Here is a 56,488-nt window from a genome sequence, read left to right on the forward strand (position 1 = left end):
GTCGCTGGCTGCGGCAAGCGCCACAAGCTGCGAGCAGACCTTCTGGGCGATTTCCTGGTTGATCGGCCCGTAGATGAAGATCGAACGCGACTTGAAAAGATTCGCCTCCGTTTCCTTGCCGAGCGGCAGCTCCTTCGTCTTGTCGTCGTCTTGTTCTTCGTCGTTCATTCGAACCTCTCTTACTTCCAAATCGGGTTCCTCGCACATAGTGCGACTCAATGGGTAAAACAATGCGGGAAAAAGACAAGGCACGGAACGGGTGAAGATATTCTTATGACAAACCGGCGATATGCTCGCATTCTGCCGGAGAGTTCGAAAGCGGAGGCGAAAATCACATCGGAAATGCTGCGCGCGGCTGTCCGCAACAATGCGCTGTGGTGCAATGCCGTCTGTCAGGCACAAGGCGTGTCCGGCGAATTTTCCGCAACCGTCTGGCTTCACCGCCAGGGCACGCCGCGCTTTTATCCGGACGTCATAACGCTGACGGGCGCTGATAGCGCACGCGAGCAGGAGGAAGCGATCGCTGTGCTGATCCGCTCGCGAAAAGGCGGCTGGGGCGTCAAGGACAGCTACGCCGCGCTCACCCTTACTCCTCTCGGTTTCGAAATCTTGTTCGAGGCCGAATGGATCGGCATCGAGGCGGCGGTTGAGATTCATGCGCCGAAAGAGCAGTCCCTGACATGGAAGCGGATCACAACGGCGGTTGAACTCGAGCTTTGGGAAAGAGCCTGGGGCGCCGGCGAACCGCCGCAGACAACGCCGATCTTCGCTGAACCGCTGCTGCGCAATGCGGATATCGCCTTTCTTGCCGCCTTCGAGAGCGAAGCGCTCTGCGGCGGCGGCATTCTCAATCGCCAGTCGGATGTGGTCGGCCATTCGAATGTCTTTGCCATCAAAAAGAGCGACCGCGCCGTCCGCGCCGGGCTGGTGCAGAAGGCGGCCGAGATCTTTCCCGGCATGCCGATCGTCGGCTACGAGCACGGCGAGGATTTGAGCGATGCGCTGGAGCTTGGCTTTACGTCGCTCGGCCCGCTGCGCGTCTGGGTCCGGTCCTGAGCGCCTTACCGAAATGTAATGCGCCGCGGCTTTGAAAAGCCAAAATCCGTTCCTACCTCATCCTCAGGCGGCCATGTCCGCACGAAAGACACAAGGAGGAGCTATGTCACCGGAAGAACGCCAATTGCTGGCCGGCCTCTTCGACAGGATCCGCACCGCCGCTGCGACACCGCGCGACCGCGAAGCGGAGGCCTTCATCGATCAGGGCGTGCGCGAGCAGCCCTATACGACCTATTATCTGGCGCAGGCCGTCATCGTTCAGGAAAAGGGTCTTGAAGCGGCCGCCAACCACATCAAGGAACTGGAAGAGCGCATCCGCCAGCTCGAGGCCGGCGAAAGCCAACATCACCAGGCCGAACAGGGCGGCGGTTTTTTGAGCTCGATCTTCGGCACCGGCCAGGCGCAGCAGCCGGCACCGACCTCGGATCCCTGGGGCAATGCGCCGCGCCAGACCATCCATCAAGATCGCGGTTACGACGAACCCGTCCGCCCGATGCGACAGCAGCCGAGCGGCCCGTGGGACCCGCAACCCGGCGCACCGTCTGCTGGCGGCAGCTTCCTTCGCGGAGCGCTCGGCACCGCCGCCGGCGTGGCGGGCGGCATGCTGCTTGCCAATTCGTTGAGCGGCATCTTCGGCAATCATATGTCGTCGCTCGGCTGGGGCTCGCCTTTTTCCGGCAGCAACCCTTCTGGCAATGCCGGCGCCCCCGCCGAGGAGACCGTCATCAACAACTACGATGGCGATCAGAACCCCCAGGTTGCCGATGACAACAATAATAATGACATCCGGCAGGCCGACTACAGCAGCGACGACAACAATGATGACGACGTCGCTAGCGATCAGTCCGGCGACGACAGTTTCGATGTCTGATCGATCGGCCTAAGCCTCAGCCGCGGCCGCGATAGGTCGCGACACCTTGGTCGGGCAGCCACACGCCTTCCGGCGGCTTGCCTGTCTGCCAGAAGACGTCGATCGGAATACCGCCGCGCGGATACCAATAGGCGCCGATCCGTAGCCACTTCGGATCGAGCAGTTCGACGATCCGCTTGGCGATATAGATCGAGCAATCCTCATGGAAGGCGCCGTGGTTGCGGAAGGAATGCAGGAAGAGCTTCAGCGACTTCGACTCCACCAGCCATTCGTTCGGAATGTAATCGATAACGATATGGGCGAAATCCGGCTGGCCGGTCATCGGGCAGAGCGAGGTGAATTCCGGCGCGGTGAAGCGCACCACGTAGTCGGTGCCCGCATGGTTCGACGGCACCCTCTCCAGCACCGCCTCTTCCGGCGACTTGGCTGTTTCGGTCTCTTTCCCCAGCATCGACAGGCTGGAAACATCGGTTTTCGGCATTAGACGTCCTTTACGACTTTGACGCGGATCCCATGGGCCCTTTCGCCCTCGGGCTCGACGTGAATGGCAATGCTGGCGCCCGGATGCACCACGCGGATGGCATCTTCAAGGCAGTCGCAGATATCGTGCGCCTGCCTTACCGGCATTGCGGCCGGAACCACGAGATGAAAATCGACGAAGGTGACGGACCCCGCCCGGCGGGTCTTCAGGTCGTGAACGCCGATCGAGCCCGCCGCATGCGTGGCGATCGCCTGCTTGATCGCCTCCTCTTCCTCCGGTTCCACCGCCTGGTCCATCAGCCCACCGATCGAATGCGAGATCACCTTCCAGCCCTGATAGAGGATGTTGACGGCAACCAGGATCGCAAGCACCGGGTCGAAGATCGGATAGCCGGTTGCGATCGCGAGAAACAGGCCGATCAGCACGCCGACGGACGTCACGACGTCCGACATGATATGCTGGCCGTCGGCGGCGAGCGCCGCCGAGCGGTGTTTCCGGCCAGTCCGGATCAGCAGCTGCGCCCAGACGGCGTTGATCACGCCCGCCGCGAAATTGATCGCGAGGCCGAGCGCAGGCGCGTCAAGCATGCGCGGCGCCGCCAGATGGCCGATCGCCTCCTTGACGATCAAAAGCGCGGCGACCACGATGAGCGCGCCTTCGGTCACCGCCGAGAGATACTCGGCCTTTTGGTGCCCGAACGGATGGTCGTGATCGGCCGGCTTCTGGGCGTAGCGAATGACGAAATAGGCAATGAAGGCGGCAACGACATTGACGGTCGACTCAAGACCGTCCGAAAGCAGCGCGACCGAGCCGGTGACCCACCACGCTGCCATCTTCAGTCCCATGACACCGAGCGACAGCGGAATGCCCCAAAGCGCCAGCCGCTGAACCGCGAGATTGCCTTGTCCGTCCATATCGATCACCCTGCCAGCCTCAGTGCGGATGCGAATGAATTGCAGCATTTGGCCCATTCAAACGCAAAACCGCCCGCGCGAAAATCGCGCAGGCGGCCAATGCGGGTGATATGGGGGATTATCGGTATTTTGTCAAATTGGGACGCCTGCGGTATCGATTGACGAAAATTGCATAACACGTTATATAACTGCAATTGCATAACACGTTATATAACTGCTGATTGATTACGGAGGTTTCCTGTGGTTGACGACGTCGTGCGAACCCTCGGTTTTCTGTGCATGGGCAGCCGTTTCCGCCGCATCGGGGAGCGTCTGCAGGCCGATACCCAGCAGATCATCGAAGAATACGGCATCGCCATACAGGCTGCCCAGTATCCCTTTCTCGCAGCACTCGATCGCGCCGGCCCTTTGACGATCGGCGAGCTTGCGCAGGCGGTCGGCATCACGCAGCCGGGTGCCACCCGGACAGTAAGCCAGTTGCTGGAATTGGGCTTGGTCGACATGCAGGCAGCACCCGACGACCAGCGGCGGCGATTGATCTCGCTTTCCCGGAAGGGACAGGAACTCGTCGACTACTCGAAACAATCGGTGTGGCCGCGGATTTCGGCGGCAGTCGCCGATCTTTGCGGCGATCTGAACGGACCGATCCTCGCGCAGCTCGCCGCCATCGAGGACGGTCTTACCGAAGCTGCCCTCGCCCGCCGCGCCGCGAAGGAGGAAACGACATGAGACATATTCTCGACCGTCCGATCTGGAGCGCGCTCGACACCGCGCATGCGAGCCTCGCCGAAGGCAACGAGAGAGCCCGGCCATACCCGCCGTCCATCGTTCCTTTCGCAGCCTCGGCGGATGAGACGCCGGAAAGTCTTGAGGCATTGGAAAACCTCCCGGAAGCCGACGAAACGATGCTGCTTGTCGAAGCCGGCCCGATCGCCATTCCACGAGGGTTGGCTGCTGTTTCCGAGGCTTTAGCCGTCCAGATGATCGCCGAACGGCGGCATGAGAGGATCACGGATTCACGTATACAGCCGCTGAGCGAGGCCGACGCCGAGGAGATGCTGGCGCTTGCGACCTTGACCAAGCCCGGTCCATTCACGCGGCGGGCGCAGAGCCTCGGCACCTTCTGGGGGATCAAGGCTGAAGGCAGGCTCATCGCCATGGCCGGCCAGCGGCTGCGGCAGACCGGCTTTGCGGAACTCAGCGGGCTTTGCACGCATCCGCAATTCCAGCGGCGCGGACTTGGAACGTTGCTCTTTCGTTTTGTCGCCGGCGAGATCGCCGCGCGGGGCGAAACGGCGTATCTGCATTCCTATGCAAACAATACGCCGGCAATCGGCCTCTATAGGTCGCTCGGCTTCAGGCTGCGGTCCGACATGAACCTGCGCGTCGTCAAACGCCGAGCATAAACGGCCGATCCACGGCAGCGAACCGGCCGAAGTGCGGGCGTTCGCTCAAGCCGCCTTCGTCTTCGCCCTGCGCGCCAGATGCGCCACCACGTTCTCGATCATCCGCATGCCGGCGTCGCCGCCGAGCGTCATGATTGATTCCGGGTGGAACTGGACGGCGGCGATCGGCTCCTTCGCATGCTCGATGCCCATGATCGTGCCGTCCTCGCTTTCCGCCGTGATGATGAAATCGCGCGGCAGGGTCGAGGGATCGGCGAAGATCGAGTGATAGCGGCCGACCGTCACCTCTCTGGCGAGGCCCGAGAAGACGATGCCCGGCTCCAGCACCCGGATGCGCGACGGCTTGCCGTGCATCGGCAACGCCAGATGGCGCAACTCGCCGCCATCGGCTTCGGCGAGCGCCTGTAGGCCGAGGCAGACGCCGAAGATCGGCAGGTTACGGGCGCGCGCCCTCTTGATCGTCGCCTTGCAATCGAAATCCTTCGGATTGCCAGGTCCCGGCGACAAGACGACGAGGTCCGGGTTCAGCCGGTCGAAAATCTCCTCCGGCACCGGCGTGCGCACGGTCGAAACCGTCGCTCCGGTCTGGCGGAAGTAATTGGCCAAGGTGTGGACGAAGCTGTCTTCATGGTCGATCAAGAGGATGTTGACGCCCTTGCCGACGGCGGCAACGTCGCGCTGGATCTTGCCGGCGTTGCCGGTCTTGGCATCGCGGATGGCAGAAAGCATAGCGGAGGCCTTCAGTTCGGTTTCGGCCTCTTCTTCGTGCGGGTCGGAATCGTTGAGAAGGGTCGCCCCTGCCCTGACTTCGGCGATGCCGTCCTTGATGCGCACGGTGCGCAGCGTCAGCCCGGTGTTCATGTCACCGTTGAAGCCGACCATGCCGATCGCCCCACCATACCACGCGCGCGGGCTCTTCTCATGGCTTTCGATGAAGCGCATCGCCCAGAGCTTCGGCGCACCGGTGACGGTGACGGCCCAGGCATGCGACAGGAAGCCGTCGAAGGCATCCATGTCATCACGCAAACGCCCCTCGATATGGTCGACGGTGTGGATGAGGCGCGAATACATCTCGATCTGCCGGCGGCCGATGACCTTGACCGAACCCGGCTCGCAGACGCGGCTCTTGTCGTTGCGGTCGACGTCCGAGCACATCGTCAGCTCGGATTCGTCCTTCTTGGAGTTGAGCAGCTTCAGTATCTGTTCGCTGTCGGCGATCGGGTCGTCGCCCCGCTTGATCGTGCCGGAGATCGGGCAGGTCTCGATGCGGCGGCCCGAAACGCGCACGAACATTTCCGGCGAGGCGCCGACCAGATATTCCTGGTTTCCGAGGTTGATGAAGAAGGAATAGGGCGACGGATTGATCGCCTTCAACCGCTTGGAAATATCCGAAGGCTTGCTGTCGCAGCGCTCCATGAATTTCTGCCCCGGCACGACCTCGAAGAGATCGCCCTTGCGGAAGCTTTCCTTCGCCTTGACGACGAGTTCGGCATATTCGCCCGGCCGATGATCGCTCTTCGGCGGAATGGCGTCCGTCTGCTTGAAGGGCTCGGGCGCGATCTCGCCCTTCTTGCCCTCCGTCGTGAGGCCGTCTTTGGCGAAATCATAGCGGTCGATCCAGGCCTTGGCGGAATAATTGTCGACGACAAGGATTTCGTCCGGCAGGTAGAGCACCATGTCGCGCTGATCGGAAGGGCGCGTGAGCTTCAGGTTGATCGCATCGAACTGGAAGGCGAGATCGTAGCCGAAGGCGCCATAAAGGCCGAGGCTGGCGTCAGCCTGCGAATAAAAGAGGTCGGTGACCGAGCGCAGAACGGTGAAGACCGTCGGCATCTTCGAGCGTTCTTCTTCGGTGAAAACGCGATCGGGCATCTTCACCTTGAGATCGAGGCGGCGCGCGGTGGCAGCACCAAGCTCCAGCTCGGCAACGGTCTTGAGCCGCTCCGTCACGAAGCCGAGCAGCACTTCGCCGCGCTCGTTATAGGCTTCGATCCAGAGGTCGCGCCCGAAAGAGGAGATGCCGAGCGGCGGATCGACGACGGCCGTGTCCCAGCGTGTGTAACGACCCGGATATTCGTAGTTGGAGGAAAAGACCGCGCCGCGACGCTCATCGAGCTTGTCGACATAGGAGACCACCGCATCGGCATAGGGGATCGCCCTGCGCTGCCGGGTAACGGTAACGCCGCCCCTCGTCTCGTAGATTTCCGCACCATCGTCCCGAAGGATCGTTACCATTGTTCCACTCCGTTATCGGGGCCCGGACGACAGGCGGCCTTAAAAAACAAAAAAAGCCGCCTCGAAGTCTCGGGCGGCTCACTCGTCGTCTTTGAACACGATCGGTCGAGGCCGCCTCAGCGAGCCCACCACCAAACAGCAATGTTCAACGACGTCTTCATGGGAGGATTGTTAGCGTGAGATTGGGGCAGGCGCAAGAGCGGTTTTAAGCGGGTTCGCTTTCGCCGGCTGGCACCAGTTGAAGCGAACCCGCAAAGTCGAACTACCAGTCGAGCTGCTTGCTCAAAGTGATCTTGAACGTGCGCCCCTTGGCGTAATCGTTAGACGTATTTTCCCGATAGTATTGATCGAAGAGATTGTTGACGCTGGCCTGGACCTGCCATCCCTGCATCTCACCGCTCTGCGGCCTCCAGGAGGCGAAGATATCGACGGTCGTCCAATCAGGCGCCGGCACGACGAGATGGTTGGGCGTGGAACCGGAGGATGCAGCCGTTCCGCGGACGCTGTTCTGCGCCTCGAAGGCATGCGTTACGCGGGTGCCATATTCGATGTCGCGCTCGGGAAGCCGGCCGCCCAGGGTGAAGGCGATCTTGTGGGCCGGCACGGTCGGCAGCGGCTTGTTGTAGTTCACCCCATCGCTGCGGTCCTGGCCCTGCGTGCCGGTATAGGCAAGCTTGGCGAAGGCGTAGTCCGATTCGTAGGCCCCTTCGACTTCGACGCCATAGATGCGGGCCTTGCCGACATTGTAGAAATAGGAGGACGCGCCCGTGCCCGTGGTAGCGATGAGATTCTCCAGGTCATTGTAAAAGGCGGTCGTCTTGAAACTGATGTTGTCGCCCGCCTGGAATATGTCATCCCGTGTTGCTGTAAAGCCGACTTCGTAGTTGTTGGACTTTTCCTTCTTGAGGTCCAGGCTTGTTCCTTTGCTCCAGGTGTAGAGCTCATCCAACGTCGGCAGACGTTCGGTGTGGGCAATCGATCCAAAAACGCCGAATTCGTCGGTGAGCTTGTAATGCGCGGCAAGCTTGGGCGAGAAAGCCTGATCGTTGACGTCGACGGCATTGCTGAAAGCCGCCGTGGAATCGCCGGGCTCTCTCCAGACGAAGTCGCCGCGAACGCCGCCGATGATGGTCAGCCGCTCGTCATAGATGAATTCGTTCTGCACGAAGAGTCCGACCTTGTTGTCGGTGCCCTCGGGATGTGTGGCGATCGCACCGGGCGTCGGGCCGGTCGCAAGCGGCGAATCCGCGGTGCGGTCCTGATGGCTCAGTTGGGTGCCGTAAGTCAGGTAGCTTACCCAGCTATCGCCGGAGAACTCGGACGTATTCTGGAGATTGGCCTGCCATGTCCGGTAGCCGTAATCGGCATCGATGATGTTCGAAAAACCGCCGAGCGTCCCATCGCTCTGGTCAACCGAAGTATCAGAGTATGAGAGACTGGCCTTGAGGTCGAGCCACGGATTGTCGCTGACGGGATTTTCGTAGCTCAGTACCGCGGTATCATCGATTACATGGCGGTCGACAGTACCGAATGCGGCCTGTGTGCCGGTCTGTGCATAGTCCTGGTCGTTAGCATCGCTGTCCCAATGCTGATAGGACAAGCGCACCGTTTGCTCGTCGCCATCGCCGAAATGGAAAGTCCCTTTGGCAAGACCTGACCACGACTGGAAGTCGGAGCCCGACAGGTCGGTGCCGTCTCCCAACTCGAATTGGCTGGACCCACGCTTGTTCAGCATGCCGAGGAATTCGGCGCCTTCGTTGAAGCGATGCGCGAAAATAGACGAGCCGAGGTAGCCGTTGCCATTTGTTTCATAGCTGCTCTTGAGCCTGAGAGCATTGTCATAACCCTCCTGCAGAAAGTCGGAGGCATCCTTGGTTGTGAAGTTGATGACGCCGCCGAGGGCACCGGCGCCGTAAAGCGTTGAAGAGGCCGGTCCGCGCAGCACCTCCACGGACTTGTAGAGTTCAGGGTCCGAGAAGAACGATCCCATCCGGTACTGTTCGTAGAATTTCTGGGCTCCGTCCACATTCACCACGATGCGCGAGCCGTCGGCGGAATCCTCGGTGGAGCCGATGCCGCGGATATTGAACGCCTCGCCGAAGACACGGTCGCTGCCGGCAATGGAGACGCCAGGCACATCCTTGAAGATATCCCCGATCGTTTCAGGCTGGAGGTCATCGATATCCTTTTGGTCGAGAACGGTAACGGCCTGCGGCGTATCGATGGCGATCTTTCGCTGCCCTGCACCGACGACGATCTTTTCAAGCGGCGTTACGCGATCCGTCTTTTGGGAAGCCGCCTCCTCTTCCTGGCTTTGCGAATACGCCGGGAACCCAGCGCCAAAGACGAACAGAGCAGTGCAAGCCAAAAGAACGGCGCGCGAATTGCGGACAATCATTAAACCAACCCTCTAGGATGAATGACTACCGGGCTGGCTGGTCGGTGCGCGTCAGGCGCTCGAGGGGCTGGCTAGGCTTTTCCGATTTGCGGCGGACCCAACATTCCGCCTTCTTCCTGTCGCATAAAAAACATGAGTATCATTGTCAATATAAACGCTCGGTTTATCTTGAATTCAATTATCAAGTTTTAAGGATGTCCGGGAACGTTGCGAAATTGCAACGAAATCCGCGCTCATGCGTTGCCCCTTTTCCATCGGCAGCCATGGACGGTTGAAGCTTGAAGAACATCGCAATTGCAGCGGCCACCGCAACCCTGATTATCCTCACTGGCGCAAGCCTCCCAGACAAAGGTCCCATCCCGCACAAAAAGCCGCAGATTGCCGGCGAAGCCAAAACACCGGCAGAAACGACGCCAACCCCCGAACGGAGGCCATCAACCGTTAACGATGCACAGAGCACGCCCGCCCCTCAAAACGAGACGCCTTCGGAGGCGGCAAAGCCGCAGGACAAGAAGCCGGAGAAGTTCGGCCCGCCGGCGCCCGGCACGTTGGAAGCTCAGAACCTGACCATCGAAGCGGAAAGCGATGCCGATCACGCGGAATGCGTGAGGCAATTGCAGGCGCTTGGCGCCGTCTTCAAGGATATCCCGCGCATCGATGACGGCCACGGCTGCGGCATCGACAAGCCGATCAGTCTTGTGGAGGTGCTTCCCGGCATCAAGGTGAAGCCGGAAGCGACATTGCGCTGTCCGGCGGCTCTGGCGCTTGCCCGCTGGATGAAGGAGAGCGTCGTTCCAGCCGCCACCGCCGCCGCGAAGGAACAGGGCCGGATCACGGCGGTCAATCAGGCGTCGTCTTACCTCTGTCGCCTGCGCAACGGCGCGGCGAGAGGGAAGATTTCCGAACATGCCCGCGGCAACGCCATCGATATTGCAAGCTTCGGTTTCGAAAAGGGCGATGACATTGCGGTCAAGCCGCGCCGGGAAGATCCCACCCTCACCGGCGCCTTCCAGCGCACAGTCAGCGCCTCCGGCTGCCTCTATTTTTCCACCGTGCTCGACCCCGAAAGCGATAGCGCGCATGAGACGCATTTCCACATGGACGTGCTGCAGCGCAAGGGAGAATTTCGTTATTGCCACTAACGAGCGTCGCGAGTGCTCCAATATCTAGAGCTGGTTGCCGAGCCGATCGCCGCTTCAGTTGTCCGCACGTCGCGTGCACACATACGGCTTCTTGACGCAGGCAATCTTTGGCGTGGAGCATTCGGCCTTGCCGTCGACCATGGCGCAGATCGAGCACTGGTCGCTGAACTCCAAGCAGCCAGGGGTGTTCTTGATGAAATCCGCCATGCTCTTCTCCTCGGCAGACGGCGGATCGGCGGCCATTGGACCATTCGCTGCAGACAGCGAAAGGACCGCCACTGCGGTGAAAATAAAGCTTCGCAGCAAATTCAAAACAACCCCTCGATATAACCCTGCTCATTCAGGAATATCCGCTCGGCGGATGGCGATTTCGGTAACCCCGGCATTGTCATGATTTCGCCTGTGATGACGACGACGAACCCGGCGCCTGCCGAAAGCCGAACTTCGCGCACCGGCACGATATGGCCCTCGGGCGCGCCGCGAAGGTTCGGATCTGTCGAAAAGGAATACTGCGTCTTCGCCATGCAGACAGGCAGGTTGCCGTAGCCTTGCTCCTCCCAGACGATGAGCTGATCGCGAACCGCCTTGTCCGCCGTCACCTCGCCGGCGTGATAGATCTTCGAAGCAACGATTTCGATCTTTTCGAACAGCGGCACGCTGTCGGCATAAAGCGGCTCGAATCTCGCCTGGCCGGATTCCGCCAGTTCCACCACCTTGTAGGCGAGATCCTCGATACCAGCCGAGCCTTCCGCCCAGTGGCGGCAGAGGATCGCTTCGGCGCCGTGGCGAGCAACGTATTCTTGGACGGCCGCGATTTCCTTATCCGTGTCCGAAACGAAATGGTTGATCGCGACCACCACCGGAACGCCGAATTTCCGCACATTCGCGAGATGCCGCCCGAGGTTCGAACAACCCTTGACGAGTGCTATGACGTTTTCTGCCGCCAGATCCTCCTTCTTCACGCCACCGTTCATCTTCAGCGCGCGCACCGTGGCAACGATCACCGCCGCATCGGGCTTCAGCCCCGCCTTGCGGCACTTGATGTCGAAGAATTTCTCTGCGCCAAGATCGGCCCCGAACCCCGCCTCGGTCACGACATAATCGCCGAGCTTCAGCGCCGTCTTCGTCGCAATCACCGAGTTGCAGCCATGGGCGATATTCGCGAACGGTCCGCCATGGACGAAAGCCGGATTGTTCTCCAGCGTCTGGACAAGGTTCGGCTGCATCGCGTCTTTCAGGAGCACCGCCATTGCACCGTCCGCCTTCAGATCGCGGGCATAGATTGGCGTCTTGTCGCGGCGATAGCCGATGATGATGTTGCCGAGGCGGGCTTCCAGATCCTTGAGGTCTGTCGCCAGGCAGAGGATCGCCATGACTTCTGAAGCGACGGTGATGTCGAAGCCGTTCTGGCGCGGAAAGCCATTGGCAACGCCGCCAAGCGAAGACACCATTTCGCGCAGCGCCCGATCGTTCATGTCCATCACGCGGCGCCAGGTCACGCGGCGCAGGTCGATGTCCAGCTCGTTGCCCCAGTAGATATGGTTGTCGATCATCGCGGCGAGCAGGTTGTGCGCGGCGGTGACCGCATGGAAATCGCCGGTGAAATGCAGGTTGATGTCTTCCATTGGGATGACCTGCGCATAACCGCCGCCGGCAGCACCACCCTTGACGCCGAAGCATGGCCCGAGTGACGCTTCGCGGATGCATACGACGGCTTTCTTGCCGATCCGGTTGAGGCCGTCGCCGAGACCGACGGTGGTCGTCGTCTTGCCTTCGCCCGCCGGTGTCGGGTTGATGGCGGTGACCAGAATCAGCCTGCCATCCTTCTTCCCTGCCTGCGCGGCGATGAACTCCGCGCGGACCTTCGCTTTGTCGTGACCATAAGGCGCGAGATGTTCTGCCGGGATGCCGAGCGTCGCGCCGATCTCGAAAATGGACTTCTTCGTTGCCGCACGCGCAATTTCGATGTCGGATTTGATGGCCACGCTGGTCTCCCCGGAAGCTTATGCTTCTGCCCCCGGAAACATGCCGCGATCCCAGCGCCGGAAACAAGACCCCGGACGCCGCTTTTTCATTGCCTCCACCACAATCGGACGTCACTCATGGACGCAACTTTCGAGAGCGTCATTCTTTGAAATTTACGTTAAAAGTGCAGACGCTTTCTCCCAAGGAAAACGGGAAAGGATCGTGAATCTCGTCATCTTGCTGCGACGGCGCCTGGAACACACCGGACGCCACGCAAAACGGCGTGCCGAGCCCGACCAATGTCGTTAAGCTCCATAAAGCGCTGGCGCCATCAGATGCCGAGGGGATGGAACAGAAGGCTTGTTATTACCAAGGCGCCAGGACGACACGTGACGGGACAAGGCGCTCGGCGGCGGCACCGGCAAGGGGACACGGTCGGCTCGCTTGGCATTCCCGATGACATGGTGTTTTTCAACCTTGCGTTGCTTCCTGCTGCCGCCGCGTTGACAGATAGCACCTGTTCGAGCGCGAAGTTGCAGATAGTCGGGGCCGCTCCTTGACGCGCGACGTCTTCGATGCCTTCGCGGACGCCGTGAAACATTCAGACGACGTCATGGAGTGCCACATGGTCAAAGGCGGCTTCGTTTACGTCAAGGCACGCGCCGCTGGCATGGAGACCCACCGGCAATTTCTTTCCGAAGTGATTCTGCCGCTGCCGGCGTGCGGAAACCCGCACTGATGCAGTAATAGAAGAAGTAAAGTCGGCCGGACTGCTACCTGTATAATATTAAACACAACCAAAGAGCGTGGCAGTGTGATTAATTTTTAACAGTATGATTTAATCAGCGTACCCAAGTCAATTAGGGCTAGCGTGACCGGCAATTAGCGTATTTGATAGCTTAAACATGAAGGCAAGGCGGGGCGCATTATGTCTTACATGACTACCTCCGAAAGGCAGTCACTTTTATCGGCAGAATTGGCATCGGCGCGAACGCGCGCTCTTTTTGTCCAGGCCTTGCACAGGATTGCAGATGCTTTTGGATTTGCCCATTGTACGCTGATGAATAAGCCGTCCGCGGAAGACCTTTTTCTCAAACCGCTAGTAATCGAAACCTCGCTGACGGGCACGTATCTCAGAGAATTCGACCGCGCTCATACATTGCGCGCTTTTCCTTTTTCGACAGTGCTCGGAGAGTCCGTCGCCCCGCAAAAATGGAATCTCTCTGACCCCCCAACCTCTGAGATGTTTCGTTGCGAACTTCGCAGCCTGATGCTCCAGCACAAAATGCCGGTCAGCGTCGTTTTGCCGGTCAATGGGGCAGACGGCAAACGGCTGGTTTTCTGGTTCGCAGGCGACCGCGCACCGCTCAGCCAGAGCGAGATGAACGAACTCACGGCGATCGTGCTTCACGCCTTCGACGCCTACAGTGCCGTCAAGCGCAACGAAGACAGCACCTATCACGCGCTTTCCGCCCGCGAGCTCGAAGTCGTTCGCTGGACCGCCCAGGGCAAGACCTCCGTGGAAATCGGCCAGATCCTCGCCCTCTCCGATCATACCGTGAACGCCTACATGACGAACGCCATCAAAAAACTTGATTGCGTGAACCGCACACAATTGGTTGCAAAGGCTATCCGATTAAAGCTCATCACCTGAGAAACGATAAGAGAACCAGCGCGTAAACCTCACATAGGAGGGAACGCGCCTCTTCGATTCGATCAGCCGGGACTCCACAAGAAAGAGCGGTCGGGCGACCATATCAGCATCAGCGATGCTGAAAGCGTTCGACTTGTTTGCGCCCCCCGCCCTTCGGTTACTGGCGCATGGACATCGAGACAGGGCATTTCTTTGGCACTGAAGACGTCCATGCCATCTTCGACCTGCCATACACGCCCGGTGCCGAAAATCTTGTCGACTTGCTTTCACGGCTCCATGAAGAGGACCGAATCCTGATCGCGCAGACCTTCAAGCACGAGAGTCTGCACAAGGTTGGATTTCACCATGCTACAGGGTCGATAACCGGCCCGGCGGCTACAAGATGGCGAGATTGATCAGGCGTTTGTGCGGCCACGAGATCGTCGGCCTCACCTACGAATTCGTCGAACCGCTTCGCATTGCGGAGATCGAAGACAATTCGCCTCGGTCCTGACGATCAGCGGTCGAGGACGGAACGCATCTCCACGAGGTTAGACCGGACCCGTAGGATGTAGAAGCCCATTGTCGCCAGATGGCTCGGCATGATCCAGCCGTCCTCGCGGCCATTAGAAATGATCGCCGGCTGGATGCGTAGGGCCGCTTGAAACTGCTTTGTCGTGCCGCTCCAGATGGCGCCAAGATTGCGCTCGGCCACCACCTGCGAAAAGTCCGACTGTGCAGCCGAAAGGATGGCGTAATAGGCATAGAGCTGCCCGTAGGCGAACCAGAAACGGTCATCAGCACGCGTGTCGAACCAGCCGCGATTGTGATTTTCCGAGCGCTCCGCCAGCATGTCGGACGTGCCGCCGAGATCGTTGGCAATGCGGTCGATGAACTGGATGAGGTTGTCCGCACGGCCGTCAAAAACAGCGTTGCAGCTGGCAAGGTCGGTATTGAACTTGCGCAGGCTGCCGATGGCCGAACGATAGTAGCTCGGCGTCGGCGTCTTCGGCCCGAACGGATTGAGCCCGAAATACCAGCTGTATTCGTCGAATTGCAGATTGCCGCGGGCGTTCTGAAGATCGTTGTTGATGCCGGAGGTGCCGCGCACGCGCCCGAGCGTATCGACAAGCTCGGCCGATGTCCGCCTCGCCGCCTGATTGACTCCGCGCTGGAAGGACGCCTTGTTGTCGAGGAACGGCGTATGATCCCAGTCGATGCCGAAAAGCCCGAGCCGGTAGAGCAGCATGGACGATATCCATGCGCTCTGGTTGACGTTGAAGTCGGTCAGATCGGCAGCGACATCGACGATCGCAGAACGCTGGCAGGTCTTGGCCGCAGGTGCTGCACCGCCGGCAACCGGCAGTTCCTGGCCGGCCGGAACCTTGCGCTCCGAAAGACGGTACTGGTCGACGAAGGACGGATTGAAATTCGACCAGACCTGCGTCTGCCAGAAGAAATACGCGTAAAGGACGGCAAGCAGCGCCGCGAGCGCAATGATGGGAATTCGGATCATCCACGTCCGGCGCTGGTACCAGCCATGAGCGGCAAGGAAGGGCCAGAACGCCCAGGCGGCAAGGAGGCTGAACCAGCGGGCGATCGTGCGGCCGATCAGCCTGAAGAAACCGGCGATCCGGTCGAGCATGCCCTTCTCCTAGCAGAACGTCAGAAATTTCTGCTTTCACATATGTGTTTGCTCGATCGAGCACAACATGAAGGAGAGATTTTTAACGGATCGCGCGGGCCAGAAAGGACAGGGATCGCGATTATTGCCTTTAAGACGTCATCAAGAGCGCAGGAAGCGCAGTCTGAACCTCGAAGGCTTTTGCGTCAGGTCGATGATCGGGGCATCGGCCGCGTCGTGGCTTTCGGCAAAAGCCGCGAACTTCCGGGCGAAGGCCGCATCTGCTGCCGCCTTGCGCAGTCCGATTTCCTGCGGAACCAGCATGCCTTTTTCGAAGAGCGAGATCGGCCCGGCGATATGCGGAAACAGCTCCTGCGTTATCTTCCGTTTCGAACCCGGAGCGTCGGCATCCACCTGCGCCTGATAGATGATCAGTCGCTCTTCCGTATCGATCGAAAGCTTGCGGGCCAAGGCGTTGCAAAGACCGATCTGGCTGTTCAACCCGTCGACAAACGCCTGGAACATTGTAATGAAGCGTTCGCGGCGCTGGCTTTCGTGGCGCATCGTCTGCTCTTCTTCGGCGATCTTGTCGGCCTGCGCCTTGAGCGCGCGCCGCTCCTCCTCCATTCGCTCCCATTCGGTCTTGCCGCCGTAAAGGCCGATACGCCCCTGCGTCGTCAGTGCTTTTGCGTTCAGCTCCTTCATGCGCAGCCGCGCAATATCGATGGCATCGACAAGGAGCCGGCGCTGCCCGACAATCGTGACAACGCCGCGCTCAGCCGCCTTGTGGCAGGCAAGCGCGAATTCGCGGTGGCTGCCGACCAATCCCGCAATAGTGTTCGATTTCGACAGCAGGTCGAGCAGCCGCTCGATCACGGGGGCCGCGCGCACGCGCTGACTGTGGAGGTGCCACATGCGCTGCCTCGAAAACCAGCCGGTCAGCTTCTCGCGCGCGGTCAGGCCGCGGAAACTGTCCAGATCCGCCGAAACCTCCGCCGTCATGCGGTCGAGGCCGGCCACCATTTCGCCAAGCAGCCCATCGAACTCCAGGCGCGCTGTGGCAAAAGCCTGGAACCGGTCGCGCTGCGCCAGAAACGCCTCGTCGTCAGATTGCGCTCCGTTGCGCGCAAAGTCCTCGATGAAGGCAGCGCACGCGGCTGCGTCGGCGCGTAGGGTTGAGACAAGCGCATCGGCTGCTTCAAATAGACTGTCGAACGAGGGAGCTTTGCGCACCGGCTTCTCCAGAGAATCTCCGAGCCTAGCCTAGCCGCTCGGAGGCCGAAGCTCAAACCGCCTCGGCGCGCCATTCGCCGTTCATTGCATCGTCCCAATGCCTGCGGCAGAGCGATACATATTTCTCGTTGCCGCCGACTTCGATCTGCGCGCCCTCGCGCGCAACCTCGCCGTCAGCACCGAGCCGCACGACCATTGTCGCCTTGCGGCCGCAATGGCAGATGGTGCGCACCTCGCGCATCTCGTCTGCAATCGCCAGCAGTTCCTCGGAAGCCGGAAACAGCTTGCCCTGGAAGTCGGTGCGAAGCCCGTAGACCATGACCGGTATGTTCAGCCGATCTACCACGCGGGCGAGTTGCCAGACATGCTCGCGCGTCATGAAATTCGCTTCGTCGACGAAGATGCACGCGATCGGGCCGCCCTCGCCGCTCAATTCCTTGATGAGCCCGAAAAGATCGGTATGCCCCTCGAAAGCGATCGCGCTCGCTTCCAGCCCGATGCGCGAACCGATGATACCCTTGCCGGTGCGCTCGTCGAAGGCCGCGATCAAAAGCACGGTGCGCATGCCGCGTTCCTGGTAATTATAGGACGCCTGCAGCAGCATGGTCGATTTGCCGGCGTTCATGGTAGAGTAGTTGAAATAGAGTTTTGCCATCGTTTTCTCCGCATTTTGCTTCTTGAAAGCTCGAATCGGCAAAGAAAAGACCGCAGAATCGATAATCACAGGAAATCCGGAGGCAAAAATCGTAAAATGCCCGGGAAACCGGCCGTGTCACGACAAATGCGACACGTCGCATTCGGGGTAGCCAATGCGGCGCAAACACACTGAGGTCGCTTGTAAATGTCCGCTATTGATGCTTGGCTTGGGAACCAAAGACTGGGAGTCTAAAATGAAAACAACAAGCGCATTCAAACTGACCACCGCCACTGCAGTTGCCGCACTTTCCATCGCAACCGCATCATTTGCCGCAGAACCCGAAAGTTGCTCGACCGTCCGTTTCTCGGACGTAGGCTGGACGGACATTACCGCAACCACCGCCGCCGCCGCGGTCGTTCTGGAGAGCCTCGGCTACGAGCCGGACGTCAAGGTTCTCTCCGTACCGGTCACCTATCAGTCGCTGAAGAACAAGGACATCGATGTGTTCCTCGGCAACTGGATGCCGGCACAACAGAAGGACGTCCAACCTTATCTCGACGACAAGTCGGTTGAATCCATCGGAGCCAATCTCGAAGGTGCCAAGTACACGCTTGCCACCAACGCCAAGGGCGCCGAACTGGGCATCAAGGACTTCAGAGACATCGGCAAGCACAAGGACGCCCTTGACGGCAAGATCTACGGGATCGAACCGGGCAACGACGGCAACCGCCTTGTCATGACCCTGATCGAGAAGAACGAGATGGGAATGGGCGGACTTGAAGTCGTCGAGTCCTCCGAACAGGGTATGCTGGCGCAGGTTGCCCGCGCCGAAAAGGACGGTAAGCCGGTCGTATTCCTCGGTTGGGCACCTCATCCGATGAACGAGAACTTCAAGATGACCTACCTGACAGGTGGCGACACCACCTTCGGCCCCAACTTCGGCGGCGCGACGGTCTACACCAACACCCGCGCAGGCTTCGTCACCGAATGCCCGAACGTCGGCAAGTTCGTGTCCAACTTGAAGTTTAGCTTGGAGATGGAAAACCAGATCATGGGCAAGATCCTCAATGATGGTGAGGATCCGCAGGTCGCGGCAACCGAATGGCTGAAGGCGAATCCGACGGCAGTCGAGCCATGGCTCGCCGGCGTCACGACCAAGGACGGCAAGGACGCCGCCGCGGCCGTCAAGTCCGGCCTCGGCCTCTGAATCTGATGAACGGGGCGGCCACGCGCCGCCCCTTTTTGTTTCATCCTGATCTCTGCTCTTTCGGATAGGCGCGCTCCTTGAACTGGATCACCGATTACAAAATCCCTATTGGCCCCGTCGCCAAATCCACCGTCGACTGGCTGACGTCGAGCGGCGAATGGTTTTTCGACAGGCTAGCCTTCGCTCTCTCGCACGTGATCGGCGCATTGCTCTTCATCCTGCAAGCGCCACATCCGCTGATCGTGCTCCTCGCCATCACGGCGATTGCCTATTGGCTCCGTCGCTCGATCGGCGTTGCGGTCTTCACCTTGCTCGGTTTGCTGCTGATCATGAACCAGGGCTACTGGAAGGAGACGACGGAAACGCTGGCGCTCGTTCTCGCCTCCACATTCGTCAGCATGGCGATTGGCATTCCGCTCGGCATTGCCGGGGCAAGACGCGCCTGGGTCTTCTCCATCATGCGTCCCGTGCTCGACCTGATGCAGACGATCCCGACATTCGTCTACCTGATCCCCGCACTCATACTCTTCGGCCTCGGCATGGTGCCAGGCCTGATCGCAACCGTGATCTTTGCCATCCCTGCACCAATCCGTCTGACCCGCCTCGGCATCATCTCGACACCGCCCTCCCTCGTCGAGGCAGCCGAATCGTTTGGCGCAACCCCGACGCAGGTGCTGCGCAAGGTCGAGCTGCCCTTCGCGATGCCGCAGATCATGGCCGGCCTCACGCAGACGATCATGCTGTCGCTATCGATGGTGGTCATCGCTGCGCTCGTCGGCGCCGATGGCCTTGGAAAGCCCGTCGTTCGCGCACTGAACACGGTGAATGTCTCCATGGGCTTCCAGGCCGGTCTCTGTATCGTCATCTTGGCGATCATTCTCGACCGCATGTTCCGCACGGCAGGCGAAGGAGACGGCGCATGACCTCGGTCCGCTTCGACAATGTCAGCATCATCTTCGGCGACAAGCCGCAAACGGCCCTCTCTCTCGTCGATCAGGGAAAGACCCGCGACGAGATCGGCGCCGCAACCGGTCTCGTTCTCGGCGTCGCCGATGCCTCGCTCACGATCGAGGAAGGCGAAATCCTCGTGCTTATGGGCCTTTCCGGCTCAGGCAAATCGACGCTGCTGCGCGCCGTCAACGGCCTCGCTCCCGTCGTGCGCGGCAAGGTTTCAGTTTCCTCGGCAACCGGCCCGGTAGATCCCTATGCATGCAGCCCGAAGGCGCTGCGCGATCTGCGGATGCACACCGTCTCCATGGTGTTTCAGCAGTTCGCATTGCTGCCCTGGCGGACGGTTGCGGAGAATGTCGGCTTCGGCCTCGAACTTGCCGGCATGCCGGACGCCGAGCGCAAGAAACGGGTCGAGGAGCAGCTTGAACTCGTCAACCTGACGAAGTGGGCGGACCGCAAGGTCAACGAGCTCTCCGGCGGCATGCAGCAGCGTGTCGGCCTCGCCCGCGCCTTTGCGACCGGCGCACCGATCCTGCTCATGGACGAGCCGTTCTCCGCGCTCGACCCGCTGATCCGCACCCGCCTGCAGGACGAGCTTCTCGAATTCCAGCGGCGCTTGAAGAAGACGATCCTCTTCGTCAGCCACGATCTCGACGAGGCCTTCCGCATCGGCAACCGCATCGCCATCATGGAGGGCGGGCGCATCATCCAGTGCGGCACGCCGCAGGATATCGTCAAAAACCCTGCCGATCAGTATGTCGCCGATTTCGTCCAGCACATGAATCCGATCAGCATGCTGACGGCACAGGATGTGATGCAACCGGGCCTTGGCCATGCGGCGGGGGCGAGCGTCAGCGCCACGGCGCGCGCCCAAACGCCGCTCGTCGATATTCTCGACGCGCTCGCCCGCCAGCCAGGCAGCATCGGGGTCGTCGAGAACGGCGCCATCATCGGCACGATTTCGGCTCAGGATGTCGTTACCGGCCTGACCCAGCACCGGCGCAAAGAACAGGCTTGATCCGGCCGTCTGCTTCCGTCAAGAAAGTGGACATGAAAGATCAGGCTTCCGTACTCAGGGAAACGGACGAAGAAGCGCGCAAGCTCGCGCGCGTTCTTTTGCGTTCCGCCCGCTATGGTGCTCTTGCCGTGCTCGACCCCGCGACCGGCTTTCCGTTTGCGAGCCGCGTTCTGCTCGGCACGGATATCGACGGCGTGCCTGTCATCCTCGTTTCGGCGCTGTCGACGCATACTAAGGCGCTGGAGGCCGACCCGCGCGCGTCCCTCTTGACTGGCGAACCCGGCAGGGGCGATCCCCTTGCGCATCCGCGGCTCACCACCCAATGCATTGCCGAACCGGTCGAGCACGGAAACGCCGTTCACCAGCGCATCCGCACCCGTTTCCTCGACCGGCATGCGAAGGCGAAGCTCTATATCGACTTCCCGGACTTCCGCTTCTTCCGTCTCGTTCCGCAGTCGGCAAGCCTCAATGGCGGCTTCGGCCGCGCCTATCTTCTGGAAGGTGCCGACCTCATGATTCTCTCGCCCGCGAACGAGGCCGTTGCCGCGCAGGCAGCGCAGACAGTGCGAGATTTAGTAGAGGAGCATGTCGACCTGTCCGAAGCGCTTGCGAAGCTTTTTAAGACGCCGGGGGATGCGGGATGGCGCATATGTGGAGTGGATTGCGCAGGGTTCGACGCTATTTCCGGTGATTTGCTCAACCGTTGCGAATTTGAGTCACCCATCGAGAATGCGACGGACATTAAGTCACACATATCTAAAATAGCATACTCGCTACGTGAAATTTAGGTATATACAATCTTCCGGACCAGTTGCTACGTTTTGAACGTCCGCCAACCCCGTCTAACGCCCTGTGCCTATACGGATACATAATTCGCTTAGGAAGATTGGAAATATGGAAACCACTAACCTTTCAGACCACTCTAACGTGGCGGCCGCCCTTTTATCAGCGATGGCGAACCCCAAGCGCCTCCTGATCCTCTGCAGTCTCGTCAAAGGCGAGGTTCCTGTCGGCGTCCTTGCGACCCAGGTTGGCCTCAGCCAGTCCGCGCTTTCGCAGCATCTGTCAAAGCTGCGGGCCCAGAAGCTGGTAAAGACCCGCCGTGACGCGCAGACCATTTATTACTCGAGCAATTCGGAACCGGTGATGAAGATCCTGGCAACGCTCGAGGACATTTATGCAGTCCAGGGCCGCAGCAGATCTGCAGCATAAACGCAGACATAATGTTTGCTAAAAAGCCGTGCCGCCAAAGGGATGTTTCCGGAATGGCATGGTGAGCAGTATTTCAGCACGATAATATAACTTTGGCCGGCAAATCTCTCGATTTGCCGGTTTTGTTATTTGCGGGAAAGCTGTGACATTCCATACGCCAATGGCCGGAACGCGCCATCGATGGTGGCGTCCATGGCTTGACGCCCCAAGAAGCGCTGATAATTTGACCGGACAGTAAAAATATGGGCGCAAAGCCCCGGGGACGGCCCCGCGACGGCCAGGAGAACAGCATGTCCAATCGCCTCAACGCACCGAACGATCTTCGCGCCTTCTGGATGCCCTTTACGGCAAACCGGCAATTCAAGAAGGAGCCGCGCATGTTCGTCGGCGCCAAGGACATGTATTACACGACCCATGACGGCCGTCAGGTGCTTGACGGCACCGCCGGTCTCTGGTGCGTGAATGCCGGCCACTGCCGGCCGAAGATCACCGAAGCGATCCGCAAGCAGGCCGGCGAGCTCGATTATGCCCCAGCCTTCCAGCTCGGCCATCCGAAGGCCTTCGAGCTTGCGAACCGCCTCGTCGATATCGCGCCGGAAGGCATGGACCACGTCCTCTACACCAATTCCGGATCGGAGTCGGTGGAGACGGCGCTCAAGGTGGCGCTGGCCTACCATCGGGTGAAGGGCAACGGCTCCCGCTTCCGCCTGATCGGCCGCGAACGCGGCTATCACGGCGTCAATTTCGGCGGCATCTCGGTCGGTGGCATCGTCTCCAACCGCAAGATGTTCGGCACGCTTCTGACCGGCGTCGACCACATGCCGCATACGCATCAGCCGGGCAAGAACACCTTCACCCGCGGCGAGCCGGAACATGGCGGCGACATCGCAACCGAGCTGGAGCGCATCGTCACGCTGCATGACGCCTCCACGATCGCCGCCGTCATCGTCGAGCCGGTCGCAGGTTCCACCGGCGTTCTCATTCCTCCGAAGGGCTACCTGCAGAAGCTCCGCGAAATCTGCACCAAGCACGGCATCCTTTTGATCTTCGACGAAGTCATCACCGGCTTCGGCCGCCTCGGCGCCCCCTTTGCCGCGCAGTACTATGATGTGAAGCCCGATATCATCACCACCGCCAAGGGCCTCACCAACGGCGTCATCCCGATGGGCGCCGTCTTCGTCACCTCCGAGATTCATGACGCCTTCATGAACGGCCCGGAGCACATGATCGAGTTCTTCCACGGCTACACCTATTCAGGCAACCCGATCGCGGCCGCCGCCGCGCTTGCCACCCTCGACACCTACAAGGAAGAAGGCCTGCTCACCCGCGCTGGCGAACTCTCGGATTACTGGGCCGACGCCCTTCACTCGCTGAAGGACTGCCCGAACGTCATCGACATTCGCAACACCGGTCTGATCGGCGCGATCGAACTCGACCCGATTGCCGGCGAACCGACCAAACGCGCCTTCACCGCCTTCCTGAGGGCCTATGAGAACGGCTTGCTGATCCGCACCACAGGCGACATCATCGCCCTTTCCCCGCCGCTCATCATCGAAAAGAAGCACATCGACGAGCTCTTCGGCAAACTGCGCGGGATTTTGCAAAACAACATTTGAGACCGGCGCAAGCGTCTGCCCTCACCTTAACCTCTCCCCCGCAAGTGGGGAGAGGGTTTGCTTGACCTCGGCCCAGGACGCGGCCTTACGCCGCAAAGCCTCGCGTCCGTCCGCGTGCCAGCTCTCGTGTTCGGAGCGGCCGAGGATGTCGACAAGGAGACCGCCGCCAAAGCGGATATCGCCGCCACCAACAAGGACTCTGCCTATTTGGCCCAGTATCTGCCTTCTGCCACGACCTCCTATGCTCTCGTCCCCGGCTCCCTGCATTTCAGTTTCATGCAGCCTTGCAAACCGGGTGCGGCAGCGCTGATTGAGGAGGAAGCTCCGGGCGAAAGCATCGTCTGCAAGGATGGTCAGGGCGCCGATCGAAACGCCATTCATCGACAAGTTGCCGATATGATCGTCGCCTTCCTGCAAAGAGCCCTTCCAACGAGATAGGTCGTGAAAACTTAAAAAAATCGCGATCGACGCCTGTTCCATTCCGGATTTGCGAAGACGGGCCTCGCTTTGTTATCTCCTTGCGTAATCGCAGCAAAATTCATAGAAAATTGATCTGTGCCTTCCGAAGCCAAAAGTGGCCGGAAGGCGCGTTGACCGCACCGTAGCCGTCGTCTTTTGGCGCATCCCTTTGGGGTGTTGAACGAACGGGTTTCGTTGTCGCGGCAGTCATCGCGGGCCAGAAGCCCCGCCCAAGGAGAACGAAAATGAGTCTGAAGACTTTGACTGGCGCGACCCTTGTCGCATCGCTGGCCTTTGCGCCATTTGCCTATGCCGACATCACCATCGGCCTGATCGCACCGCTGACCGGACCCGTTGCCGCCTATGGCGACCAGGTAAAGAACGGCGCGCAGACCGCCGTTGACGAGATCAACAAGAAAGGCGGCATCCTCGGCCAAAAGGTAGTCCTGAAGACTGCCGACGACGCGGGCGAGCCGAAGCAGGGCGTTTCCGCCGCAAACCAGCTCGTCGGCGAAGGCATCCGCTTCGTCGTCGGTCCGGTCACCTCCGGCGTCGCCATCCCCGCTTCCGACGTGCTTGCCGAAAATGGCATCCTGATGGTGACCCCGACGGCGACAGCACCGGACCTCACCAAGCGCGGCCTCACCAACGTGCTGCGCACCTGCGGCCGCGACGACCAGCAGGCCGAAGTCGCCGGCAAATACGTGCTCAAGAACTTCAAGGACAAGCGCGTCGCCATCGTCAACGACAAGGGCGCCTATGGCAAGGGCCTTGCCGACGCCTTTAAGGCAACGCTCAATGCCGGCGGTGTCACCGAGGTCATCAATGATGCGATCACTCCCGGCGACAAGGATTTCAGCGCGCTCACCACCCGTCTCAAAGCCGAAAATGTCGACGTGATCTACTTCGGCGGCTACCACCCGGAAGGCGGCCTGCTTGCCCGTCAGCTCGCCGACCTTTCCGTCAAGGCAACGATCATCGGCGGTGACGGCCTCTCGAATAGCGAATTCTGGAATATCGGCACGGAAGCTGCTGCAGGCACCGTCTTCACCAACGCATCCGATGCGACGAAGAGCGCTGACTCCAAGGCAGCCTCCGACGCGCTTGCCGCCAAGAACATCCCGGCCGAAGCCTTCACGCTGAATGCTTACGCGGCCGTCGAAGTCCTCAAGGCCGGCATTGAGAAGGCTGGCAGCGCCGAAGACTCCGAAGCTGTTGCCGCCGCCCTCAAGAGCGGCGAACCGATCGCAACCGCGATCGGCAAGCTCACCTATGGCGAAACCGGCGATCTCACCTCGCAGAGTTTTGCGCTCTACAAGTGGGAAGGCGGCAAGATCGTCGCCGCCGAATAAGGCCTGACAGTCGTATCCCATTGACCGGGCGTCTTATCGGCGCCCGGTTTTCATTTGTGGAGCAGCCTCCCTTATAGCGCTTTGTCCGGCACTTCAGTTATAACGGACGGATAGCCAGAAACGAGGATGCCCATGACCACCAAGCTCGAACGCCTCATCGACCAGGGCACAGGCCGCCTGCCGGCCGATATCGTTTTGAAAGGCGGACGTTTCTTCGATCTCGTGACCGGCGAGCTGGTCGAATCCGACATCGCCATCGGCAGCGATCGCATCGTCGGGACCTGCGGCACATATGAGGGAGAAACCGAGATCGTCATCTCCGGCAAGATCGTCGTTCCAGGTTTCATCGACACGCATCTCCACATCGAATCCTCGCTCGTCACGCCGCATGAGTTCGACCGCTGCGTTCTGCCCTATGGCGTCACCACCGCCATCTGCGATCCGCACGAGATCGCCAATGTGCTCGGCACCGACGGTATCCAGTTCTTCCTCGATTCGGCGCTCGAAACGATCATGGATATCCGCGTCCAGCTCTCCTCCTGCGTGCCCGCCACACATCTTGAGACATCCGGGGCGGATCTGCCGATCGAGAGGCTCCTGCCCTTCCGCGATCATCCCAAGGTCATCGGCCTTGCGGAATTCATGAATTTCCCAGGCGTGATCCACAAGGACCCGGTCTGCATGGAAAAGCTCGAAGCGTTCCAGGGCAGCCATATCGACGGCCACGCGCCATTGTTGCGCGGGATAAACCTCAACGGCTACCTCGCGGCCGGGATCCGCACCGAGCATGAATGCACGACCGCAGCAGAGGCCCTCGAAAAGATCAGCAAGGGCATGCAGATCCTCGTCCGCGAAGGTTCGGTCTCGAAGGACCTTAAGGCCTTGATGCCGATCATCACCGAGCGTCTATCGCCCTATCTCGCGCTTTGCACCGACGACCGCAATCCGCTCGACATCGCCGAGCAGGGCCATCTCGACTACATGATCCGCACCGCGATCGCGAGCGGTGTCGAGCCGCTTGCGATCTACCGCGCCGCCTCGATCTCCGCCGCCCGCGCCTTCGGATTGATGGATCGCGGCCTGATCGCGCCTGGCTGGCGCGCCGATCTTGCGGTCATCGATAGCCTGGAGCGCTGCAAAGCCGAGATCGTCTTTTCTGCCGGCCGCCGCGTCAGCGATGAACTCTTCGCCACCCGCAAACCGGTCGCGCCAGTGGGTCTCGACAGCGTGAAGGCGCGACCCGTCAACGCCGCTCATTTCGGCGTCCCGGCCACCGAAGGCGAGACGCCGGTCATCGGCGTCACCCCCGGCAAGATCATCACCGAATTTCGCCGGCACCGCCTTCCGGCAAAGGGAAACCAGACGGGCATCGACCTCGAAAACGACATCATCAAGGTCGCCGTCATCGAGCGTCACGGCAAGAACGGCAACCACGCCAACGGCTTCGTCCAGGGCTTTGGCCTAAAGAAAGGAGCGATCGCCTCCACCGTCGGCCATGACAGCCACAACATCTGTGTCGTCGGCGTCAGCGAGGAGGACATGGCGTGCGCGGCCAACCGCCTCGGCGAAATCAAAGGCGGCTTCGTGGTCGTCGAGGACGGCAAGGTGACCGGCGAAATCGCCCTCCCCGTCGCCGGCCTGATGAGCCTCGAGCCTTACGAAAAGGTCCGCGACACTCTCCACCATCTCCGAAAGGCAGCCTACGCGCTCGGCGCAACGCTGGAAGAGCCGTTCCTTCAGCTCGCCTTCCTGCCCCTGCCCGTGATCCCGCACCTGAAGATTTCGGACCGGGGCATGGTGGACGTGGATCGATTTGTGCTGATCGGGTGAAAGGCATTTTGGCAAATGAAAAGCAAACCGCTAACTTTTCATGCGGGAATGACGCGCGGAAACACGCGACCGCAGAGTTCTTGAAAGTATAGGAGGCTTGCCGGAGGAGCGGGTTCGAAGTGGCCGACGGGAGCTTTTCTTTGCTGAAATCGGATCCGAAGCACCCATCTTTGCATTTCAAAAGCCTTGGCTGTTTCTGGTCCGCACGCGTCGGCTCCTCCTGGAGGACCTTGGCTTGCCGAGATGGCGACAGCGTCATCGGTTCACATGCCGATTACGAAAAGCTCTTGAAGTGATCCCTGCGACCGCCTGCGTCAAATCCGGCTACAAAGCGCGCTTAGCGCTTCAAGCTGGATCGATTCCCCGCCAGCCAATCCGCCAGAGCCCGGCATATCGACGTGCTCGCCAAGCGTCATTCCCACGGGCAATCTAAACTCCGCCCGCTTGCGGGTCAGGTTGAAGACGAAGAGCAGTTTCTCGCCATTTTTCTCGCGCGTGAATGCCAAGAGATCCTGATTTGTACCGATGAATTCCATATCGCCGTCAAGCAACGCTGGATGCCGCTTCCGGATTTCCAGCATCTGGCGATAATGAGTGAGTACCGAGTTTACGTCCTCTTCCTGCGTATCGACGGAAAGGGCTGCCTGCTCGTAGGGAACAGGCAGCCAGCTTTTCTCTGCCGAGGTAAAGCCTGCATGCACCTTGCCGGCCTCCCAGGGCATCGGCGTGCGGCATCCGTCGCGGCCCTTGAAGGCGGGCCAGAAGCGGATGCCGTAAGGATCGCGCAGATCCTCGAAGGCAAGTTCCGCTTCGGCAAGTCCCAGCTCTTCGCCCTGATAAAGGCAGATCGAGCCGCGCAGCGCCGCCAGCACGGAAATTGCCAGCTTGGCGATCATTGGCCGCTCCTCCTCGGCTTTTGCAAACCGGCTCACATGGCGCTTGACGTCATGATTGGAGAAGGCCCAGCACACCCAGCCGTCGACAACCGTCTTTTGAAAGGTCTCGACGCAGTTGCGGATATGCGCGGCCGTGAAATCCGGTCCGAGCAGATCGAAGGTGTAGCACATGTGCAGCTTGTCGCCGCCGCTCGTATAGGCCGCGACGGTCTTCAGCGACCGCGCGCCGTCACCGACCTCGCCGACCGTCGCTCGCGCTTCATATTGGTTGAGCAGCGTCCGCAAGCGCTTCAGGAAATCGAGGTTTTCCGGCTGCGTCTTGTCGTGGAGATGGTTCTGCATGCCGTAGGGGTTGCTGTCTGGCGCATCGAGACCGCCGTCGCTTGTATCCGGCTCATGGGGGGGATTGTCGCGAAGCAGCTTGTCGCAGAAGTAATAGTTGACCGTATCGAGTCGGAAGCCGTCGACGCCGCGGTCGAGCCAGAACTTCACGGTCTTCAGTACCGCATCCTGGACCTCCCTGTTGTGGAAGTTGAGGTCCGGCTGCGAGGTCAAGAAATTGTGCTGGTAATATTGGCGCCGCACGCCATCCCATTCCCAGCCCGGTCCGCCGAAAATCGAAAGCCAGTTGTTCGGCGCCGTGCCGTCGCGCTTCGGGTCGGCCCAGACATACCAGTCCGCCTTGGGATTGGTGCGGCTCGAGCGGCTTTCGACAAACCACGGATGCTGATCGGACGTATGCGAGATCACCTGGTCGATGATGACTTTTAACCCCAGCGAATGGGCGACAGCCATCATCTCGTCGAAATCTTCGAGCGTCCCGAAGATCGGATCGACGTCGCAGTAGTCCGAGACGTCGTAGCCCATGTCAGTCATCGGCGATTTGAAGAAGGGCGAGAGCCAGATCGCATCGACGCCGAGATTGGCGATATGCGGGAGGCGGCGGGTAATGCCCTTGAGGTCGCCGAGACCGTCGCTGTTCGTATCCTGAAACGACCGTGGATAAACCTGATAGATGACCGCACCCCGCCACCAGTCCGCTGCCTGTATCGCCATTTGCCGGATTCTCCGCGCCATTCGAAATGCGCACAGACTAAAGCCCGGAAATCAAAAAACAACTGCGCCGATGACCTCTTTTGGGCGGGACGCGCATAGCAAAGAAAACGCCGCCTACGGGCTTGTCCACAACTTGAGCAACCCTCTTTCATTGGGGGTTGCAACGCCAAACCTTTGCGATAAGGTGCGTATTGACTTGCACGTAACAGGTCAAAAACCGGGAACAAATGACTAAGAATAGGCAAAAAAGCCTGGAAAGGTGGCCCAATATGACCCATACAACGAAAAAATTTCTAGCCTCAGCAATGCTTGGCACATTGCTGGCTTTCTCGGCCCACGCGGCCACGCTCAATATCCACAATGGCGGCGATCCGGCATCGCTCGATCCGCAAAAGCTCTCCGGCGACTGGGAGAATCGCATTGCCGGCGACATCTTCGAAGGACTCGTGGCCGAAGATGCTAAGCTCAACCCGATTCCGGGCCAGGCCCAAAGCTGGACCGTTTCGGACGACGGCAAAGTCTACACCTTCAAGCTGCGCGACGGCATCAAGTGGTCCGACGGCCAGCCGGTAACGGCCGGAGACTTCGTCTTCGCCTTCCAGCGCCTCATGGACCCGAAGAATGCCGCCGACTACGCCTATCTGCAGTTCACCATCAAGAATGCCGAAAAGATCAACAAGGGCGAGATCACCGATTTCAACCAGCTCGGCGTCAAGGCAATCGACGATAAGACGCTCGAGATTACGCTCGAAGCCCCGACGCCGTATTTCATCGGCGCGCTGACTCACTACACCGCATATCCGCTGCCGAAACATGTCGTCGAAGCCAAGGGCGCGGACTGGGTCAAGATCGGCAACATCGTCACCAACGGCCCCTACAAGCCCGTCGAGTGGGTACCTGGCTCGCACGTTACAACCGTCAAGAATGACCAATATTATGGTGTCAAAGATCTGAAGATCGACGGCGCGAAGTTCTTCGTGCTTGAAGACCAGGAAGCCGCGCTGAAGCGCTACCGCGCCGGCGAGTTCGACATCCTTACGGACTTTCCGACGGATCAGTACGAATGGATGAAGAAGAACCTGCCCGGTCAGGCGCACGTGGCGCCGTTTTCCGGCCTCTATTACTACGTGATCAACTCGAGCAAGCCGCCGTTCAGCGACAAGCGCGTCCGCCAGGCTCTTTCCATGGCGATCAATCGCGAGGTCATCGGCCCGCAGATTCTCGGAACGGGTGAATTGCCCGCTTATTCGTGGGTGCCGCCGGGTACGGCCAACTACGGCGAGCCGGCCTACGTATCCTGGAAGGACTTGCCCTACAGCGAGAAGGTCGTCGAAGCGAAGAAACTGCTTACGGAAGCAGGTTTCGGCCCTGACCATCCACTAACGGCACAGCTCAAGTACAACACCAATGACAACCACAAGCGCATCGCCGTGGCAATTGCCGCCATGTGGAAGCCGCTCGGCGTGAATATTGAACTCGTCAACGCCGAGACCAAGGTGCATTATGATCAGCTGAAAAGTGGCGAAGTGGAAATCGGCCGCGCCGGCTGGCTTGCCGATTACAACGATCCGGACAACTTCCTGAACCTGCTCGTTAGCGGCGTTCAGATGAATTATGGCCGCTGGTCCAGCCCTGAATACGACAAGCTGATCAAGGAAGGCAACGCGCAGACGGATCTGGCCAAGCGCGCAGAAATCTTCAAGAAGGCTGAGCAGCTGGCGCTGGACGATTCCGCCGCCTTGCCGATCTACTATTACGTCTCGAAGAACGTCGTCTCGCCGAAGATCGAGGGCTTCGTCGACAACGTGCAGGACATCCACCGTACGCGCTGGCTGTCGATGAAAGAGTAAGGAAAACGGCCCTTCCCGCGGTCTGCGGGTAGGGCCGGTCCACGATCATGATCAAATATGCACTCCGTCGATTGCTGTCGACGATCCCCGTTCTCTGGATCGCCGTCACAGCCTGCTTTTTCGTTTTGCGCCTTGCCCCCGGCGGCCCCTTCGATGGCGAAAGGCCATTGCCGCCGGTCATCATGAAGAACCTTGCGACCCACTACAATCTGGATAAGCCGCTGATCCAGCAGTATATTATCTATGTCGGCGACCTGCTGAAAGGCGATCTTGGCCCGTCCTTCGCCAGCGAAGATTTCACCGTCGGGCAGCAGATCATGATCGGCCTGCCCTATACCTTCACCATCGGCACCGCCGCCTTCCTGCTCGCCATCCTTGTCGGCGTCACCGTCGGCTGTTTTGGGGCGCTCTACCAGAACAAGACGCCCGACTATATCCTGGGCGCACTCATTCTGATCGGTGTCGTGCTTCCCAACTTCCTGATCGCCCCGATCCTGCAGCTCGTTTTCGGTATCCGTCTCGGATGGCTTCCAGTCGGCGGCTGGGGTGACGGCTCCTTCAAGTTCCTAGTCATGCCGATCGTCGTTCTGGCGCTGCCGCATGCCGGCCGCATATCGCGCATCACCCGCGGCTCGATGATCGAGGTCATGAACCAGAACTTTATCCGGACCGCCAAGGCAAAAGGCATCGGTCCGCGCCTGACGGTCATGCGCCACGCGCTGAAACCCGCCATGATGCCCGTCGTCTCCTATCTCGGACCGGCGGCAAGCTATCTTCTCACCGGCTCGCTGGTTGTCGAGAGCGTCTTCGGACTGCCCGGCATCGGCCGCTATTTCATCACTGCAGCGCTGAACCGCGACTACGGCATGGTTCTCGGAACGGTCATCTTCTACATGGTGCTGATCGTCTTCCTCAACCTTCTCGTCGACATCGCCTATGCGTGGCTCGATCCGAAAGTGAGAAACCGATGATCCTCAACCCCGCAAGACGCGAGCTTCTCGCTGCCGAGTTGCTGCAGGCCGAAGGCCTAGCCCCCGAAGGCCGTTCGCTCACCAAGGATGCGCTTCGGCGCCTGTCACGCAACAAGGCCGCGGTGATCTCCATCGCGGTGCTGGCGCTGCTCGTCCTCCTCGCCTTCCTCGGCCCTTACTTCATTCCCTTCAACTATGAAGATCCGGACTGGGCCGCCTTCCGCACGCCCCCGGACTTTGCAAGCGGGCATTACTTCGGCACCGATCCGAACGGCCGCGATCTTCTGGCCCGCGTGCTTTACGGCACCCGTGTCTCGCTTGCCGTCGCGCTGACGGCAACCGTCGTCTCCGTCGTCATCGGCGTGCTCTACGGCGCCGTCTCCGGCTATATCGGCGGCAGGCTGGATTCGGTCATGATGCGTTTCGTCGATATCATGTATGCCCTCCCCTACATCCTGTTCGTCATCCTGCTGATGGTGATCTTCGGCCGTAACGTCTATCTGCTCTTCGCCGCGATAGGCGCGCTGGAGTGGCTGACCATGGCCCGCATCGTCCGCGGCCAGACGCTGTCGATCAAGCAGCGCGAATTCATCGAGGCTGCACGCGCCTCGGGGCAGAGGCCTTTCAAGATCATCCTCAAGCACGTCATTCCGAACCTGGTCGGCCCGGTGGTCATCTTTGCGGCACTCACCGTTCCCGAAATCATCGCCACGGAGAGTTTCCTTTCCTATCTCGGCTTCGGCGTTCAGGAGCCGCTGACCTCGCTTGGCACGCTGATTGCCGAAGGCACCGATGCAATGGAGAACATGCCCTGGCTGCTGGTCTTCCCGGCAAGCTTCCTCGTCGCCCTGCTGCTCAGCCTGCTCTTCATCGGCGACGGCCTGCGCGACGCGTTCGACCCGAAGGATCGCTGACGATGACCGACAACCTTCTCGAACTCAAAGACTACTCGATCACCTTCGAAACGCCGGACGGTCAGGTGAAGGCCGTCTCCAACATGAACCTCACGATCAAGCGCGGCGAGCGCATCGCGATCGTCGGCGAGTCCGGCTCCGGCAAAAGCCAGACTTTCCTTGGCATCATGGGATTGCTCGCCAAGAACGGCAAGACCAGCGGCCAGGCGCTCCTCGAAGGCAGGGATGTGCTGTCGCTGAAGCCACGTGAACTCGATCAGGTGCGCGGCAAGGACATGGCCATGGTCTTCCAGGATCCCATGACCGCATTGAATCCGTCTCTCAGGATTTCCCGCCAACTGACGGAACAGCTTGAGGTTCATCGCGGTTTCACGGCGCGCGCAGCCTCTGCCGAAGCGCTCGATATGCTGAAGCGGGTCGGCATCCCCGACCCCACGCGCCGCTTCAACCTTTATCCGCACGAGCTCTCGGGAGGCATGCGCCAGCGCATCGTGATTGCCATGGCACTGCTCACCAAGCCGAAGCTCCTGATTGCCGACGAGCCCACCACCGCGCTCGATGTCACTATCCAGGCGCAGATCCTCGATCTCTTCAACGATCTGACGGCCGAGATGAATACGGCGCTCGCGATGATCACCCACGATCTTGGCGTCGTTGCCGGCCTCGCCGATCGCGTCGCGGTCATGTATGCCGGCCGCATCGTCGAGGAAGCGCCGGTCGATGAGCTCTTTGAAAATCCGGCACATCCCTATACGGCGGCGCTGCACGCAGCGATCCCGCGGCCGGACCAGGACGTCGACCAGCTCGTCGTCATTCCCGGGCGGCCGCCGAACCTGCAGCACCTGCCTAAGGGCTGCAACTTCTCGCCGCGCTGTCCCAAGGTAGAAGAGGATTGCATCGATCGTCCGCCGCCGCTCGAAACGCTTTCACCACGCCATTGCGCAGCCTGCTTCCACCCCTTCCCGCGTATCGAGGAGCTTCTCAATCATGGCTGAACGATCGCTGTTGAGGGTCGAGAACCTGACGACCCAGTTCGAACTGCCCTCCAAAGGCTTCTTCAAGCCGCCGGTGATGCTGACGGCCGTCAACAATGTCAGCTTCGACTTGAAGGAGGGCCGCACGCTCGGCATCGTCGGCGAATCCGGCTGCGGAAAGTCCACGCTCGGTCGCTCCATCCTGCGGCTCCTACGCTCGCAGGAGGGCCGCATCCTCTGGCAGGGCCGCAACCTGCTGGACCTGTCGGACGAGGAGATGCGCGCCGCGCGCCGCGACATGCAGATCATCTTCCAGGATCCGATCGCATCGCTCGACCCGCGCATGACGGTCGGCGACATCATCGCCGAGCCGCTGACCGTCTTCGAGCCGAAACTTTCCAAAGCGCAGCGCCTCGAACGTGTGCGCGAGATCATGAGTGCTGTCGGCCTCGTGCCGGAAATGATCAACCGCTACCCGCATGAGTTTTCCGGCGGTCAGGCACAGCGCATCGGCATTGCCCGCGCGGTCGTGACAAGGCCGAAGCTCATCATCTGCGACGAGCCGGTATCGGCCCTCGACGTTTCGATCCAGGGGCAGGTCATCACGCTCCTGCGCAAGCTCCGGAAAGAGTTCGGCCTGACGCTGATCTTCATCAGCCACGACCTTTCCGTCGTGCGGCTGATCTCGGACGACGTGCTGGTGCTCTATCTCGGCAAGGTAGTGGAAGCCGGCGATTGCCAGACGGTCTTCGAACATCCTGCGCACCCTTATACGCAGGCACTGTTTTCGGCCGCACCCATCCCCGATCCGAAGCTTGCCCGCCAGCGCACACGCATCCGCCTTCTGGGCGATCCGCCCTCGCCGCTGAACCCGCCGAAGGGCTGCGTCTTCTCGCCCCGCTGCTGGAAGGCGACGGATATCTGCCGGACAAAAATGCCGCCGACCGAGCATGTGCGCCCGGGTCAAACGGCAGCCTGTTACCATATGGACCGGTAAATCGCGTCCGCTCTGGGTCAGCTCGCGCGCAACACGCGCGTTGCCCAGCGCCTGCCCCGGAGCGGAACAATCGCGCTCCGGGGCAGTTCTCCCTTACACAAGCATGCGGGTCACAGCAGGGTTCCGAAGGAGGAGAAATTGCTCAAGCTGATATCCAATGCCGGCCTTGTGCTGGCGCTCACACTCGGGGGCGCTGTCGCGCCTGCGTCCTTTGCTCAGGCTCAGGACGTCCAGTTCCGTATCGGCCCGGACGGCGTGCGTATCTACGAACGCGATCGCGATCGCTATGATCGTTATCGCGACGACGACCGCCGGGGCTGCAGCCCGCGCGAGGCACAAATCGCCGCTCGCGATTCCGGCCTTCGCCGGCCTGAGGTCGTCCGTGTGACGAGGCGCAGCGTCACGGTGCAAGGCTGGACCCGTTATGGCCCGGACCGCATCGTCTTCGCCAACCGCCGCGGCTGCCCGGAGATCGGATAGGCAAACGAACGATCTGCGACATGAGCCCGCCGTCACGCCGGCGGGCTTTTTCACCAACTATTTCTGGGTCGGCGCCTGCGCTTGCCTCCAAACGTCTCTGCGCGTAATCAGCAGACGCGGAGAATTTTCGGGAGGCAGTTTTGAACGGACGGTTCTTATCGATCGGTGAGTGCATGGTGGAGCTTTCGCAGGCAGGCGGCGGCCTGCTGAGAAAGGGTTTCGCCGGCGATACGTTGAACACCGCCTGGTACGCTCGCGCCTGCATGCAGCCCGCCTGGAGCGTCGATTATTTCACCGCGCTTGGCGATGACGCCATGTCGGACGAGATGATTGCCTTCTTCGAAGAAGCAGGCATCGGCACGAAGCTCATCAGGCGCATCAGGGGCAAAGCGCCCGGCCTTTACATGATCAACCTCAGGAACGGCGAACGCTCCTTCAGCTACTGGCGCGACAACTCCGCCGCCAGGCAGCTTGCCGCCGATCCCGACCGATTGCGCGAAGCGATCGAAGGCTCGGACGTCGTCTATTTTTCGGGCATCACGCTCGCCATTCTGCCGCGCGAAGACGCCGACACGCTGCTTGCCGAAACCCGCCGCGCCAAGGCCGCGGGAAAATTCGTGGTCTTCGATCCGAACATCCGCCCGCGCCTGTGGGCGAGCTATGACGTCATGCATACGACGATCAGCGAAGGCGCCCGCTCCTCTTCCCTCGTCATGCCGAGCTTCGACGACGAGGCCTTGCATTTCGGCGACGACTCTATCGAAGCCACCATCCATCGCTACCGTGCCCTCGGCGCACCGAACGTGCTGATCAAGAACGGCGCCGACGGCGCGACGCTGAACTTCGCCGGCCAGCAGAACTTCGTGCCGGCCGAAACGGTCAACGAGGTCGTCGATACCACCAGCGCCGGCGACAGCTTCAACGGCGCGTTCCTCGCCAAATATCTCGAGACGAAGGATGCGGTCGCCAGCGCCTGTTTCGCAGTGAAGGTTGCCGCGCGTGTCGTCAGCGAGCACGGTGCACTCGTGGCAAAGGATAAGCTCGGGCTCTGAGCCTCGATCGGCAGCCTGTAATAAATCCATCACAGAGAAGCCTCAAAATAAGCACGCGGGAATCACGTTCCTTACGCCCGCTTGGGGTTGTGCCGCTGCCGTCCGATATGGCGTGGCGTGGATGGAAAACGGGACATGCTGCAACATCCGTCGAATAACTATCGCGGCGAGAGCTGGGCCAATACCGCGCCTGGAAGCTTGCCCGAGAGGCTGGTGATCGTCACCGACGCCTGGCATCCGCAGGTCAACGGCGTTGTCCGCTCGATCGAGAATACCAACCGCGAACTCGCGAAACTGGGGGTCGAAGTGTCCATGGTGACGCCCGAGCGCTTCAGTAGCTTCCCCTGCCCGACCTATCCGGAGATTCGCCTTTCGATCGCCAATTACCGCCGGGTCGCCCGCGAGATCGAAAAGCACAAGCCGTCCTATGTGCATATCGCCACCGAAGGCCCGCTCGGGCTGACGGCGCGGCGCTGGTGCCTGAGGAACCGCATGCCGTTTTCCACCAGCTACCACACGCGCTTCCCGGAATATGTCTCGGCCCGTCTGCCCATCCCGAAGCGCTGGCTCTACGCCTTCGTGAAGTGGTTCCACAATTCCGGCGCCGGCTGCATGGTGGCAACGCCGAGCCTTGCCCGCGAGCTATCGGAAAAAGGCATCCGCAACCTGATGCCCTGGAGCCGCGGCATCGACGCCGCGCAGTTCCGCCCGATGGAACTGGAAGAAAAGCCTTTCGGCCTGCAGCGCCCCATCTACATGACGGTTGGACGGGTGGCGTTGGAAAAGAACCTGCCCGCCTTCCTCGATCTCGACCTGCCCGGCTCCAAAGTCGTGGTCGGCGACGGCCCTGCCCGCGCCGAGCTGGAAAAGCGCTATCCAGACGTGCTCTTTACCGGCCTGAAATTCGGCGAGGAGCTTGCCAGGATCTATGCACAGGCCGATGTCTTCGTCTTCCCGTCGCTGACCGATACCTTCGGCAACACGATCCTGGAAGCGCTCGCCTGCGGCGTTCCCGTTGCCGCTTTTCCCGTCACCGGCCCGCTCGACATCATCGGCGAGGATGGCGAGGTCGGCGCACTGGACGCAGACCTGCAGGCGGCCTGCCTCGGCGCATTGTCCGCCTCACGCGAGAAGGCACGGGATCTTGCCCTGCAATATTCCTGGGAAGCGGCAACGCAGCAGTTCATCAACAATATCCGTGCCGCCAACGGCGTCATTACGCCGAAATGGAAGAAGGCCTGGCAATATGCCAAGACCTTGCCCAAAAGCAGAAAGGCCGGCGATGCCGCCGGCCCGATGAAATCCGGAACCTGATTTTTTACTTGTGCAGGGCGCTGCGCAGCGTGTCGTTGGCAAGCGTGATGGCGCTGCGGACGGCCGGGGTTTGGCTGATGGCGTTCAAGAGCACGAAGTCGTGGATCGTGCCGTTATAGCGGACCGAGGTGACCTTCACGCCGGCCTGCGACAGCTTGCGGCCATAGGCCTCGCCTTCGTCGCGCAGCACGTCGTTCTCATCGGTGATGACGAGTGCCGGCGGCAGGCCGTTCAGCTGTTCCAGCGAAGCGTTGAGCGGCGTTGCCGTCGGCTCCTTACGCTTGGCTTCGTCCGGCAGATATGCGTTCCAGAACCACTTCATCGCTTCCTTCGTAAGCCACGGCCGTTGGCGAATTGATTGTATGAGCGGGTCTCAAAGTTGGCGTCGGTGACCGGGTAGAACAGTACCTGCTGATTAATGGCTGGGCCGCCGCGCGCCTTGGCAAGCAGGGTGACGGCCGCTGTCATGTTGCCGCCGACGCTGTCACCGGCAACGGCAAGGCGGCTCGCATCGACCTTGAACTCCTTGGCATGCTCTACGACATACTTCGTTGCGGCATAGGCCTGCTCGATGGCGATCGGATAGCGCGCCTCGGGTGAACGCTCGTAGTCGACGAAAACGACCGCAGCGTTGGCGCCATTGGCAATCTCACGGACGAGGCGGTCATGCGTATCGGCATCGCCCAGCACCCAGCCGCCGCCGTGGAAATACATGACGACCGGCAGCGCAGCCTTGGCATTTTCAGGGCGGACGATCAGAAGCTTGATGCTGCCCGTCGGGCCGGCCTTGATCGTCTTGTTTTCTTGATGGACTGCGGGCTTCTTCACCTCGCCCTTCTGCGCGCCGACGAGAACATTGCGGGCCTCAGCCGGAGAGAAGGTGTAGATCGGCTTGCTGCCGGCAAGTGCATCGATGAATTTCTGCGTGGCCGGTTCCAGCACGGGATCGGCAGCGGCGCCAAGGGCGGAGGCGGCCAGGATCGTTGCTGCGGAAAGTGCGGTCTTGATGGTCGACATTATCTTGTCCTCTCAGTTTGCTGTTCGTTGCGAATGGCCTTTGTATCGCGAACGATTTGTTATTGCACAATTAAAAATGACGCATAGCTGCCATGCTCTAAAATCGCTTGCTATTATTTATCGCGCGATTTAAATTGATGCGTTTCCGGAGAAATGCCATGCAGGAGCAACCAAAACTCGACAATTTCATCTGCTTCGCGATGTATACGGCAAGCCACGCGATGAACCGCGTCTACAAGCCGTTGCTCGACGCGCTCGGCCTCACCTATCCGCAATATCTGGTGATGGTCTCGCTCTGGCAGGAAGACGGCCAGACCGTCGGCGGCCTTGGCGAAAAGCTCTTCCTGGAATCGAGCACGCTTACCCCTTTGCTGAAGCGCCTCGAAGCCGCCGGTTATATCCGCCGCGAACGCAGTAAGGAAGACGAACGCGTCGTCGTCATCCGCCTGAGCGGCGAAGGCATCGGACTGCAAGAAAAGGCCTGCGCGATACCCAACTGCATCGCCGGCGCTACCGGCCGGGACGCCGCCGGCCTCGCGCGCCTGCAGGCCGAGATCGTGGCGTTACGCGAGGCGTTGAACAGGAGTGTGGCGGCCTGAGAAGGGCGAATGTAAGCTTTGAGTGACAGCCACCGACTTCGCCTTCCGGCTTAGACGGCCATACCAAAAACGTCGCGACTCTCTCAGAACCAGACATCAGCGACCGTGCGCAACGCCATAGCGGCGGCAGACGGTGCAATCGCAAATCGTGGCACCGATATCTGTGCTCGAAACTTTGAGCGCGCAGCGCCCCAATGACAGGAGCCACGCGTAATCTGAGGTGCCATGTGTGTCGGCAGTGCCATGGTTGCCCTTTCACTTTTGTTCGTCCCAGCATGTTTTGCGAGAGCAAAAAACGATGACTTTGCCGGTCGGTGGATCATGATCGCCTGCCCAGCAAATCAGTCCCCTACCCGAAAACGCTGCCGATGACGCAAAAAGCCGCCTCGATGAGCATCGTGATTGGACTTCCGCGCCCGCTGGAGTCAATCTTATTTCAGGGCAAAAGTGTAAGGGGGCGGAGCAGCCATCGTCTGAATCGGAGGCTAAAATGAAACATCAAGCACTTGACCAACTGCGGACCGTCGCAAACGTCAACCCGGATCAGCCGCGCCGGCCAATGTCGCGCAGCGAGCGCCTGCAGCGCTGGGCAGAGATCCTCGAGCAGTTCCCGAACCGGCATCTCTCGACACTGCACCAGACAGAATATCAGCCGGAAGCAGGGCGCGACATCATGCGCGCCGACAATTCGCCGATCTCCGTCGCGTTCAAGGATCCTGTGCTGCGTGCAGCCGGGATGGAAAACGACACCTATGGCGAAGCAAAGCGGTTTTTCGAGTTGACCGACAGGGAGTTGCATAAGGTCATCTGCTACTGCCACTTCGGCGCTACGGTAAACGCTGCAACCGCTGCCCGGCAAATCCGCTCTTTCTACGCTGAAGGAAAGCGCGGCATGCTCCATCGGCTGCGCGCGGCGTTCCTCGACTAGGAGCGCCAAGGTTCCGTAGGGTCATTGCTGGAGCGGCCCGGTCGGCAGCTCCAGCTTTTCCGCGCGCCGTGCGGCGGCGCATTTCCGAACAGGAGCGAAAGGCGGCTATCGCTTCTTCTTCGACTCGTACGGATTGTCCGGCGAGCGGTAATGGATGCGGATCGGCACGCTCGGCATGTCAAAATCCTCGCGCAGACCATTGATGAGATAGCGCGTATAGGATTCCGGCAGCGCATCGGAACGCGTGCAGGAAATCATGAAGGCCGGCGGGCGGGCCTTTACCTGCGTCATGTATTTCAGCTTGATGCGGCGGCCGGAAACGGCCGGCGGCGGGTGCTGCACCTGCTGCTGCTCCAGCCAGCGGTTGAGCCGCGCCGTCGAAATGCGCTTGTTCCACACCTTGTCGGTATCGATGATCGACTGCATGAGCTTGTCGAGCCCGCGGCCGGTCTGGCCGGAAATCGGAACGGCGCGGATGCCGCGTGCCTGCGGCAGCAGGCGATCGGTCTTTTCGCGCAGGTCGGCGAGGACCGCTTGCGGATCCTCGATCATGTCCCACTTGTTGAAGGCGAGAACGGCCGCACGGCCTTCGCGCAGTACCAGGTCGACGATGTGCAGATCCTGTTTCTCGAAGGGGATCGTCGCGTCGAAGACGACGACAACAAGTTCGGCAAAACGGATCGCGCGCAGCGCATCGGCAACCGAAAGCTTCTCTAGCTTTTCGATCACCCTCGCCTTGCGGCGCATGCCGGCGGTGTCGAACATCTTGATCGTGCGGCCGCGCCAATCCCACTCGACGGAGATGGAATCTCGCGTGATGCCAGCTTCCGGCCCGGTCAGCAGCCGGTCTTCGCCGAGGAAGCGGTTGATGAGCGTTGACTTGCCGGCATTCGGCCGCCCGACGATTGCAACGCGTAGCGGCTTGGTATCGTCGTAGGCGGGCTCTTCGTCCTCTTCCCCCTCCACTTCGGACCGCGCAACGTCCACGTCGGTAACGGCGACGTCTTCCTTAGGCGGATAGGCGCGCTCCTTGCCGAGCGCGGCGACGATCGCGTCGCGCAGGTCGAGCATGCCCTGCCCGTGTTCGGCCGAGATCGGCGTCGGTTCGCCGAGACCGAGCGTGTAGGCGTCGTAAAAACCGCTGTCGGAGCCCTTCGCTTCGGACTTGTTGGCAACAAGCACCACCGGCTTGCCGCGACGGCGCAGCATTTCGGCCAAGGCGGTATCGACCGGCGTCAGACCGGTCTTGGCATCTACGACGAACAGCGATAGATCGGCCTCGTCGATTGCCGCTTCCGTCTGGGCGCGCATGCGGCCCAGCAGGCTTTCGGCATCGGCCTCTTCGAGACCGGCGGTGTCGACGATCGTGAACTTAAGGTCGATCAGCCGCGCATCTCCCGGCCGGCGGTCGCGGGTAACGCCCGGCGTATCGTCGACGAGCGCCAGCTTCTTCCCAACCAGGCGGTTGAAAAGCGTCGACTTGCCGACATTCGGGCGACCGACGATCGCGACCGTAAAGCTCATTAGAGATCCTTAGATTCAGCCCTGCGCGGCGGGCGCCTTGCCGGATGCGGTGATATTATCAAGCATGATCTGGGCGCGGTTTGCAATGTTGCGCGGGCTTGCGGCATCGTCGGCGATCGCCTGATACCACTGGCGGGCCTGCGCCATGTTGCCGGCCTTGTATGCGGCAAGGCCCAGCGCTTCGCGGGCCGAGTGGCGGAAGGCGTTCGCCGGAATGGCCATTTCCTCGACGGCGGCGGAAACCTGCTCGTAAGTGCCGCTTTCGATCAGCAGCCAGCCGGCGCGCATCCTGGCGGCATCGCGGACGGCTTCCGGAACGTACTGGTCCTTGCCGATCGCTTCGAAGGCGGCGATGGCCGCGGCATTGTCGCCCTTCTGCGCCTGAACCGAGGCTGCACGCATGCGGGCGAGAACCGGATAGGCGCCGTGGCCTTCCTTTTCGAGCGTGGCGAGCGCGGCAAGCGCCTCGTCGCTCTTGTTCTCGTCGGCAAGCTTCATCGCCGCCAGGAACTGGTCGCCGGTGCCGGACGAGCGGTTGTCGTCCCAGTAGTCAAAGGCAACTTTGCCAGCCGTACCGACCACGATCAGAACGGCGATGGCGATGACATAGCGGCCGAAACGGCGCCAGGCGCCCTTCATCTGGTCGGAACGAAGTTCCTCGTTGACTTCACGGATGAAGCTGTCGTCGTTGAATGCCATTCTCGTCTCCGGCACGGATAAGCCCATTGCATGCGTTGCCGCATATTGTGGGGCCTTCTACTCCATTTTGCGCCACTTGTAAGGGGGATCGCAAAGATTCGTCACACGGCAAGCGGCGAAACGCCGATCAGCCATTCGTGCACTCTCCAGATCAGCAGCCCCCAGGCAACAACGCCGATGACGGCGGCATAAAGATCATACTTGGCTGAAACGAAGGGCCGAAGCGTCAACTCGCCCGCCCGCTCGCGCCGCTTCAGGGAGATGCGGAGAATGACGCCCCAGGCGAGGAAGGCCGCAAACAGCAGAACGGACGAGGTCTCGCCATTGGCAAGCAGATGCGAAAGCGCCCAGATCTTCACCGAGAGCACCATCGGATGCTTGGTCCGAACCGCGATGTGCCCCGCCGGCAGAAGCGAGGCGGCAAGACAGATGAGCGCAATCAGCATCAGCGTCACGGCGATATGCGCCATCCACACCGGCGGCATGTACAGCATGCCGGTCACCTGCCGCGCCTGGCCAAAACCGTAGACCAGCAGGATCAGCGAAAGAAGGCTTGCGATCGAATAGGCGATCTTCCAGCCGTTCTCCCCGAGGCTTGCGATCATCGATTGGCGGAAACCGGGCGCGACCACCCGCACCAGATGGATACCAAGGAAAAGTATGATGCCGACGATAAGCAAGGCCATGGCGCGCGTCTCCTATCCGTTTCCCGAGGCTTAGCCGTAGCCGCAGGAAAATGCCAGCGGCACCGCAGCTTTGCCGCAATTCTGTAACAGGAAAGCCGCAAACAAATTTTCGCGGTGCCCATGTTTCGTTTCATTTTTTCTGCCTGCCTCGCCTTTTCCTTTGTCACCTCCCTTCCCGCCCAGGCAGCCGACCAGCCGCCGAAGCAGCTGGTGATCGTGTCCTTCGATGGCGCCCATGACAACGCGCTGTGGCAGAAGAGCCGCGAGATGGCAGCAAGGAATGGCGCGCACTTCACCTATTTTCTCTCCTGCACGTTCCTGATGAATCAGGTTGCGAAGAAAGCCTACCAAGCCCCTCATCAGAAACGCGGAAAGTCCAATGTCGGCTTTGCCCAAAGCGACGACGAAATCCGCGAGCGGCTCGGCAACATCTGGCATGCGCATCTCGAAGGCCACGATATTTCGAGCCACGCCTGTGGCCATTTCGACGGCCGCAAATGGAGCGAGGCCGATTGGTCCGCCGAATACGCGACTTTCAAGGCGACGCTGAAGAACGCCTGGAAAAGCGTCGACCTCAAAGAGCCGCAAGGCTGGCAGGATCTGGTCGAGCACGGCATCAAGGGTTTTCGAGCACCTTATCTTTCCGCGACGGCGGGCGGCGACATGATCGCTGCGGAGAAGAAGGCGGGCTTTTCCTATGACGCCAGCCTCGTCACCAAGGGTCCGGCCACGCCCGTCGTCGAAGACGGCATCATCCGCTTCGGCCTGCCGCTGATCCCCGAAGGTCCGAAGGAAAAGCCGGTTATCGGCATGGATTACAACCTCTTCATCCGCCACTCCAAGGGCGAAGAAGACAAGACCGAAAGCAAGGTCTTCGAAGAGCGCGCCTACGTGGCTTTCAAAGAAGCATTCGACAAGCAATATGCCGGAGACCGCATTCCCCTCCAGCTCGGGTTCCACTTCGTGGAAATGAACGGCGGCGCCTATTGGCGCGCGCTCGACCGCCTGGTGAGCGACGTCTGCCGCCGAACGGATGTCGCCTGCGTCAGCTACGCGGAAGCGATCCCGATGATCGAGGCGCGCGGGAAATTGCAGGAACAGGAAACTTCGGGGCTTTGAGCGACGCCTCTGCGCGCCCTTTGAAACTCCTGCCGGCCGCGCCCTCGACCGCCCTTCGGGCACCTTCTCCCCGCTGGGGAGAAGAGCAAAGCGGCGCGCCACTCTTATTGCTGCGCCCAGCAGTCATCAGCGACACCGCCGCCCTCCATCTTCGAGTGACGCAAACGTCACCACGAGTGCCGGCAGGCGGATGAGGGGTTGCCGCAAACGGGACGCTCCAGCTTAGCGCGACCCAAGTCTTAGCCGTCCGGTTGGACGACGCCCTCACGCTCCAGATAGCGCTGATCGATCTCCGGCAACGGCTCGTCGTCGATCGCCGCCTCGAAGGCCTTGAGACGCTTGTGGATCGACAGAAGCTCGATGATCGTCGTCCAGGAATTGACGAGATACTGGAAGGAGTTGCTGACCTGGCCGAAGGCCGTCAGGATCTGCTGATAGATACCATAGGTGATCTTTCCCGCCACGATCGTCGGCACCAGCATGAAGGTCACGAACAGCGCGTCGGCCTGCAGATAGAAGTAGCGGGCAACGTTGAAATAGAGATAGTGGAAATACATCCGGAAATAGTTGCGGCGGACGTTCGCAAACAGCTCGTTGACCGTCGGCGGCTGGGCCCGGTCGGCATAATCTTCGCCGTAAACCAGTTCCTTGCGGTAAGCAGCTTCCACGCGCTGGTTGCGGAAGTTCAATCCCGGCAGCTTGATACCGGCGACGGCGAGAAGCACCGTTCCGAACGCGGACCAGAAGAGTGCCAGCCAGAACAGCGTATGCCCAATTTCACCGACGATCGGCAGTTCGGAGACGTAACTTGAAAGGGCAAACAGGATCGGCAGGAAGACGATGAGCGTCATCACCGAATTGATCAAGTTGATGCCAAGGCCTTCAAGAATGCTCGAGAAACGCATCGTATCTTCCTGAACGCGCTGCGCAGCACCCTCGATATGGCGAAGCTTCTCCCACTTGGACATGTAGAAATCATTCATGGCCGTTCGCCAGCGAAACACATAATGGCTGGTGAAGAAGTCGGTGATGATTGAAACGAACATGCTGAGAAACGCGATCTGCGCAAAGATCAGCATAAGGCTATAGAAGTCCCAGACGGTGACAGGGGCCGTTTTCGCTAGCGCATTCTGCAACGTATCACCAAACGGACGGCGCCAGTTGTTGATGGCAACGGAAATCTGAACCCCGAAATATGTCGCCATGATAATGAGCGCAGAACCCCAAACGGACCAGATCCTCCAAGGATGGTCTTTCGCTCGCAGGTGCCAAAAACCGCAGAAGAGACCAACGCATATCAGGAAGAAAGCATAAAAAAACAGATTGTCGGGCAAGAGGAAAAAGTCGAGTCCGATTGGGGGCGCCTGCCCCTCGGGAAGCGGCCCGAAACCAAGAGAAAGTCCCGTCGATTCTCCGACGCCATACCAGATGGCGATACAGATAAGTGCCCAGATGGCTACTGACGGGAAGAAGAGTTTCGGCTGCGGGAAGAAGGAATGGAACACGAGCAGTCGCTTTCCTGAACTGGAATCTTGGGAGTATCAGCTAACTGATTGTGCCGGAAACTATGGCAGTTCGAAGAAGGCAGCAATGGGTTCGGCCCATTGTTACGCATTTGTAACGGCTTATCCCAATCTCTTGATGACGGGCAGTACGAGGGCGGCGCACAGGATGAGGGCTGCGGTAGCGATAAAAGTTGGCATGGTGAAGCTGCCGGTCTGCTCGGCAATCCAGCCGGCAACTATGGGGCCGATGATCTGGCCGAGACCGAAGGCGGCGGTCATTGTCGCGAAGATTCGGCGCGCGCTTTCCGGAGCCAGCTTGCGGCCGATCTGCAGCCCGTAGGCGGTGATGGCGAGGAAGGTGGCGCCGAAGAGAGCGCCGCCGATTAGCGGCGCCATCGAATGCGGCAAAAGCACGGTCGCGAGAACCCCGACCGCCTCCATCAGCAGGGCGGCGACATAGACCCAGCCGAGGCCAAGCAGATATACCAGCGGCCGCCATGCAAAAAGCGCAACGGCTGCCGTGAGCCCAGCGATGAACCAGCAGAGGAATTCGACCGTCTGCCCCGCCGCGTCCATGCGCGCGATGGTGACAAGGAAGGTCGCGGTGATCACGTAGCCGAAACCGAAGATGCCATAGGAAAGCGCGAGCAGGGCCACCGGCGGCTTCCAGACGATCGGCGGCTCCATGCCGGCATTGCCTGAGCGTATCGGCGCAGATGGCAGCAAAAGCCAGACGGCGGCGAAGCTGATTGCCGAAAAGATCGCACCGCTGATCCAGTCGGCTCGCCAGCCGGAGGCGCCGGCAAAGATGAGACCGATCAGCATCACCATGACCGAAGAGAGCGCAATGCCAGCCCCTGGGCCGCCGAAATGCGCCGCCTGAACGTGATCGTTGCCCGCCGCAGCGCCATGGCTCAAGACGATCGACGAGGTGAAGATCATCGCAAATGCGCTTGCCAATCCGGCCAGAAAACGGATGGTAGCGAAGACCGGAACAGAATTCGTGGCGGCCATGGCGGCAAGCAGCAGCGCGTTCGCCAGAAGCGCCGAGAGCGCGACCTTGCGTTCGCGGCCAGCGGCCCAGCTGTAAGTGGCAAGCACGGCGCCCGCGAGATAGCCTGCGAAATTGGCCGAAGCGATGAAGCCTGCATCGGCCGCCGAAAGCGGCACGCCGCTCATCATGCCGGGCAGGATCGGCGTATAGGAAAACCGCCCGAAACCCATGGCCGCCGACATCGCGATCATGCCGGCAAGCGCCGTCCGGAAGAGGTTCACTGGTTCGGTATCGCTGCGTACCAACATGCTTGGCTTTATCGCGCTGCACAACGGCAGGGACAAACGAGAAAATCTGATCGATCGATCAATTCCACAAATCCTCGGCGCCTCTTGAAACGACATATCTTACGATATATGTTTTACGATATAGTGAACGATACATCGAGTGACAAAGGAACGAACCATGAGAGGTTTCAGAGGTAGCGGCATGTTCGGTGAAGCGATGCGGATGGGAATGGGCCGCAAGTTTTCGGCTGGTGATCTTCAACTGGTGCTGCTGGCGCTGCTCGACGAGCGGCCACGTCATGGCTACGAGCTGATCAAGACCCTGGAGGAGCGCTCGGGCGGATTCTACGTTCCAAGCCCGGGCGTCATCTATCCGGCGCTGACCTATCTCGAAGAGACGGAACTGGCGGAAGTCCAGATCGAAGGCACCAAGAAGCTCTACAAGATCACCGAACGCGGCAGGCAAAAGGTCGAGGAGAATCGCGCCATGATCCAGCACACGCTGAACAAGCTCGAGCGCATCGGCGAGAAGATGGCTTTCGTCAACCGCATGTTCGATCCGGACCACCACGGCCGCCACCGCGACGCCGAGGACGAGGAGGATTTGATGCGCGACAACGGCGACATTCGCGCCGCCCGCACACTGCTGCGTGCCGCACTCAGGATACGTTACCCGTGGTCGAAAGCCGAAGCCGCCCGCATCGCCGGCATCCTGGAACGCGCCGCCACGGAAATTCTGCAGGGTGGCAAGCCGGAGACGAAGCGGTAAGGCAGGCTTCCTCTCCCACAGGCGAGAGGATACGAAATCTTGTGCTTGGCCACCGGCCAAGGTTTAGAGTTCGTTGGTTAGGGTGACACTACCTCGCGAGAAATCGCCGCTAAACCCCGCCATCCGGCAGCGTCAAAATCAGCGGCCCGTTCCGGGTCGCCACCACCGTGTGCTCGAACTGCACGGTTGGGGCCTGCGGGTCGGCGTAGAGCGTCCAGGCATCGTCGCCGCCTTCGGCCCATGTCGCGCCGAGCGACAGGAAAGGCTCGACGGTAAAAACGAGGCCTTCGGTCATCATCCGCTTTTCGGAAGGATCGGGCCAGGTGGAAAGCTCGGCCGGCTCCTCGTGCAACGAGCGGCCGACACCGTGGCTCGCGAGGTTGGCGACCAGTGTATAGCGGTTCTTTGCCGCAAAGGCGCCGACGGCCTTGCCGATCTTCGCCAGCGGCTCACCGGCCTTCACCTGGTTGAGGCCGACCCAGAGCGCCCGCTTGCCGTCGCGGCAGAGCCTCTCGATCTTCGGCTTGACCGGCGGCACAGTGAAGGAGGCGCCGGTATCGGCGAAGAAACCGTCCTTTTCGGCCGAGACGTCGATATTGATGAGATCGCCCGGGCGGACCATGCGCGATCCCGGAATGCCATGGGCGATTTCCTCGTTGACGCTAATGCAGGTCGCACCCGGAAACTGATAGCAGAATTCCGGCGCCGAACGCGCGCCCGCATCTTCCAGCACCTTGCGGCCGATCTGGTCGAGTTCCAGCGTCGTCATGCCGGGCTCGACTGCTGCCGCCATCACCTGAATGGCATTGGCGCAGATGCGGCCGATCTCCTTGAGCTTTACCAGTTCGTCGTCGTTTTCGATTACCATCGCTTTTCCCGGCCTGCCGCAAGGCGCAGGCCATTGCGGGTTCAGGCCGTGGCTTTCGCCCCTTCGCCCTTGTCAGTCAATGCCTTTCTGACAAGCGGGGCCACTTTCGTGCCGTAGAGCTCGATGCCCCGCATCACCTGATCATGCGGCATGAGGCCGATGGCCATCTGCAGCAGGAAGCGATCGTTCCTAAAGATCTTGTGATGTGCGACGATCTTTTCGGCCACGACCTCCGGGTCTCCGACGAAGAGCGCGCCGGAAGGGCCGCGCGACATATCGAAATGCGCCCGGCTCGTCGGTCCCCAGCCTCGCTCGCGGCCGATGCGGTTCATGACCTCCGCCTGCGGGCCGTAGAATTGATCGGCGGCCGCATCCGTCGTGTCGGCGATGAAACCGTGGACGTTGATGCTGGTCTTCAGCTTCGCCTGGTCCTGCCCTGCCCGGCGCGCAGCCTCGCGATAGAGATCGAAGAGCGGCGCAAAGCGGCGCGGCTCGCCGCCGATGATCGCAAGCGCCACCGGCAAGCCGAGCGCACCGGCGCGCGCCACCGATTGCGGCGTGCCGCCAACAGCGATCCAGAGTGGCAACGGGTCCTGCAGCGGGCGCGGATAGACACCGCGGCCGTTGACCGGCGCCCGCAGCTCGCCCTGCCATTTGACGGTCTCGCTTTCGCGGAGCGTCATCAGCAGATCAAGCTTCTCTTCAAAAAGCTGGTCGTAGTCTTCGAGGTTGTAGCCGAAGAGCGGAAAGGATTCGATGAACGAGCCGCGCCCTGCCATGATCTCGGCACGACCGTTGGAAATCAGATCAAGCGTCGCAAACTGCTGGAACACGCGAACCGGATCGTCCGAGGAGAGCACCGTCACGGCGCTGGTCAGCCGGATATTCTTCGTCTTGACCGCAGCCGCGGCAAGCGCAACGGCGGGCGCGGAGACGGCATAGTCGGGCCGATGATGTTCGCCGAGCCCGAAGACGTCGAGCCCCACCTGATCGGCAAGCGCGATCTCCTCGATCAGATGCTTGAGCCGATCGGCTCCCTCCGCACCCTTGCTGCGCTCAGGGTTCGGATTGACGTCGGCAAAGGTATAAAGGCCCAATTCCATAATCGGCATCCCGTTGAATGTGCCCATGGAGATAAGAAGACAAGCAGCGGAGGGCAACCGGAAATTCTGGAACGGACCGTTCGATGGAGTTGATGGGTCACCGTGAACCTCGCGGGATACCCCGGCGTTCAGGCCGGGGAGGAACGCGAGAGCGGCCTTGGGCCGCTTCCCGCTGGGATTTGACATATTCGGCGATCACCGAGAGCGGTGCGCCGCCACAGCTTGCCGCAAAGGAGGACGGCGACCACAAAGCGCCCTTGTAGTAGCGCCCGGTGATTTCCGGGCGGCTCTCGCGCAGACGTCGGCTGGATACGCCTTTTGAGGCTGTTGACCAGCTTCGACAGGGCGATCTTCGGAGGGTAATGCACCAGAGGTGAACATGATCGTCCTCGCCGTCGCATTCGATCAATCCGGCCTCGAAGTCGCGACACAGCTTGGCGAAGATGCGCCGCAGGTGGCGGATTGCCGGTTCTGACAGAACATCACGGCGGTATTTCGTGACAAAGACCAAATGACCATGGAGCATGTCGACGACATGCCTGCCGGTGCGATCCACGGTTGCGCTCCTTGGAGCAATTGATAGAATCGTAACATGATCCACCGCGCTTTCCGCTACAAGCTCGCTCCGACCGCCGAACAGGAAGTCCTGTTGCGGCAGTTCGCGGGGGTTGTGCGGCTGGTCTATAATCTGGCGCTGGAGCAGCGCAGGGACTGGTGGCGGCATTACCGGCGGCAGACCGGGAACCGCTTGAACGACATCGCCCAGGCGCGGGAATTGACCGCACTGCGGGCCGCGTTCGACTGGATTGCCGCCGTGCATGTGACGCCCCAGCAGCAGGCCCTGCGCGATCTGGATAAGGCGTATGCCAACGTCTTGGCCGGGCGCGCAGGATATCCCGCGCGCCGCAAGAAGGGCGTGAACGGCGCCTTCCGCTTTCAGGGGCGGGAGATCGAGGTCAAGCGCCTGAACGGCAAGTGGTCCGCCGCGCGCCTTCCCAAGATCGGCTGGGTGAAGTTCCGCGACACGCGGCGCCTGCGTGGCAAGACCATGAATGTGACGGTGAGCCTGGCGGCGAACGGCTGGCACATCGCCTTCGCCTGCGAAATCGACCATGCCGTCCGGCAAAACGATTTGCCCGCCGTGGGGATCGACCGGGGCGTGGCGAACACGCTGACGCTTTCGACCGGGGAGCATTGGTGGATGCCTGCCGGCCTTGCGGAGATCGAGCCCAGGAAGCGCCGGGCCCAGCGCGTTCTGGCGCGGCGCAAGCGCGGGTCGAGCCGCCACGCGAAGGCCCGCCGCCGCGTTGCAGCCTTGCAGGCCCGTGCTGCCCGCATCCGGCAGGATTGGCGGCACAAGGCCAGTCTTGATATCGCCCGTCGCTTCGCAACGGTCGTGCTGGAAGACCTCGCCACGCGCAACATGACGCGCAGCGCCAGGGGAACCGTGGACGCGCCCGCAACCAACGTCTGCCAGAAGGCGGGCCTGAACCGGGCGATCCTCGAACAAGGCTGGCACGGCTTTGAAACCGTGTTGGCCTACAAGCTCGAAGAACGGGGCGGATACCTGTGCAAGGTCGATCCCCGCCACACCTCGCAGACCTGTTCGGCCTGCGGCGCCGTGGACAGGGAAAGCCGCGAAAGCCAAGCGTCTTTCCGCTGTTGCCAATGCGGCTTGCGCGCCCACGCCGACCACAATGCTGCAATCAACATCCTGCGTCGGAACACGGCGTCTATGATCGTGGAGGAAGGGCAGCGGCTCTCCGTTGAAGCGATAACGATCGGCGGAGCTTCGCGCCCCCTCGGAAATCCCCCGCTTTCAAGCGGGGGAAGATGTTAATGCCCGGTTCTTGAATGGGAAGCTGCAAGTCCGCTGGCAGGCTGCAGAGTTTCTCGGCTTGCGGCCGCAGCACGTCAGCGGGCGAAGAACTCGCATTTCTACTGTAAAATGAACCACTTCGCAGCTTCAACGGAATCACTTTCCGAACCGCTTTACAATGATAATGACCGGTCAGGAGAGCCGCGTTCAGCACCGATCTCCTGCTCCATTGCGGAAAGTCACATGCGGGCCAGAAGCTCGGCGAGCTGATCGGCAGCCTTGCCCCAGCCTTCGTGGAAGCCCATCTTTTCGTGCTCTTCCTTGTCTTCGGCCCGCCAATGCAGTGCCTTGGCGGTGTACTTGGTCCGGCCGTTGCCGAGGTCTTCGAGAAGCACCACGGCGGTCATGAAGGGTTTTTCGGATGGAACCCAGGCGCTGGTATAGGCGTCAGTCAGGACGATCTTCTCGTTTTCGACGACTTCCAGATAGACGCCGTGGTTTGGAAATTCCTGGCCTTCCGGGCTGCGCATGACGACAAGGCTCGAACCGCCCGGGCGAACGTCGCTTTCGACCTTGGACACGGTCCAGGGGCGCGGGACGAACCATTCCTTCATAAGTTCCGGATCGGTCCAGGCCTTGAATATCTTTTCGCGCGGGGCATCGAATTCGCGGACGAGAACGAGTTCATGTTTTGCATCGGCAATCATTTCAGCATTCCTCCTGTTGAGCGAAACCTGTTTTCCATCAGGTTGTTACAAAGACGTGTCGCCATTTGCCGTTCCGACATCGCCCACGATTATTTCTTGAAGTTTATTTCGCAACCGGGTGTGCCGGCTCGCTCTGCAGCTTGTCGATCTGCAGGCGGATGTGAGCCGCTTCGGCAGCGGAATTTGCAAGCGCGATCGCGCGGTCGAAGGCTTCGCGCGCCTCCCTCGCCCGGCCCATCTGCTTCAGCAGGCCGCCGCGCAGGCCATGATAGTAGAAATAGCCGTCGAGCTTTTCACCGAGCGTTTCGACAAGCCGCAATGCCTCCTCCGGTCCCTTGAGCTTCGAAATCGCAACCGCCCGGTTGAGCGTGACGACCGGGGACGGCTGAAGCCGCTCGAGTACGCGGTAGAGCAGATCGATCTCTTCCCAGTCCGTGTCTTCAGCTCGCTTCGCCCGAGAATGGATAGCCGCAATTGCCGCCTGCAACTGATAGGGTCCGGGCCGGCGGTGGCGGATCGCCTTGTCGAGCAGATTCAGCGCTTCGTTGATCAAAGCATGATTCCAACGTGAGCGGTCCTGATCTTCGAGCAGCACCAGTTCGCCATTTGCGTCGAAGCGCGCGTCGCGCCGCGAGATCTGCAGCAGCATCAGCGCCAAGAGCCCCATGATCTCCGGCTCGCCCGGAAAGATGCGAAGCAGAAGACGGCCGAGCCGGATCGCCTCGTCGCTGAAGGCGGCGGCCTCGCGTTTCGGATCGCCCTGCGAATAGCCCTCGTTGAAGATCAGGTAGATCATCGTCGAGACGATCGACAGACGCTGCGCCCGCTCCTCGGGACCCGGCGTCTCGAACGGCACGCCGGCTTTCGCGACGCGTGCCTTGGCGCGGGTAATCCGCTGCTCCATGGCACTTTCGCCGACGAGAAAGGCGCGCGCGATCTGCTGCACGGAGAGCCCGGAAACGATGCGCAATGCCAGCGCGATCTGCTGGGTGGCCGGCAGATCCGGATGACAGCAGATGAAGAGCAGCCGCAGGATATCGTCGCGATAGTTGGATTCGTCCAGCCGGTCGGCGATATCGCTTTCGGCATCCTCCTTGTCGGAAATCAGGTCTTCGTCCGGCAACGCCTGGGTCTTTGCCTGCTTGCGCACGGCGTCGATACCGCTGTTGCGGCCGACGAAGATCAGCCAGGCGGTCGGATCGCGCGGCGGGCCTTTGTCCGGCCAAGTGCGGATTGCCCGCAGACACGCCTCTTGAAACGCTTCTTCCGCAATGTCGAGATCGCGGAAGTAACGCAGCAGCGCGCCCAGCGCCGTCGGCCGGGCAGCAGTCAGCGCAACGTCGATCCAGGCGATATCCGTCATGTCGAGGCTTCTCCGGGCCGGAAAACGTAAAACGGCCGAATTTCATAGGACGTCGAGCCTGGATTGACCGCCGACAGCTCCTTCGAAAAAGCGATCGCCTCGTCCAGGGTCTCAAAATCGACGACGTAAAAACCGAGAAGCGCTTCCTTGGTTTCCGCGAAAGGACCGTCGAGCACGAGCGGTTCTTCCTTGCCCTTGCGCACGGTGGTCGCCGCTGTCGTCGGCATCAGCCGGCCGGTCGGACCGAGTCTTCCTGCCCGAGCGACGGGGGCCTGCACGGCATGGAGCTTCGCCATGACGGCGTCTTCTTCCTCCTTGGACCAGGAGAAAACCGTCTCTTCATTGGCATAGCAAAGGATTGCGTAAAGCATCTCTCACTCCTCTTCCTCAATGACGAAGAAGTAACCCGGCATCCGACAGGGCGCAGCAAAAAATTATCGTTGAGAAGATCGGCAAGCCGTAATGGTGAAAGACCCGCGAGCGCCGGCAGCCGCGTTGCCGCAGCGGCTATGTTCAAGACGTGATCAACCGCTTCGCCATCTGATCCAGCGCCCGCTTGAACAAGGCCTTGTCATCGAGCGCACGCGACAGCACAAGAGCCCCCTGTATTCCGAGCACGGCGTTCTCCGCCGTCGCCCTCGCCTCGCTGGCCGGGCGGCCGCTGCGGACAAGGGCACCGGCGAGCGCATCGATCCACCGCTGGAAATAGCCGTTGATGGTGGCGGCAAATCGTTCACGGGTTTCATCCAGCGCGAAGGCGCCGACCAGGCAGATACGGTCGCCGGAGCGGAAATAGGCGTCGGCGTTCTTCCACATTGCCGCGATCGCTTCGGCAGGATCGTCGCGGCGCAGCGGCTCGTAAACGAATTGTTCGAACCAGGTGTCGACATCGGCGAGTACGGCTGCTGCCATCTCTTCCTTTCCACCGGGAAAGAAGTGATAGAGGCTGCCCTTGCCGATGCCCGTCCGCTCGGTGATCCGGCTGAGCGTCGCCCCTTCGAAGCCCAGCTCGCGGAAGATTTCCGCAAGCAGCGGTACGACATCAGCGCGTTCGTAGAGCGTTCTCAGAGCTGCCACCTTCCTTCAGAGACCAAGGTCGGAGAGGCCGGGATGATCATCCGGCCGCCGGCCGAGCGGCCAGTGGAATTTGCGGTCCGATTCCTTGATCGGCAGATCGTTGATGCAGGCGAAACGCCGCTGCATCAAGCCCGCTGCATCGAATTCCCAGTTCTCGTTGCCGTAGGAGCGAAACCAGTTGCCGCTGTCGTCATGCCACTCATAGGCGAAGCGCACGGCAAGGCGGTTCTCGCCGAAGGTCCAGAGCTCCTTGATCAGGCGATAATCCAGCTCCTTTGCCCATTTGCGCGTCAGGAACGCAACGATCTCCGCGCGGCCGTTTATGAATTCCGCCCGGTTCCGCCAGCTGCTGTCCGGCGTATAGACGAGCGATACCCTTTCCGGATTGCGGCTGTTCCAGCCGTCTTCTGCCATGCGGACTTTCTGCGTTGCGGTTTCCAGTGTGAAAGGCGGGACGAGTGCACTCATGATCAACTCCTGTACTGATTAGAATGCATTGTACCTATCAGTACAGAATTAGCAAGCGGCCCTGCTGCGCATTCCATCCTATGAAGAGATTGGCGATACGCCCACGCTTTTGACGCATTTCGTCTATTTGTTTCCTGCTGCAGTGCACGGTTGAGAGAGGGAAACCATGCGGCAGGAAAAGACCCGCATCGATTGGCTCGACATCGCCAAGGGAATGTCGATCATCCTCGTGGTCATCTACCACACGCTCCTCTACCACGACTTCCACGAGATTGCGCCGGACCTTTATGCCCGCATCAGCGGCATCATGACGCCGATCCGGATGCCGCTGTTTTTCACCGTCTCCGGCTTTCTTGCGGCATCGGCCGTACGGGCGCCCTGGCGCGACTTCCTGAGCCGGAAGATCTGGCTGCTCATCTATCTCTTCGCCGTCTGGAGCACCGCGCGCTGGCTGTTCTTCCACTATATCCAGACCAATGCCCTGGTACCGGCCGAAGGCAGCGATCCCTACCAGCTGATCGAGATGTGGTGGGCGCCCAATACAGGCATCTGGTTCATCTGGGCATTGGCGATCTTCATGGTCGCCACGAAGCTTCTTTCTTCCGCCCATCATGCGACGACGATCGCGATCGCCGCCATGGTCTCGATCCTGACTTTCGGCGAGCATCTGCAGATCGATCTCTTTACCCATCGCAATGTGCTGCAGTATTTTGTCTTCTTCCTCTTCGGTTGCTGGTACGGAAAATCCGTGGTCGGCACGATCACGCAGCGCCCGCTTCTGATGGCGTTAGGCGGCTTCCTGCTGTTTGCGGCACTCTATCTGTTGCGCTGGCGGCTACAGGCCATCGAGAAAGGCAGTTGGGCGCTGCTCTCTTCCATCGCCGGTCTGGCATGGCTTTGCGGAACCGCCGTACTGATGTCGCGGCTGCAGCCAGTTCGGCACGCTTTCGCCTATTTCGGGCGTAACACGCTTCCGGTCTATGTGACGCACGTCATGATTGTTTCGCTGCTGGTGGCGGCGATCGCAACGCTGGTGAAGGCGCACGCGGCAAGCGGCTATGTGACCGCGCCTCTTGTCGTGATCGTCGCGATCGGCCTGTCGCTCGCCATCAAGGCCGTTGCCGATCGCAGCGGCGCCGGCTGGCTCTACGTTCCCCCCGCAAGGCGCAAGCGGCAAGCGATTGCCGCTTGAAGCGGGCGATAGCCTGCGCC

54 protein-coding genes and 2 pseudogenes (1 of these 56 running past the window's edge) are annotated in these 56,488 nt (G+C 60.6%); 30 read left to right on the forward strand and 26 right to left on the reverse strand.

All coding sequences use genetic code 11. The features are described 5' to 3' along the window. Nucleotides 1–168, reverse strand: partial view of an ATP-dependent Clp protease proteolytic subunit gene (locus tag QA644_RS12415; protein WP_039845507.1) — the 5' portion only. Its footprint begins 420 nt before the window's first position; only the first 168 of its 588 coding nucleotides appear in the window; the start codon lies at nt 166–168; its stop codon lies beyond the left edge, outside the window. A 105-nt stretch (nt 169–273) separates the two neighbouring features. Between QA644_RS12415 and QA644_RS12420 the strand changes: the two genes are divergently transcribed. Both QA644_RS12420 and QA644_RS12425 read left to right on the forward strand, forming a co-directional pair. Next, nucleotides 274–1,056 carry a hypothetical protein gene (locus QA644_RS12420; RefSeq protein ID WP_283068714.1) on the forward strand — a complete coding sequence of 261 codons (783 nt, stop codon included), beginning with the start codon at nt 274–276 and terminating at the stop codon, nt 1,054–1,056. Nucleotides 1,057–1,159: 103 nt separating this feature from the next. After that, a complete protein-coding gene (locus QA644_RS12425; protein WP_283068715.1) occupies nt 1,160–1,927 on the forward strand; it encodes a DUF2076 domain-containing protein in 768 nt (255 codons plus the stop codon). 16 nt (nt 1,928–1,943) lie between these two features. On the opposite strand, the gene queF is transcribed toward QA644_RS12425, so the two are convergent. Together queF and emfA are read right to left on the reverse strand one after the other, a co-directional pair. Continuing rightward, entirely contained in the window at nt 1,944–2,408 is a 465-nt protein-coding gene (queF, locus tag QA644_RS12430; RefSeq protein ID WP_074069075.1) for a preQ(1) synthase, read from the reverse strand. After that, complete coding sequence (gene emfA / locus QA644_RS12435) at nt 2,408–3,322, reverse strand: CDF family cation efflux transporter EmfA (protein ID WP_283072376.1); 915 nt, start codon at nt 3,320–3,322, stop codon at nt 2,408–2,410. The genes queF and emfA overlap by 1 nt, the downstream gene beginning before the upstream one ends. A 240-nt stretch (nt 3,323–3,562) precedes the next feature. Between emfA and QA644_RS12440 the strand changes: the two genes are divergently transcribed. Both QA644_RS12440 and QA644_RS12445 read left to right on the forward strand, forming a co-directional pair. Then, nucleotides 3,563–4,051: a MarR family transcriptional regulator gene (locus QA644_RS12440; RefSeq protein WP_074069076.1), complete on the forward strand. Its 489-nt coding sequence runs from the start codon at nt 3,563–3,565 to the stop codon at nt 4,049–4,051. Then, nucleotides 4,048–4,728, forward strand: coding sequence for a GNAT family N-acetyltransferase (locus QA644_RS12445; RefSeq protein ID WP_283068717.1), 681 nt, complete (start codon nt 4,048–4,050; stop codon nt 4,726–4,728). Before QA644_RS12440 ends, QA644_RS12445 begins: the two co-directional genes overlap by 4 nt. Nucleotides 4,729–4,773: 45 nt before the next feature. On the opposite strand, the gene QA644_RS12450 is transcribed toward QA644_RS12445, so the two are convergent. Beyond that, nucleotides 4,774–6,963: an anthranilate synthase gene (locus tag QA644_RS12450; protein WP_283068719.1), complete on the reverse strand. Its 2,190-nt coding sequence runs from the start codon at nt 6,961–6,963 to the stop codon at nt 4,774–4,776. 262 nt (nt 6,964–7,225) lie between these two features. Then, nucleotides 7,226–9,361, reverse strand: coding sequence for a TonB-dependent receptor (locus QA644_RS12455; RefSeq protein WP_283068721.1), 2,136 nt, complete (start codon nt 9,359–9,361; stop codon nt 7,226–7,228). A gap of 278 nt (nt 9,362–9,639) precedes the next feature. Here QA644_RS12455 and QA644_RS12460 point away from each other — a divergent pair, with 278 nt between their 5' ends. Beyond that, nucleotides 9,640–10,503 (forward strand): extensin family protein, encoded by an 864-nt coding sequence (locus QA644_RS12460; protein WP_283068723.1) that lies wholly within the window; start codon nt 9,640–9,642, stop codon nt 10,501–10,503. 54 nt (nt 10,504–10,557) lie between these two features. On the opposite strand, the gene QA644_RS12465 is transcribed toward QA644_RS12460, so the two are convergent. Together QA644_RS12465 and QA644_RS12470 are read right to left on the reverse strand one after the other, a co-directional pair. Then, nucleotides 10,558–10,746: a hypothetical protein gene (locus tag QA644_RS12465; RefSeq protein ID WP_283068725.1), complete on the reverse strand. Its 189-nt coding sequence runs from the start codon at nt 10,744–10,746 to the stop codon at nt 10,558–10,560. Nucleotides 10,747–10,811: 65 nt separating this feature from the next. Beyond that, nucleotides 10,812–12,488 carry a formate--tetrahydrofolate ligase gene (locus QA644_RS12470; RefSeq protein WP_283068726.1) on the reverse strand — a complete coding sequence of 559 codons (1,677 nt, stop codon included), beginning with the start codon at nt 12,486–12,488 and terminating at the stop codon, nt 10,812–10,814. A gap of 536 nt (nt 12,489–13,024) precedes the next feature. Between QA644_RS12470 and QA644_RS12475 the strand changes: the two genes are divergently transcribed. The 3 genes and pseudogenes from QA644_RS12475 (at nt 13,025) to QA644_RS12485 (ending at nt 14,615) form a co-directional block, all read left to right on the forward strand. Next, nucleotides 13,025–13,207, forward strand: a complete 183-nt coding sequence (locus QA644_RS12475) for an Lrp/AsnC ligand binding domain-containing protein (RefSeq protein WP_349254101.1) — start codon at nt 13,025–13,027, stop codon at nt 13,205–13,207. Between the two features lie 189 nt (nt 13,208–13,396). Beyond that, nucleotides 13,397–14,122 carry a LuxR C-terminal-related transcriptional regulator gene (locus tag QA644_RS12480; RefSeq protein WP_283068728.1) on the forward strand — a complete coding sequence of 242 codons (726 nt, stop codon included), beginning with the start codon at nt 13,397–13,399 and terminating at the stop codon, nt 14,120–14,122. Nucleotides 14,123–14,155: 33 nt separating this feature from the next. After that, a pseudogene (locus tag QA644_RS12485) lies at nt 14,156–14,615 on the forward strand (diguanylate cyclase). A gap of 3 nt (nt 14,616–14,618) precedes the next feature. On the opposite strand, the gene QA644_RS12490 reads toward QA644_RS12485, so the two are convergent. From QA644_RS12490 to QA644_RS12500, 3 genes are all read right to left on the reverse strand, one after another. Continuing rightward, nucleotides 14,619–15,746, reverse strand: coding sequence for a DUF2333 family protein (locus tag QA644_RS12490; protein ID WP_283068729.1), 1,128 nt, complete (start codon nt 15,744–15,746; stop codon nt 14,619–14,621). 141 nt (nt 15,747–15,887) lie between these two features. Then, nucleotides 15,888–16,958: a hypothetical protein gene (locus QA644_RS12495; protein WP_239598000.1), complete on the reverse strand. Its 1,071-nt coding sequence runs from the start codon at nt 16,956–16,958 to the stop codon at nt 15,888–15,890. Between the two features lie 52 nt (nt 16,959–17,010). Next, nucleotides 17,011–17,613 (reverse strand): thymidine kinase, encoded by a 603-nt coding sequence (locus tag QA644_RS12500; RefSeq protein ID WP_074069085.1) that lies wholly within the window; start codon nt 17,611–17,613, stop codon nt 17,011–17,013. 235 nt (nt 17,614–17,848) lie between these two features. On the opposite strand from QA644_RS12500, the gene QA644_RS12505 reads away from it, so the two are divergent. The 6 genes from QA644_RS12505 (at nt 17,849) to QA644_RS12530 (ending at nt 23,599) form a co-directional block, all read left to right on the forward strand. Next, nucleotides 17,849–18,802, forward strand: coding sequence for a choline ABC transporter substrate-binding protein (locus QA644_RS12505; RefSeq protein WP_283068730.1), 954 nt, complete (start codon nt 17,849–17,851; stop codon nt 18,800–18,802). 77 nt (nt 18,803–18,879) lie between these two features. Beyond that, entirely contained in the window at nt 18,880–19,725 is an 846-nt protein-coding gene (choW, locus tag QA644_RS12510) for a choline ABC transporter permease subunit (RefSeq protein WP_022714157.1), read from the forward strand. Then, the gene (choV, locus tag QA644_RS12515) at nt 19,722–20,771 is read left to right on the forward strand and encodes a choline ABC transporter ATP-binding protein (protein ID WP_074069087.1); all 1,050 of its coding nucleotides are present in this window, start codon (nt 19,722–19,724) and stop codon (nt 20,769–20,771) included. Before choW ends, choV begins: the two co-directional genes overlap by 4 nt. Before the next feature lie 32 nt (nt 20,772–20,803). Continuing rightward, a complete protein-coding gene (locus QA644_RS12520; protein WP_283068732.1) occupies nt 20,804–21,559 on the forward strand; it encodes a pyridoxamine 5'-phosphate oxidase family protein in 756 nt (251 codons plus the stop codon). Nucleotides 21,560–21,665: 106 nt separating this feature from the next. Then, nucleotides 21,666–21,983 (forward strand): metalloregulator ArsR/SmtB family transcription factor, encoded by a 318-nt coding sequence (locus tag QA644_RS12525; protein ID WP_074069088.1) that lies wholly within the window; start codon nt 21,666–21,668, stop codon nt 21,981–21,983. Between the two features lie 290 nt (nt 21,984–22,273). Further along, nucleotides 22,274–23,599 (forward strand): aspartate aminotransferase family protein, encoded by a 1,326-nt coding sequence (locus QA644_RS12530; protein WP_283068733.1) that lies wholly within the window; start codon nt 22,274–22,276, stop codon nt 23,597–23,599. 21 nt (nt 23,600–23,620) lie between these two features. Here QA644_RS12530 and QA644_RS12535 read toward each other — a convergent pair whose 3' ends face one another. Continuing rightward, a complete protein-coding gene (locus QA644_RS12535) occupies nt 23,621–24,079 on the reverse strand; it encodes a hypothetical protein (RefSeq protein WP_283068734.1) in 459 nt (152 codons plus the stop codon). A gap of 224 nt (nt 24,080–24,303) precedes the next feature. Here QA644_RS12535 and QA644_RS12540 point away from each other — a divergent pair, with 224 nt between their 5' ends. Next, a complete protein-coding gene (locus tag QA644_RS12540; RefSeq protein ID WP_092585054.1) occupies nt 24,304–25,410 on the forward strand; it encodes a branched-chain amino acid ABC transporter substrate-binding protein in 1,107 nt (368 codons plus the stop codon). A 132-nt stretch (nt 25,411–25,542) separates the two neighbouring features. Beyond that, on the forward strand, nt 25,543–27,240 hold the full coding sequence (gene ade / locus QA644_RS12545) for an adenine deaminase (RefSeq protein WP_194727617.1): 1,698 nt from the start codon (nt 25,543–25,545) through the stop codon (nt 27,238–27,240). A 314-nt stretch (nt 27,241–27,554) separates the two neighbouring features. On the opposite strand, the gene QA644_RS12550 is transcribed toward ade, so the two are convergent. Next, entirely contained in the window at nt 27,555–29,192 is a 1,638-nt protein-coding gene (locus QA644_RS12550; protein WP_283068736.1) for an alpha-glucosidase, read from the reverse strand. A gap of 269 nt (nt 29,193–29,461) precedes the next feature. On the opposite strand from QA644_RS12550, the gene QA644_RS12555 reads away from it, so the two are divergent. The 8 genes from QA644_RS12555 to QA644_RS12590 all read left to right on the forward strand — a co-directional run bounded on the left by QA644_RS12555 (nt 29,462) and on the right by QA644_RS12590 (nt 37,744). Next, the gene (locus QA644_RS12555; protein ID WP_074069094.1) at nt 29,462–31,042 is read left to right on the forward strand and encodes a peptide ABC transporter substrate-binding protein; all 1,581 of its coding nucleotides are present in this window, start codon (nt 29,462–29,464) and stop codon (nt 31,040–31,042) included. A gap of 47 nt (nt 31,043–31,089) precedes the next feature. Then, a complete protein-coding gene (locus QA644_RS12560) occupies nt 31,090–32,013 on the forward strand; it encodes an ABC transporter permease subunit (protein WP_283068737.1) in 924 nt (307 codons plus the stop codon). Beyond that, complete coding sequence (locus QA644_RS12565; protein ID WP_283068738.1) at nt 32,010–32,927, forward strand: ABC transporter permease subunit; 918 nt, start codon at nt 32,010–32,012, stop codon at nt 32,925–32,927. The genes QA644_RS12560 and QA644_RS12565 overlap by 4 nt, the downstream gene beginning before the upstream one ends. Before the next feature lie 2 nt (nt 32,928–32,929). Then, nucleotides 32,930–33,922, forward strand: a complete 993-nt coding sequence (locus tag QA644_RS12570) for an ABC transporter ATP-binding protein (protein WP_283068739.1) — start codon at nt 32,930–32,932, stop codon at nt 33,920–33,922. Continuing rightward, nucleotides 33,915–34,898 carry an oligopeptide/dipeptide ABC transporter ATP-binding protein gene (locus tag QA644_RS12575; RefSeq protein ID WP_074069097.1) on the forward strand — a complete coding sequence of 328 codons (984 nt, stop codon included), beginning with the start codon at nt 33,915–33,917 and terminating at the stop codon, nt 34,896–34,898. Before QA644_RS12570 ends, QA644_RS12575 begins: the two co-directional genes overlap by 8 nt. A gap of 168 nt (nt 34,899–35,066) precedes the next feature. Then, nucleotides 35,067–35,378: a hypothetical protein gene (locus tag QA644_RS12580; protein ID WP_239599483.1), complete on the forward strand. Its 312-nt coding sequence runs from the start codon at nt 35,067–35,069 to the stop codon at nt 35,376–35,378. A gap of 140 nt (nt 35,379–35,518) precedes the next feature. Further along, nucleotides 35,519–36,430, forward strand: a complete 912-nt coding sequence (locus QA644_RS12585; RefSeq protein WP_283068740.1) for a sugar kinase — start codon at nt 35,519–35,521, stop codon at nt 36,428–36,430. 135 nt (nt 36,431–36,565) lie between these two features. Further along, nucleotides 36,566–37,744 (forward strand): glycosyltransferase family 1 protein, encoded by a 1,179-nt coding sequence (locus QA644_RS12590; RefSeq protein ID WP_194727623.1) that lies wholly within the window; start codon nt 36,566–36,568, stop codon nt 37,742–37,744. A gap of 4 nt (nt 37,745–37,748) precedes the next feature. Here QA644_RS12590 and QA644_RS12595 read toward each other — a convergent pair. Continuing rightward, nucleotides 37,749–38,761: pseudogene (locus QA644_RS12595) on the reverse strand (alpha/beta hydrolase). A gap of 158 nt (nt 38,762–38,919) precedes the next feature. On the opposite strand from QA644_RS12595, the gene QA644_RS12600 reads away from it, so the two are divergent. Continuing rightward, nucleotides 38,920–39,360, forward strand: a complete 441-nt coding sequence (locus tag QA644_RS12600) for a MarR family transcriptional regulator (protein ID WP_239597988.1) — start codon at nt 38,920–38,922, stop codon at nt 39,358–39,360. A gap of 490 nt (nt 39,361–39,850) precedes the next feature. After that, nucleotides 39,851–40,288: a hypothetical protein gene (locus tag QA644_RS12605; RefSeq protein ID WP_074061913.1), complete on the forward strand. Its 438-nt coding sequence runs from the start codon at nt 39,851–39,853 to the stop codon at nt 40,286–40,288. 105 nt (nt 40,289–40,393) lie between these two features. On the opposite strand, the gene der is transcribed toward QA644_RS12605, so the two are convergent. The 3 genes from der to QA644_RS12620 all read right to left on the reverse strand — a co-directional run bounded on the left by der (nt 40,394) and on the right by QA644_RS12620 (nt 43,197). Next, the gene (gene der / locus QA644_RS12610) at nt 40,394–41,812 is read right to left on the reverse strand and encodes a ribosome biogenesis GTPase Der (RefSeq protein ID WP_283068741.1); all 1,419 of its coding nucleotides are present in this window, start codon (nt 41,810–41,812) and stop codon (nt 40,394–40,396) included. Nucleotides 41,813–41,827: 15 nt separating this feature from the next. Next, the gene (locus QA644_RS12615) at nt 41,828–42,511 is read right to left on the reverse strand and encodes a tetratricopeptide repeat protein (RefSeq protein WP_283068742.1); all 684 of its coding nucleotides are present in this window, start codon (nt 42,509–42,511) and stop codon (nt 41,828–41,830) included. Between the two features lie 101 nt (nt 42,512–42,612). After that, complete coding sequence (locus QA644_RS12620; protein ID WP_194727628.1) at nt 42,613–43,197, reverse strand: NnrU family protein; 585 nt, start codon at nt 43,195–43,197, stop codon at nt 42,613–42,615. A 120-nt stretch (nt 43,198–43,317) separates the two neighbouring features. On the opposite strand from QA644_RS12620, the gene QA644_RS12625 reads away from it, so the two are divergent. Then, entirely contained in the window at nt 43,318–44,316 is a 999-nt protein-coding gene (locus QA644_RS12625; protein WP_283068743.1) for a polysaccharide deacetylase, read from the forward strand. Between the two features lie 239 nt (nt 44,317–44,555). Here the strand turns inward: QA644_RS12625 and sbmA are convergent, their stop codons facing one another. Continuing rightward, nucleotides 44,556–45,821: a peptide antibiotic transporter SbmA gene (sbmA, locus tag QA644_RS12630; RefSeq protein ID WP_283068744.1), complete on the reverse strand. Its 1,266-nt coding sequence runs from the start codon at nt 45,819–45,821 to the stop codon at nt 44,556–44,558. 120 nt (nt 45,822–45,941) lie between these two features. After that, nucleotides 45,942–47,123, reverse strand: a complete 1,182-nt coding sequence (locus QA644_RS12635; RefSeq protein ID WP_283068745.1) for a YbfB/YjiJ family MFS transporter — start codon at nt 47,121–47,123, stop codon at nt 45,942–45,944. 157 nt (nt 47,124–47,280) lie between these two features. Between QA644_RS12635 and QA644_RS12640 the strand changes: the two genes are divergently transcribed. Continuing rightward, nucleotides 47,281–47,871: a PadR family transcriptional regulator gene (locus QA644_RS12640; protein ID WP_283068746.1), complete on the forward strand. Its 591-nt coding sequence runs from the start codon at nt 47,281–47,283 to the stop codon at nt 47,869–47,871. A 109-nt stretch (nt 47,872–47,980) separates the two neighbouring features. On the opposite strand, the gene map is transcribed toward QA644_RS12640, so the two are convergent. The 3 genes from map to tnpA all read right to left on the reverse strand — a co-directional run bounded on the left by map (nt 47,981) and on the right by tnpA (nt 50,398). After that, nucleotides 47,981–48,739 carry a type I methionyl aminopeptidase gene (map, locus tag QA644_RS12645; RefSeq protein ID WP_039845544.1) on the reverse strand — a complete coding sequence of 253 codons (759 nt, stop codon included), beginning with the start codon at nt 48,737–48,739 and terminating at the stop codon, nt 47,981–47,983. Between the two features lie 41 nt (nt 48,740–48,780). Next, complete coding sequence (locus tag QA644_RS12650; protein ID WP_283068747.1) at nt 48,781–49,842, reverse strand: LLM class flavin-dependent oxidoreductase; 1,062 nt, start codon at nt 49,840–49,842, stop codon at nt 48,781–48,783. Between the two features lie 97 nt (nt 49,843–49,939). Further along, complete coding sequence (gene tnpA / locus QA644_RS12655) at nt 49,940–50,398, reverse strand: IS200/IS605 family transposase (protein WP_283068748.1); 459 nt, start codon at nt 50,396–50,398, stop codon at nt 49,940–49,942. A 36-nt stretch (nt 50,399–50,434) separates the two neighbouring features. On the opposite strand from tnpA, the gene QA644_RS12660 reads away from it, so the two are divergent. Further along, nucleotides 50,435–51,682 (forward strand): transposase, encoded by a 1,248-nt coding sequence (locus QA644_RS12660; protein WP_283068749.1) that lies wholly within the window; start codon nt 50,435–50,437, stop codon nt 51,680–51,682. Nucleotides 51,683–51,900: 218 nt separating this feature from the next. Here QA644_RS12660 and QA644_RS12665 read toward each other — a convergent pair whose 3' ends face one another. From QA644_RS12665 to QA644_RS12685, 5 genes are all read right to left on the reverse strand, one after another. Then, nucleotides 51,901–52,368: an SRPBCC family protein gene (locus QA644_RS12665; RefSeq protein WP_283068750.1), complete on the reverse strand. Its 468-nt coding sequence runs from the start codon at nt 52,366–52,368 to the stop codon at nt 51,901–51,903. Between the two features lie 103 nt (nt 52,369–52,471). Beyond that, a complete protein-coding gene (locus QA644_RS12670; RefSeq protein ID WP_283068751.1) occupies nt 52,472–53,731 on the reverse strand; it encodes an RNA polymerase sigma factor in 1,260 nt (419 codons plus the stop codon). Then, nucleotides 53,728–54,102 (reverse strand): YciI family protein, encoded by a 375-nt coding sequence (locus QA644_RS12675; RefSeq protein WP_074069112.1) that lies wholly within the window; start codon nt 54,100–54,102, stop codon nt 53,728–53,730. The genes QA644_RS12670 and QA644_RS12675 overlap by 4 nt, the downstream gene beginning before the upstream one ends. Before the next feature lie 142 nt (nt 54,103–54,244). Next, nucleotides 54,245–54,799: a TetR/AcrR family transcriptional regulator gene (locus tag QA644_RS12680; protein WP_283072377.1), complete on the reverse strand. Its 555-nt coding sequence runs from the start codon at nt 54,797–54,799 to the stop codon at nt 54,245–54,247. 15 nt (nt 54,800–54,814) lie between these two features. Continuing rightward, on the reverse strand, nt 54,815–55,276 hold the full coding sequence (locus tag QA644_RS12685) for a nuclear transport factor 2 family protein (protein ID WP_283068753.1): 462 nt from the start codon (nt 55,274–55,276) through the stop codon (nt 54,815–54,817). 166 nt (nt 55,277–55,442) lie between these two features. Here QA644_RS12685 and QA644_RS12690 point away from each other — a divergent pair, with 166 nt between their 5' ends. Continuing rightward, nucleotides 55,443–56,468: an acyltransferase family protein gene (locus tag QA644_RS12690; protein ID WP_283068754.1), complete on the forward strand. Its 1,026-nt coding sequence runs from the start codon at nt 55,443–55,445 to the stop codon at nt 56,466–56,468. Nucleotides 56,469–56,488 lie beyond the last annotated feature (20 nt).

The organism is Rhizobium sp. CC1099, from assembly GCF_029714385.1.
Classification (GTDB): domain Bacteria; phylum Pseudomonadota; class Alphaproteobacteria; order Rhizobiales; family Rhizobiaceae; genus Rhizobium.

Excerpts from the sequence above, each read along its gene's own strand:
- QA644_RS12650 (WP_283068747.1), bottom strand. The coding sequence starts at position 49,842 with ATGGAATTGGGCCTTTATACCTTTGCCGACGTCAATCCGAACCCTGAG.
- QA644_RS12590 (WP_194727623.1), top strand. The coding sequence starts at position 36,566 with ATGCTGCAACATCCGTCGAATAACTATCGCGGCGAGAGCTGGGCCAAT.
- QA644_RS12635 (WP_283068745.1), bottom strand. The coding sequence starts at position 47,123 with ATGTTGGTACGCAGCGATACCGAACCAGTGAACCTCTTCCGGACGGCG.
- der (WP_283068741.1), bottom strand. The coding sequence starts at position 41,812 with ATGAGCTTTACGGTCGCGATCGTCGGTCGCCCGAATGTCGGCAAGTCG.
- QA644_RS12540 (WP_092585054.1), top strand. The coding sequence starts at position 24,304 with ATGAGTCTGAAGACTTTGACTGGCGCGACCCTTGTCGCATCGCTGGCC.
- QA644_RS12625 (WP_283068743.1), top strand. The coding sequence starts at position 43,318 with ATGTTTCGTTTCATTTTTTCTGCCTGCCTCGCCTTTTCCTTTGTCACC.
- QA644_RS12445 (WP_283068717.1), top strand. The coding sequence starts at position 4,048 with ATGAGACATATTCTCGACCGTCCGATCTGGAGCGCGCTCGACACCGCG.
- QA644_RS12450 (WP_283068719.1), bottom strand. The coding sequence starts at position 6,963 with ATGGTAACGATCCTTCGGGACGATGGTGCGGAAATCTACGAGACGAGG.
- QA644_RS12560 (WP_283068737.1), top strand. The coding sequence starts at position 31,090 with ATGATCAAATATGCACTCCGTCGATTGCTGTCGACGATCCCCGTTCTC.
- QA644_RS12420 (WP_283068714.1), top strand. The coding sequence starts at position 274 with ATGACAAACCGGCGATATGCTCGCATTCTGCCGGAGAGTTCGAAAGCG.
- QA644_RS12500 (WP_074069085.1), bottom strand. The coding sequence starts at position 17,613 with ATGGCAAAACTCTATTTCAACTACTCTACCATGAACGCCGGCAAATCG.
- QA644_RS12520 (WP_283068732.1), top strand. The coding sequence starts at position 20,804 with ATGAAAGATCAGGCTTCCGTACTCAGGGAAACGGACGAAGAAGCGCGC.
- ade (WP_194727617.1), top strand. The coding sequence starts at position 25,543 with ATGACCACCAAGCTCGAACGCCTCATCGACCAGGGCACAGGCCGCCTG.
- QA644_RS12605 (WP_074061913.1), top strand. The coding sequence starts at position 39,851 with ATGAAACATCAAGCACTTGACCAACTGCGGACCGTCGCAAACGTCAAC.
- QA644_RS12665 (WP_283068750.1), bottom strand. The coding sequence starts at position 52,368 with ATGATTGCCGATGCAAAACATGAACTCGTTCTCGTCCGCGAATTCGAT.
- queF (WP_074069075.1), bottom strand. The coding sequence starts at position 2,408 with ATGCCGAAAACCGATGTTTCCAGCCTGTCGATGCTGGGGAAAGAGACC.
- QA644_RS12600 (WP_239597988.1), top strand. The coding sequence starts at position 38,920 with ATGCAGGAGCAACCAAAACTCGACAATTTCATCTGCTTCGCGATGTAT.
- QA644_RS12425 (WP_283068715.1), top strand. The coding sequence starts at position 1,160 with ATGTCACCGGAAGAACGCCAATTGCTGGCCGGCCTCTTCGACAGGATC.
- QA644_RS12465 (WP_283068725.1), bottom strand. The coding sequence starts at position 10,746 with ATGGCCGCCGATCCGCCGTCTGCCGAGGAGAAGAGCATGGCGGATTTC.
- QA644_RS12640 (WP_283068746.1), top strand. The coding sequence starts at position 47,281 with ATGAGAGGTTTCAGAGGTAGCGGCATGTTCGGTGAAGCGATGCGGATG.
- QA644_RS12550 (WP_283068736.1), bottom strand. The coding sequence starts at position 29,192 with ATGGCGATACAGGCAGCGGACTGGTGGCGGGGTGCGGTCATCTATCAG.
- emfA (WP_283072376.1), bottom strand. The coding sequence starts at position 3,322 with ATGGACGGACAAGGCAATCTCGCGGTTCAGCGGCTGGCGCTTTGGGGC.
- QA644_RS12615 (WP_283068742.1), bottom strand. The coding sequence starts at position 42,511 with ATGGCATTCAACGACGACAGCTTCATCCGTGAAGTCAACGAGGAACTT.
- QA644_RS12575 (WP_074069097.1), top strand. The coding sequence starts at position 33,915 with ATGGCTGAACGATCGCTGTTGAGGGTCGAGAACCTGACGACCCAGTTC.
- QA644_RS12565 (WP_283068738.1), top strand. The coding sequence starts at position 32,010 with ATGATCCTCAACCCCGCAAGACGCGAGCTTCTCGCTGCCGAGTTGCTG.
- QA644_RS12525 (WP_074069088.1), top strand. The coding sequence starts at position 21,666 with ATGGAAACCACTAACCTTTCAGACCACTCTAACGTGGCGGCCGCCCTT.
- QA644_RS12685 (WP_283068753.1), bottom strand. The coding sequence starts at position 55,276 with ATGAGTGCACTCGTCCCGCCTTTCACACTGGAAACCGCAACGCAGAAA.
- QA644_RS12505 (WP_283068730.1), top strand. The coding sequence starts at position 17,849 with ATGAAAACAACAAGCGCATTCAAACTGACCACCGCCACTGCAGTTGCC.
- QA644_RS12455 (WP_283068721.1), bottom strand. The coding sequence starts at position 9,361 with ATGATTGTCCGCAATTCGCGCGCCGTTCTTTTGGCTTGCACTGCTCTG.
- QA644_RS12555 (WP_074069094.1), top strand. The coding sequence starts at position 29,462 with ATGACCCATACAACGAAAAAATTTCTAGCCTCAGCAATGCTTGGCACA.
- QA644_RS12570 (WP_283068739.1), top strand. The coding sequence starts at position 32,930 with ATGACCGACAACCTTCTCGAACTCAAAGACTACTCGATCACCTTCGAA.
- QA644_RS12660 (WP_283068749.1), top strand. The coding sequence starts at position 50,435 with ATGATCCACCGCGCTTTCCGCTACAAGCTCGCTCCGACCGCCGAACAG.
- QA644_RS12675 (WP_074069112.1), bottom strand. The coding sequence starts at position 54,102 with ATGCTTTACGCAATCCTTTGCTATGCCAATGAAGAGACGGTTTTCTCC.
- QA644_RS12620 (WP_194727628.1), bottom strand. The coding sequence starts at position 43,197 with ATGGCCTTGCTTATCGTCGGCATCATACTTTTCCTTGGTATCCATCTG.
- QA644_RS12530 (WP_283068733.1), top strand. The coding sequence starts at position 22,274 with ATGTCCAATCGCCTCAACGCACCGAACGATCTTCGCGCCTTCTGGATG.
- choV (WP_074069087.1), top strand. The coding sequence starts at position 19,722 with ATGACCTCGGTCCGCTTCGACAATGTCAGCATCATCTTCGGCGACAAG.
- QA644_RS12535 (WP_283068734.1), bottom strand. The coding sequence starts at position 24,079 with ATGGAACAGGCGTCGATCGCGATTTTTTTAAGTTTTCACGACCTATCT.
- QA644_RS12690 (WP_283068754.1), top strand. The coding sequence starts at position 55,443 with ATGCGGCAGGAAAAGACCCGCATCGATTGGCTCGACATCGCCAAGGGA.
- QA644_RS12480 (WP_283068728.1), top strand. The coding sequence starts at position 13,397 with ATGTCTTACATGACTACCTCCGAAAGGCAGTCACTTTTATCGGCAGAA.
- map (WP_039845544.1), bottom strand. The coding sequence starts at position 48,739 with ATGGTAATCGAAAACGACGACGAACTGGTAAAGCTCAAGGAGATCGGC.
- QA644_RS12490 (WP_283068729.1), bottom strand. The coding sequence starts at position 15,746 with ATGCTCGACCGGATCGCCGGTTTCTTCAGGCTGATCGGCCGCACGATC.
- QA644_RS12670 (WP_283068751.1), bottom strand. The coding sequence starts at position 53,731 with ATGACGGATATCGCCTGGATCGACGTTGCGCTGACTGCTGCCCGGCCG.